Consider the following 55468-nt stretch of genomic DNA (forward strand, 5'->3'; position numbering starts at 1 on the left):
TGCCTGGTTATAGGTAGAACGAGAAATGCCACTCGCAGCAGCCGTTTCGTAGAATTTCGAGACCCATGCCTTGAAACCTGCATCAGCTTTGGCATCTATCGCAGAGGTCGCAACCACAATGGCTGCGATTGCGGAGAGGGCAATGCGTTTGGCGCTGAATTTTTTCATCGTCAGTCGTGTCCCTTGTTCTTTCCGGTCTCAAATTCGCCAGGATCGGGAACGACGCCCTGGCATGCACGACAGGGTAGACATAACGTGTCAACAAATTCTTTACCATGTGGACACTGTTCTGTCATTGTTTGTGAAAATGTAGTGATTGGTTGCTATGGCGCGAACGCGCAGCACCCTATTATTCGTTTGTGCTGTAAGGAGGCATGAGTGGGACAACAAAAGATCCGTAAAGCCGTTTTTCCCGTGGCAGGCCTTGGAACGCGCTTTCTGCCCGCCACAAAGGCTGTTCCGAAGGAAATGCTCACGGTTGTCGATAAGCCGGTCATCCAGTACGTGGTGGATGAAGCTGCGGCCGCTGGCATCGAGCACTTCGTGTTCGTGACGGGTCGTGGCAAGGGCGTCATCGAAGACTATTTCGACATCCAGTTCGAGCTTGAGCAGATGCTGCGCGAGCGTAACAAGAATGCCGAACTGACGCTGCTGGCCGATCTCTTGCCAACCGCCGGTACTGCAAGCTTCACGCGACAGCAGGTGCCGTTGGGTCTTGGCCACGCGGTATGGTGCGCACGCGATATCGTGGGCAATGAGCCATTCGCCGTGCTTCTGCCGGATATGATCATGGCTTCCGAAAAGAGCTGCCTGCGCGGGATGGTGGAGCTCTATGAAAAGACCGGCGGTAACGTGCTTGCCGTTGAAGAATGCGACCCTGCGCTTGCCCACAAATACGGTATTGTCGGCGTTGGCGATAAGGTGGGCGACGAAGGCTTCAAGATTACCGAGATGGTTGAAAAGCCTGCCAAGGGCACGGCTCCTTCCAACTTCTTCATCAACGGTCGCTATATCCTGCAACCGGAAATCTTCAAGATTCTGGAAACGCAGGAACGCGGTGCGGGCAACGAAATCCAGTTGACGGATGGCATGCTGGCGCTGGCAAAGAGCCAGGAATTTGCCGCCTACCATTTCAAGGGCGAGACCTACGACTGCGGTGCCAAGGATGGCTTCATTCTCGCCAACCTCGCATTCGCTCTGAAGCGTGACGACATTCGTCCGCTTATCGAAGGTCCTCTGCGAAGCATTACGTCCAAGCTCTGATCTAAACGCTTGCAAGCTTTTGCGCCCTCGAACTTATGGTTCGGGGGCGTTTCATTTCTGAGGATAGTTATCGTGGAAGAGGTGGAAGCTTTGCTTACCGCCTGAGGCTCAAGCCAATACCGGCGCGCCACTGTCTACTGTCCACGCCGCCCGGATTATCGTTCAATTCGTATCCGATATTGGCCGTGGCATCGAGGTAGCGGTTCATGTTCCAGACAAGGCCTGTGCCTACGGCCCAATTGAACTGATCCTGCGTATCGCGGAAATCGCGCCAGGTGGTGGATGCGGTCAATCGCGCCGTCAGGTCAGACCTCAACTGATGCGAAAGGCCGGAACTGAGCAGATATTCCACCCAGCCGCTTTGGCCGGCGCTGGTCGAATCCTGAACTGTCGTGCGGAGCCCGAGATCAAGATCCGTGCCCCGTTGGGGAGACCAAAGAAGCGTGCCGTCCACTGTGAAGGCATCGATAGCTGCAAGGCGGGCGTCTTCATATTTGACGGTCGCATAGCCGAGCCCAAGTTCACCGCGCAGTTTTTCACCCAGATCAAGCTGCACGCCCGCACGTCCACCATAGCTCCAGGAGGAGCGGGCGTAGCCCGAGGCGTCCAGTTCTTCATCATAGACTGCCCGGCCAAGCGTGGCTTCGATGAAGGGGATGAGGGCAGGCGAAAGCTCATAGCCAAGCCGAAGACGACCTTCCACGGCGTTTCGGTCGCGGTCGCCAAGGTCAACACGCGTTCCATCGGCGAAGCTGACGCTGCCATAGGTGGTGCGGGTTGCCGCCACCGCTGCCGTGCCGCGCAGAACTCCAAGCTCCCGCTCAATCGAAGCACCGCCAGAGTAGCGGTCAACGCGGGCCTGCTGGGTTGCGCCTGCAAAGGCGTTGGGGTTGGAGGTTTCTTCGCGCTCGAATGCATAACCCGCAGTCAGATGCGCGATGGTCTGTTCCGAAAGGTCGAGCCGCAAATCGCCATCGATGCGGGCGCTGGGCTCGGTTGCCCCTTGGCCGCTGATGTTCTTTTCATAGGTGCTGGCACCCGTAATCGTCAGAGCGTGGCGGCCCCAATCGGAGGTCAGGCTGCCGTTTGTGGTGTTGGCGAAGAACGTGCGATGGCGGCTACCTGCCGCATCCTTCACGCTCTCCGTATTCAGGCTTTGATTGCTGCTGGTACGCAAGATGAAAGAACCGAGCCGCAAGCCGGTGCCATCGTCCCGTGGGCCAGTGGGAGCTTCGCCTACGTCAATTCCCGGCTCCGGCGCGTTCTCTGGCGATTCTGCGAGCGTGCTGAGGTCATCGCCCGCCAGATCGTCTGCCTGGTTGAGTGGTGTGCCCTGCAGCATGCCCGCACTGCCACGCAGACCATTGAGATTGCCTGATGGCGGGTTGGTGGATGATGATGTGCTGTTGGAAGCCGCAACTGGCAGGGGCGAAGCAGGATCATTATCGTTTGGTAAGGCGGATGCGTCCGGGTCTGTGCTGGACAGTCTCGAAATGGAGCCCGATCCACCGGTTACCGGTGTGAGCAGAGAGCCAGTTTGTGCCGATTGAGCTGCAACATAAGACGGTGCCGTTACCAGGCAGACGGATGCCATCAGCGCAGCCAGGGGCGAAAATCGCCGCAGCCTGAATGGCGGATGGAAAAAGGCTTTCGTCATGGTGCCGTCGGGCTCCTAAATATACTTACCTATCGTTAAATGTTCATGGTTAACGTTTGGTTGAAGTGGAGATCGTGGCAGGGTTGCGGGAGAGCATGGACTTTTCCGCGCCTCGGCGATAATGCTCCCGCTCATGACACAGGACGCCGCATTCTCATCTTCCTCCACCGCCGTACAGTCGGCTCTGCGAACGCTTGCCACTGAGAAGCGAGGGCTTGAGGCGCTGGAAGCTGCCCTTCAAAACGGCCTGAGTGAACCAATGAACCGGGCCGTGGAGCTGATTTCCGGTATCACGGGCCGCGTTATCGTCACCGGCGTCGGCAAGAGCGGACATATTGGCGCAAAGCTTGCGGCAACCTTCGCATCCACCGGCACTCCGGCAAGTTTCGTGCATGCGGCTGAGGCCAATCACGGCGATCTGGGCATGATTGCCAATAACGATCTGGTCATTGCGCTATCCAAAGGCGGAGAAAGTGCAGAGCTGAAAAGCATTCTTGCCTATACGCGCCGTTTCTCCATCCCGGTAATTTCGCTGACCTGTTCGCCGCAGTCTTCTCTGGCACGCGCATCAGATGTCGTGTTGCTGCTGCCGAACGAGCAGGAAGCCTGCCCACATGGTTTGGCTCCCACCACCTCGACACTGATGCAATTGGCTCTGGGCGATGCACTGGCGATTGCGCTTCTGGAGGCGCGGGGCTTCACGGCGACCGATTTCCACGTCTACCATCCCGGTGGAAAGCTGGGCGCGAGCCTGACGCATGTGAAGGACATCATGCATACAGGCGAGCGCTTGCCGGTGGTTGCAAGCGGCACCCCGATGACGGAAGCCGTGCAGGTTCTTTCTCGCAAGCACTTCGGCTGCGTGATTGTTCTGGGAGAGGATGGCTGCGTGGCGGGTATCGTGACAGAGGGCGACATGGCCCGTAACCTGAGCCGTAATCTTGCAGAGCTTGCTGTTGACGACATCATGACCCGCACCCCGAAGATGATCGGGGCGGATACGCTGGCGACTGCCGCTCTCGCTATGATCAACAAGCACAGCATTGGTGCGCTGATCGTGGCAGATGCCGAGCGGCGCCCGCTCGGCATTGTTCACTTCCATGATCTCCTGCGGATCGGGGTGGCTTAACCCCCTTGGTTAACCCACCGGCTCAACAATCAGTTCGCTGCCGGTCCATTCGGCGACGCGGACCCGCATTCCGGCCGGTAGGTCCGGTCCCGTCACCGACCACCAGGTATCGTCCAGGCGAATGCGCCCGCGTCCTTCCCGAATAGGTTCACTCAGCGTCGCAGTGCGGCCAACGAGGCTGTCTCCCCGGCGGTTCAATAAGGGCTGATCGCTTCCACGGTCAGAGCTGCCAAAGTAATGGCGTCCTATGAGCGTGCTGATGACGGAGAGCACGGCAAACAGGAGGAACTGGATATGCCAGCTCCAATAGGGGCTATCCCAAAGGCCTAGCGATGCCGCGCCGATGACGAGAGCTGCAAGTCCGATCCAGATGAGGAACACGCCGGGAGCTGCCAGTTCCGCTCCCAAAAGCACGAAACCGAGTATCCACCAGCCCCACGGCCCGAGATCACTGACGACCTGAGCGATCATTTGCTATCCTCAGGCTTTGGCGTTCCTTGCGCCAGATTATAGCCAGGTGTGGAGAAGGAGGGCGTGCTGGCAGTGCGGCGCTGTTCACGCGCTGGTGCAGGTGAACGCGGCACAGAGGTGGCAGCAGGCGAAGGCTGATCGCCAAATACTTCCCGTGCAATCGCTCCAATGCCGCCTAGAGAGCCGATGAGGGAGGAGGCTTCCATGGGCATCAACACAACCTTGGAATTGGAGGCCGTTCCGATGGAGGCCATGGCTTCGGTGTATTTCTGTGCCACGAAGTAGTTGATGGCGGTCACGTCGCCCGCAGCAATGGCTTCAGATACCATGCGGGTGGCGTTGGCCTCCGCTTCCGCCAAACGTTCGCGGGCTTCGGCCTGCCGGAAGGCGGCTTCACGCTCACCTTCAGCCTGCAAAACGGCTGCCTGCTTGGCACCCTCGGCACGCAGAATGGCGGCGTTTCTGGAACCCTCGGCTTCCAAAACCTGTGCACGCTTTTCACGCTCGGCCTTCATCTGCCGCGCCATGGCCTGAACCAGATCGGTCGGCGGCTGAATGTCCTTGATCTCAACGCGGGTCACCTTGATACCCCAAGGATGCACGGCCTCATCCACCACGCGCAGCAGCCGCTCATTGATGATTTCGCGGTTGGAGAGAAGCTCATCCAGATCCATTGAGCCCATGACGGAGCGGATGTTCGTCATGGTCAAATTCTGGATCGCGTTTTCCAGATTGGCGATCTGGTAGGCAGCCTGGGCGGGGTTCAGAACCTGATAGAAAGAGACGGCATCGGCGGAAACGCTGGCATTATCCTTGGTTATGACTTCCTGCGTCGGAACATTCAGCACCTGCTCCATCACATTCATACGTGAGCCGATTTTTTCGATGAAGGGCGTCAGCAGGTTGAGGCCGGGGTCAAGCGTGCGGGTGTATCGGCCGAAGCGCTCTACCGTGTAGCGATAGCCTTGAGGCACGGTTTTGATGGCGGCAAACAGCACCAGAATGACGATGACGACAACGCCGATGACAAAAATATCCAGACCGGACAAAACCATGAGACTTCAACTCCCTCAAAATTCACGCATTGGATGTAGGCCATCGTGGCTCATTCTGCCAGAGGCCTGACACGCGATCGTGTCAGGCTTGGCAAGCGCATGAGGATTGCGCTAAGAGGCGCGCAGGTAACACTCCGGTCGCAGCCTACCCGGTAAAAACAAGGAACTCTGACTATGAAAACGCTCGTTGTCTGCTCTGGCGGACTCGATTCCGTTTCGCTTGCGCACAAGGTTGCGGCGGAACATACATTGATTGGCCTCATCTCCTTCAACTATGGCCAGCGCCATTTGAAAGAGTTGAAGTTTGCCGCGAAAGCCGCTGAACGGCTCGGCGTGCCGCATGACATCATCGATATCACCGCCATTGGACAGCATCTCACGGGCTCTGCGCTGACAGACGATCTGGAGGTGCCAGACGGTCATTATGCAGAAGAGACGATGAAGGTTACCATCGTGCCAAACCGCAACGCCATCATGCTGACAATCGCCTTTGGGCTGGCGGCGGCGCGGCAGGCAGATGCCGTGGCGGTTGCGGTGCATGGCGGGGATCATTTCATTTATCCCGATTGTCGCCCCGCATTTATCGATAGTTTTCAGGCCATGCAGAACCATGCGCTGGATGGGTATGCCTCGGTTCAGCTGTTTGCGCCCTTTGTGCATGTTTCCAAGGCGGAGATCGTGCGCCAGGGGGCAGCCTGCGATACCCCATTTGCTGACACATGGTCGTGCTACAAGGGTGGGCATAACCATTGCGGCCGTTGCGGTACCTGCGTGGAGCGGCGTGAAGCCTTTTACCTGGCTGGCATTGAAGACCCGACTGAATACGAAGATCGGGATTTCTGGAAAGCCGCAACGGCTGGCTACAAAGCGGAAGAGGTGTGAGGCCGATGTTTCGCATCACCAAGGAATTCCACTTCTCCGCATCGCATCGGCTGGATCACCTGCCGGAAGATCACCAATGCTATCGTCTGCACGGGCATAACTACATCGTGGTGGTCGAGCTTTCGGGTGAAAACCTCAATCAGCACGGTTTCGTTCGCGATTATCACGACTTGAAGGCGCTGAAGACCTATATCGATGATCACTTCGACCATCGGCACCTGAACGATATCCTGGGGCACAGCTTCACCACGGCAGAAAACCTCGCCAAGCATTTCTATGAATGGTGCAGAGAGCGCTTTCCGGAAACATCTGCGGTCAAGGTTTCAGAAACGCCGAAGACATGGGCGGAGTACCGTCCGTGAGTGCGGGCGAGATGATCCGCGTCAGCGAAATTTTCGGGCCAACCATTCAAGGCGAGGGGGTGCTGATCGGCCAGCCGACGGTGTTTGTGCGAACCGGCGGCTGCGATTATCGCTGTTCATGGTGCGATAGCCTACATGCCGTTGAATCCCGTTTTCGCGATACATGGGTTGCCATGAGCGTGGACGAAATCTGGTTGAAGATCGAGGCCCTTTCAGGCGGCAAGCCGTTGATGCTGTCTCTCTCCGGCGGCAACCCCGCCATACAACCGCTCGCACCGCTTATTGCTCGTGCACATGCGCATGGCTATGGCACGGCCTTGGAGACGCAAGGCAGCGTGGCGCGTGACTGGTTTGCCGATCTGGATGTGCTGGTGCTTTCCCCAAAACCGCCATCCAGCGGGATGAATTTTGATGCGGACGCGCTCTTGGAGTGCGTCGCAAGAGCTGGTGAGGGCCCGCAAAAGGTCTTGAAATTCGTGGTCTTCGATCAGGAGGATTATGCCTTTGCTCGCAAGATTGCAAAGCTTTTGCCACAGCTTCCCGTCTATCTGCAGCCAGGCAATCATACGCCGCCGCCGCCGGAGGAAAGCGATGCTCGCATTGACATGGATGGAATTCTCAACCGTATGCATTGGCTGATCGACCACGTGATGCAGGACGGATGGTTTCAGGCAAAAATCTTGCCGCAACTGCATGTCCTATTGTGGGGAAATTTAAGAGGCGTCTAAAACAGATTTTTCGACTAGAAATCTAAGCCTTTCAAATGGTTCCCTAATTTCAATTGTGTGGGGCGAAAAATATCGTGAATAAGGCTTGGGGAGATTCTATCGTATTTTAGCGATTCGATTAACGTCGCATTTCCCGGTGTCGCCTAGGGTCGCGCCACTGTATGAATCAGCTAAAGGAGTTCGGAATGATTCCGAAGTCAGTGATGGCCCTGCAGGCTATCCGCGATTCTCTTGTGACGAAGATTTTCGCGGTTTGCTTTCTGGCAATCCATATGCCCCTGCTTGCCATGATCGCTTATCTTGCGAGTGGCTACTCGTCCCACCCGTTCCCCGTTTTAAGCATTTTGCTGGTCGCGACGTTGATCGGCACGATTGCCTGCCTTACCACGCTATGGTGGTTCATTCGCCCATTGCGCCTGCTCGCAACGGCGCTACAGCGCTATAATGCCGATGGTACCCCGGTGCGCCTGCCGATTGATGGGCCGGATGAAATCGGCGTTGTCAGCCGCGCGGTGACGGCCACCATGGTTGAACTGGAAGGCGTGATGCGCAAGCTGCGCCAACAGGCGATGACCGACCAGTTGACCGGCCTTGGCAATCGCCGCTGGCTGTCTGAACATATTGTCACGGAACAGGCCCGCGCCGAGCGCGAGAAAGCTCCCCTTTCGGTCGTGTTGTTCGATCTCGACCACTTCAAGGATATCAATGACAGTTTCGGGCATGATGTCGGGGACCGCGTGTTGATGGGCGTGGGTGAGGTGATCCGCGACAACCTGCGTCGCTATGATCTGGCTGCCCGTATCGGTGGTGAGGAATTCTGCCTGATCCTGCCCAAGACCCGTATCGGAGAAGCAGTGGTGATTGCTGAGCGGTTCCGCACGCAGCTTGAAAAGCTGAATGTCGATCCGCTGCCTGTCGGTCGTATTACAGCGAGCTTCGGTCTTTATGAAGCAACGCCCTGCGACAGCATGCAGGCCATGCTGCTACAGGCAGACCGCGCGCTTTATCGCGCCAAGGAGAAGGGCCGCAACTGCGTGCAAAGCTTTGACTGGCACGCTGAAACTCGGTGACTTTGTTGCGGCCCGGCACTGCCGGGCCAGCAATCTGATTGAGGTGTATCGCGATCCTTCAGGGTCGCTCCGCACTCTTAAGCCTCTGTTGGTGCAAATTTCCGAACGGAAAGCAGTTTCCCGCTTTTCCTGGAAATGTTCTAGACCCAGCCCATCAGTTCGCGGCGGGTAACATGCTCCAGTACCCGCATACCGTCTTCACTGTCGTTGAGGCAGGGGATGTGGGAGAACTTTTCACCGCCATTATGCAGGAAGTCCTCACCGGCCTCTTCGGCAATTTCTTCCAGCGTTTCCAGGCAATCGGAGACGAAGCCTGGATTGAGGATGGCGATGCGCTTGGTGCCTTCCTTGGCCAGCTTTTCCACCGTCTTGTCGGTGTAGGGCTGTAGCCATTCCTCCGGCCCGAAGCGGGACTGGAAGGTGACCATCAGCTTTTCTTTCGACCAGCCCAGACGATCCCGCAGCAGGCGTGTCGTCTTGTAACACTGGCAGTGGTAGGGATCACCCTTCTTGAAATAGGACATGGGAATGCCGTGGTAGGAGGTGATGACCACTTCCGGTTCCCAATCCAGCGTCGCCAGATGCTTCTCGATGGAATTGGCCAGCGCATCGATGTAGACCGGGTCATCGTGATAGCGAGGAACGGTGCGAAGCGCCGGTTGCCAGCGCATTTTGAGAAGCGCCTTGAACGCCTCGTCATTCACCGTTGCTGTCGTGGCAGCGGCATATTGCGGGTAGAGCGGGAAGAGCAGGATCTTCTCGCAGCCAGCCTTCTGCATTTCCTGCATCTTGGCCTGGATTGCGGGCTGACCGTAACGCATCGCCCAATCCACATGCACATGCGGCATATCCTTGAAGCGCTCAGCCAGAATTTCCGCTTGGTTGCGCGTGTAGGTGCGAAGATAGCTTTCGTCGAGATCCTTGTTCCAGATCGACTCATAGGCCTTGCCGACCTTTTGCGGGCGCTTGTTGAGAACAATGCCGTAAAGGATCGGGTACCAGAACAGACGCGACCACTCGATGACGCGGCGGTCGGTCAGGAATTCTTCCAGATAGCGACGCATGGATTTGTAATCGGTGCCATCCGGGGTGCCGAGGTTAACGAGCAGAACGCCCACCTTGCCGAAGCGAACCTCTGGGTGATCGGCGGGAAGGTGGGAAACTGGGGCGTTCATCATCAAAAGCTTTCCGAAAAAATCTGGGCAGTTGCAGCGACTTACGTGCGTCAGGCAAACTTGGTTCTTTGTAGAAAGAAAAAACGGCCCGGGGAAGCCCGGACCGCTGTTCGCCAAGCGACAAAAGGTCGATGATGGTTATTGAGCGGGCAGTTCCAGCTCCTGGCCGACTTCGATCAGGTTCGGATTGCGCAGCTTGTTGGCTGCTTCAATCTTCTTCCATTCCTCGCCATTGCCATAGGTCGCTTCCGCGATCTTCCAGAGAGAATCGCCTTTCACAACCTTATAAGTTTTCGGGCCTTGTGCTTTTGCCGGTTCGCTTGGCGCTGCCGTTTGAGAAGCCGGTGCTGCTGGCGCGGGCGGTGCTGCAGGTGCAGGGGCTGCCGCCGGTGCCTGTGCGGTTGTTGCCGGAGCAGGTGCTACGGGAGCCGTTGTAGTGGAAGCGGCTGGCGCAGGAGCCTTGGCGGGTGCCACGTAATCGGCTGGCGTTACATCCTTGATGCGGCCATCGGTATAAGGCTTGTAAGGGTTATTCGCCGTCAGGTAATCGGCAACCGCCTGTTCCAGATTGGGGCCGAAATCGTAAGGATTGACGGCATTGGTCGCGAAGATCTTGAACCCATCGCCGCCGCCGCGAACATAGTTATTGGTGACGACGCCATAGGTCTTTGCCGGGTCGAGGGGCACGAAATTATCGCCTTCCTTGACCATGACATCGCTCACACGGCTACCAACGGGCTTCGAGCGGTCAAAGGAATATTTCATTCCGCCAACCTGTGCGAAACGTCCGGCGCCATCCTCGATCTGGCTTGCACCATTTTCGAGAGCGGCCTTCAGGTCCTCGCCCTTCAACTGGAACGTGGCAATCGTGTTCTGGAAGGGCAGTACGGTCAGCACTTCGCCCATGGTCACATCGCCCTGATCGATAGAGGCGCGCAGGCCCCCGCCATTGACGATGGCAATGGTGATGCCCTGATCCTTGACGCGGGCCAGCGAGGCATCGGCCACCAGATTGCCCATGGAGCATTCCTGAACGCGGCAGGTCTTGCGGTCGCCATCAATTTGGCCTTCCGATGAACCGACAACCTTCTTCTTCAACTCTTCCAAGGGAGCGCCAAGCTCCTTCACCTTCGCCGCATAGGCTTCATCCGGTGTGACAGAGGCGTCCAAAAGCTTCGGCGCACCGCTCGTGGATTTGACAACGCCGTTGTCATCGAACGTCACTTCCAGTTCGCCCAGATATTTCGAATAGGCGTAAGATGTGACGATCGGCACTTCCACGCCAGACGGGTTCTTCACCAGTGTCGGGTAGGGGCCAGAGGATTTCGGGTCGGTGGAAGAGAGGTAAGTGTGGCTGTGGCCACCTACGATCACATCGATGCCATCGACGGCAGCAGCGATCTCCTTGTCCTTGTTATAGCCAACATGGGTCAGCGCAATGATCTTGTTGACGCCCTGGCCCTCAAGTTCTTTTACTGCGGATTTGAGATAGGTGATTTCATCTTCAAAGGAGATGTCAGCGCCGGGAGATGAGGTCTCGCCCGTATCGGTCGCCAGCACGGATACCACGCCCACCTTCTGGCCGCCAATATCCTTGACCACATAGCCCTTGTACTTGCCGTCCAGCAGCGAGCCCTGCTTGGCCTTGGTGTTGCCGGAGATGATCGGGAATCTCAGTGCGCCGATGAACTTGTTCAGCTCTTCCGGGCCATCATCGAACTCATGATTGCCAATCGCCATGGCATCGAAGCCGATGCCGTTCATGAAATCGGCGATCGGGGCGCTCTTGAAGGTGGAATAGTAAAGCGAGCCCTGAAATTGGTCACCAGCATCAAGAACCAGAATATTTGCGCCGGAATGGTCCTTGCGGAACATGTCGATAGCGCTTTTCACGCGGGCAATGCCGCCGAAGCATTCTTTCGCGTCTGCTTCCTTCTGGGAGCAGGTGGCATCCGATTTGTTGATCGGTTCAATGCGTGAGTGCAGATCGTTGATGTGGAGGATGTTCAGCTGATAGTCGGCAAAGGCCACGCCGGAAGAAAATGTAAAGGCGGCCGCCGCCAGCACGCTCAAGCCAAATCGTCTCATCATTCTGATGCCTCTCCTGTTATTGGGCGCTCGTGTCCTGCGCCCGTTCCACCATTTTCTAGTTGTTGTTTGTGACACTTCGTCTGTCATGTTTTCATTTAGAGGCTTCGAACTCAAGCGAAATGTGACAGTTGTGCAGATAGCGAAATCAGGCAACAAAAAACCCCGCCGAAGCGGGGTCTGGATGCGTAAGGCTGAGCGAAAAATCAGGCTTTGCGGGTCAGCGAAAATTGTGAGCCGCTATCGGCCGTGCAGTTCAGCTGCGATGGATTGACGAGAGCGCAGTTCACGCGCGACTGCTTTTGGCGCACGATGGAGGTCATGTTGATCTCCACAAGGTTCGGCGCGCTTTGCGTGTAGGTGCCGCTTGCCAGAAGAGCGTTGTTGTCAGTCGAGCGGGTGTTGAAGGTGCCCGCCTGGAAAGTGGAAACGATGCCGTTCGGATCGACCCAGCTTCCTTCCACGCCCTGCGGCCGCTGTTGTGCAACAGGCGTTGGCCGGGTCTGAGGTGATGAAACACAGGCCGTCAGCATGGCAGCGGCGGCAACGAGCGCAAGGCTCCCTTTGACTTTCATTCTTGTCTCCCGCGATTCGGACGCGATTTCGGCATGACCCAGATGTAATACAAGGCGGGTGCTTTCACACCCGCCTTGCACGGAATTTCAGTGGAAATTTAGGCAATCGTATCGAAACGGATCAGTTGCGCACAAGAATGTTCTTGAACTGCCACGCATCCTTCTCGTCCAGATCCTCCGGGAAGAGACCCGGACGACCATCGAGAGGCGTCCAATCCGTGTAATGCCCTTCGACCGGGCCGAGATAGGGCGTCTGCACTTCGAGGCAGCGCTTGTAATCCACCTCGTCGGCTTCCACGATGCCAGCCTTCGGATTTTCCAAAGCCCACACCATGCCGGCGAGAACCGCGGAAGTGACCTGGAGGCCGGTCGCATTCTGGTAAGGGGCAATGCGGCGGGTTTCTTCCAGCGAAAGGCGCGAACCGTACCAGTAGGCGTTCTTTTCGTGGCCGTAGAGCAGAACGCCGAGTTCATCGACGCCGTCTACCAGTTCATTCTCGTCAAGAACGTGCAGAACCGGCTGTGCCGTGCCGCCATTGCCGAACATTTCGTGGAGCGAAAGCACGGCATCGTTGGCCGGATGATAGGCATAATGGCAGGTCGGGCGGTAAGTGACCTCGCCATCCTTGTCGCGGACGGTGAAGAAGTCCGCAATCGAGATGGATTCGTTATGCGTGACCAGGAAGCCGTATTGCGGGCCAGGTGTCGGGCACCAGGTGCGAACGCGGGTATTCGCGCCCGGCTGCTCCAGATAAATGGCGGCCTGGCAGCCCTTCTTGTGCTTCTTGGCGTTCTTCGGCATCCACTTTTCGTGCGTGCCCCAGCCGAGTTCGGATGGCTGCAGGCCTTCCGAAATGAAGCCTTCCACAGACCACGTGTTCCAGAACACGTTGAGGGGCTTCGGGTTCTTGGTGCGCTGGGTGTCGCGTTCGGCAATGTGAATGCCCTTCACGCCCACCTTCTTCATCAGCTTGGCCCAGCCTTCGCGATCGTCCACCGCAGGCTCTTCAAAGCTGAGGCCCGTGTCCTTGGCGATGTTGAGCAGGGCCTGCTTGACGAACCAGGAGACCATGCCTGGATTGGCGCCGCAGGTGGAAACGGCAGTCGTGCCGCCTGGATTCTTCTTCTTTTCCTGGCGCACCGTTTCACGCAGCGCATAATTGGTGCGTTCTGAATTCTTCATGTTCTTATCGAAGTAGAAGCCGAGCCATGGCTCAACTACGGTATCGATATAGAGAACATCCAGCTTGCGGCAGAGCTTCATCAGATCGAGCGAGCCGGTATCGACGGACAGGTTGACACAGAAACCCTGACCGCCACCGTTGGTCAGAAGCGGCTTCAGCAGCTCCTTGTAGTTTTCCTTGGTCACATGCGACTGAATGAACTTCACGCCATGCTTTTCGAGGATTGCCTTGTCGTCGTCGCGCGGGTCGATCACGACCATCCGGCTCTTGTCGAACTTGAAGTGGCGCTCGATGAGCGGCAGTGTGCCGCGCCCGATCGAGCCGAAGCCGATCATCACGATCGGTCCGGTGATTTCGCCATGTACCGGATAGGTCATTTCACTCATTTAGGTCTCCTTGGAGGCGAAGCTCGAAAAGTTTCGCAGGCGGTTTTTAGTCGAATTCATCCTCGACCGAACCAATAGTGCCGGTTCTAGATCACAAAACCGCGACATAATAAAGAGTTTGCCGTGCGGCTTGTTGCAGCTGTCACGCAAACTTCCGGGCGATGAGGAGGTAAATAATTCAAAGCTCCGCGAGTTGCGCAGAGATCAGGCCTCGCAAGGCGTTACCGACAAAGATCTTGCGCCCGCTCAGGTCATCCGGCTTCAATATCTCGGATTTTGCTTTGCCTTCGCGGATCAGTTCAGCCCGTAATATGCCCGGCAACAGACCTGAGGAAAGGGGTGGCGTCAGCAACTGGCCATCCGGCCCTTCCACGAACAGATTGGTGATTGTGCCTTCGCAGAGTTCGCCGCGCTCGTTCAGCAGCAGAACTTCGTCTGCCTCTTCCGGTTTGAACTCGGACCGTGCTGCCTCGTATGGGTCTCGGCGGCTTGTCTTGTGGCGAAACAAAGGATCATCCGAAACCAGTCGCTGCTCTGCGATACGCAGCGTCCAGATCGTGTCGATGGGGATGGGTTGAAAGGCGGTTGCCGTGACTTCGGCTTTGCCGCGAAAGCTGGAGGTGAGCCGGACCCGCATCGGCTGGCCTGCTTCCTTCACCGCCTCTTCCAAAAGCTTGATGGGGCTTTCGGGCTGACGAAAACCCAATGCATCGGCAGAGCGTCGCATGCGGCGCAAATGCTGTTCCAACCGCAGAAAGCCTGCGTCCGGCTCCCATCTCAGGGTTTCGATCAGCGAGAAGTCAGCTGATTGTTTACTGCGAACCGCGCTTTGAGCAGGCATTCTTCATATTCCGCTTCTGCCTTCGAATCGAAGACAATACCACCACCCACATTGAAAACGGCTTTGCCCGTGCTGAACAGCGACAGCGTTCGGATCGCCACCGAAAATCGCATTGGCCCTGCCGGATCACAGTAACCGATTGCGCCGCAATAGGCGTCTCTCGGCCCTGCCTCCAGCCGTTCCAGAATTTGCATGGCCCACATCTTGGGCGCACCTGTGATGGAACCGCAAGGGAAAAGTGCGGCCAATATCTCCGGCAGCCCGATATTGGGTAGAAGTTTTGCCCGCACATGGCTCACCATCTGGTGCAGGCTGGCATAGGTTTCGATCTGGAACAGTTTCGGCACAGAGAGCGAGCCAACCTCGGAGATCAGTGAGACGTCGTTGCGCAGCAGGTCCACGATCATGCGGTTCTCGGCCTGCGTTTTCTCGTCGGCCAGCATGGAGGCGATGATTGCCTTATCCTCGTCTTCCGTTTTGCCGCGCGGGGCGGTGCCCTTCATCGGATGGGTCTCGATCCAACCTTCCTCATCCACGCGGAAGAAAAGTTCTGGAGATCGTGACAGGATGATTGGGCCGCCAAGATCGATGAGTGCGCTATAGGAGACTGGCTGACGAGTGGCGAGCGCCTGAAAAAGGGCGTGGGGCTTTCCCGCAAACCGTGCCTCCACCGGCATGGTCAGATTGGCCTGATAGCAATCACCGCGCCGCAAATGCTCGTGCAGACGTTCGAACCGGCTACGATAGTCGTCCAAATTCCATGCAGCTTTTGCATCGTAAATGCGTGAAGCCTGAAGCTCTCCCTCTGGAAGCGGTTGCGCCAGCGGATGTTCCTTGCCTGCGGGCGCGTTGAAGATGCCCATAGCAATCAGCGGCGTCTCACGCCCATCCTCGATCAGGTGCTTGAGCTTTTCCTCAAAAATATAGCCTGCTTCATAGGAGATATAGCCTGCGAGCCAATAGCCAGCGCGCCGCGCGGCCTCAAGCTCTTCCAGCGCCAGCAGAATATCTGCAGCCTTGTGGACACGCACAACACGCAAGGGTTCGGAAAAGACGAGACTTTCGTCCTTCCGGTCATTGCGGAACAGCGCGTAAGGGCGGTCTGGTTCTGAGGTTTTCACAAGTGCGTTTGTCCCTGACGGTGGCCGAGGTTTTCGGCGCACCGTCAGAAAGAACAGGTGTCAGGCTCTGTCAAGCGCTTCCAGTTCGTCAATCAAGCCTTCGATCATCGAGAGGCCCTTGCTCCAGAAGCTGGGATCGGTGGCATTAAGGCCAAAGGGCTTCAAAAGCTCGGAATGATGCTTGGTGCCGCCCGCCTTCAGAAGCTCGAAATACTTCTGCTGGAAGCCGTCTTCGGCGTTCTGGTAGACGGCATAGAGCGAGTTTACCAGGCAATCGCCAAAGGCATAGGCGTAGACATAGAAGGGCGAGTGGATGAAGTGGGGGACATAAGTCCACCAGTTCTCATAGCCCTCGGAAATGCGAATCGATGGCCCAAGGCTATCCGTTTGCACCGATAGCCAGAGTTCTCCGATCTGTTCTGCGGTAAGCTCGCCTTCCTTGCGGGCGGTATGAACCTTGCGCTCGAATTCGTAGAAGGCGATTTGGCGCACGACCGTATTGATCATGTCCTCAACCTTCTGGGCCAGCATGGCCTTGCGTTCACGCTTGTCGCTGGTCTTGTCCAGCAGCGCCCGGAAGGTCAGCATTTCACCAAAAACGGACGCTGTTTCCGCGAGCGTCAGAGGCGTCTGGCACATCAGCGCGCCCTGGCTTCCTGCCAATACCTGATGTACGCCGTGACCAAGTTCATGTGCCAGCGTCATTACATCCCGCGGCTTGCCGAGATAGTTGACCAGTACATAAGGATGGGCGGAGGGAACGGTAGGGTGCGCAAAAGCGCCCGGTGCCTTGCCGGGGCGGGCTGGCGCATCGATCCACTGTTCATCAAAGAAACGGCGGGCGATATCTGCCATCTCAGGCGCAAATCGGCCATAGGCTGAGAGTACGGTCTCGCGGGCCTGCTCCCAGGGAATGAGCGCATTTGGCGTTTCCGGCAGAGGTGCGTTCCGATCCCAGAAGTTCATTTGCTCCATGCCGAGCCATTTCGCCTTCATGGCGTAGTAGCGGTGGGAGAGGCGGGGATAGGCCTCGCGCACGGCGGCGGCCAGCGCATCCACGACTTCACGTTCAACGCGATTGGCCAGGTGGCGGCTATCGGCAATATCTTCGAACCCGCGCCAGCGATCGGAAATATCCTTGTCCTTGGCGAGCGTATTGGTAATGAGCGTAAAGACACGGATATTGTCTTGAAACGTCTTCGAAAGCGCTTCTGCAGCTTTCTTCCTGACTGTCGCATCCGGCTCTTGCAGCATGTTGAGCGTGCGCTCGAGGGGCAGTTTCTGGCCGTCAATATCGAAGCGAAGCTCAGCCATGGTCTCATCGAACAGGCGATTAAAGGCTGCTGCGCTGGTCATCGATTTTTCGAGGAACAACTGTTCCAGTCTATCATCGAGCTGAAACGGCTTATCCTTGCGAAGATCCAGCAGCCACGGTGCGTAATGAGCGGCTTTCTCATCCTTTGCGATGGCTTGATCCATCGCGCTGTCTTCGATGCGGTTTAATTCCAGCGCAAAGAAGAGAAGATGCGCGGACATGTCCGTCAGCTTGGCCTGTACATCGCCATAGAATTTGCCGTTTGCAGGATCGCTGGTATCGGAGAAATAGGTGAGACCTGCAAACGAGCCGATCTTGCCGAGAAGATCTTCCAGCTTTTCGAATTCTTCCAGCGCCGCACCAATTCCATCAGCACCCGTTTTGGAGACTGCAGCCGCCAACTTGCCTTTCCAGCGCTTTTCGAACGCTTGCGCCTGTTCCAGCGCCTTGCTCACATCTTCCTTAAATTGCATAGTCTCGCGGGAAGGGTAGAGATCGGCCAGACGCCAAGTGGGCAAATTGCCCAGTTCCGCTTCTGCGGAAACTGCAGTATCAGCCGGGGCATGACTTGCCCAAATCGACACAGGATGGGATGGAATGCGACTATTCAAAGAGGATCTCCTGATATCTTCTGGCGCAAATCGAAGCGCTTATTCTGTTTTGCAACGCACCTGTTAAAATGCAAGTGTTTCTACCAAGGGGATGTTTAACCCTTTCTGGCACAACAAAGCCAATGGTCCTCCGGGACTTCCACTTAAGACTTCGGAGCTAGCATGACGGCCCAAATCCTTGTTGTCGATGACGACCCCGTCCAGCGTCGCCTTCTGAAAAATGCGGTTGAGCGGCATGGGCATGTTGCCCATTTGGCAGAGAATGGTCGCTTGGCGCTTGAGCTTCTCAAGCGCAACCGCAGCCAGTTCAATGTCATCGTGCTCGATCTCATGATGCCTGAAATGGATGGTCTCGGTTTCCTCCAGGCTGCGAGTGAAATGGCGCTCGAAACGCCTGTCATCGTACAGACCGGGCAGGGCGGCATTGAAACGGTCGTCCAGGCCATGCGGGCAGGCGCATTTGATTTCGTCGTCAAGCCGGTCTCGCCAGAACGGATTGCCGCCTCCATCGCCAACGCCCTGAAGGTGGATCACCGGGAAGCCAAGATCAAGGCAACGCGTAAGACGAAAAGCGCGGCCGTCACCTTCGGTGATATCGTGTCTGCCAGCCCCGACATGTTGCGCGTGATCGATCTCGCTCATCGTGCATCCCAATCCAACATCCCGGTCGTGCTGGAAGGCGAATCCGGCGTCGGCAAGGAAATGATCGCTCGCGCCATTCAGGCTGGCGGCGAACGCGCAAGCAAACCTTTCATCACGGTCAATTGTGGCGCAATTCCCGCCAATCTGGTGGAAAGCATCCTGTTCGGCCATGAGAAGGGCGCGTTTACCGGTGCGACTGAGCGGCATACGGGCAAGTTCCTAGAGGCAGATGGCGGCACACTTTTCCTGGATGAAATCGGCGAGTTGCCTTTGGAAGTGCAGGTCAAACTTCTGCGTGCGGTTCAGCAAGGTGAGATTGAAACCGTCGGTGCTGGCAAGGTCCAGAAGGTTGATGTGCGGTTGATCTCCGCCACCAACAAGGATCTCATCGAAGAGGTTCGTGCGGGGCGCTTCCGCGAGGATCTCTATTATCGGCTCAATGTATTCCCCATCACCATTCCGGCCTTGCGCCGTCGCAAGGAAGACATTCCGCATCTGGCACGCACCTTCACCGAGCGCTTCTCGGCGGAGCAGAAACTGCCAATGCCTTTGACGGTCGGTGCCGGTGCCATGGCACTGCTGACGGCCTATGATTGGCCGGGTAATATTCGCCAGCTGGAAAATGCCATCTTCCGCGCAGTCGTGCTGGCGGAAGGTACCGAACTGACGGAAAAAGATTTCCCGCAAATCGCGGCACAGCTTCCCGCCTATCAAAGCCCAGAACTTCTGGCTACCGCCGTGCCGGGTCACGATGACCTGCATGATGGTGACGAGGCGGCAGCCATGTCGGAACTGTTTCGCTCGGCGCGGGCCGATCTGGCGCGTAGCGCGTCTCACCAGACATCGGGCGATGGGGTTATCGTCAGCACCGATGAAACGGGTGAGGTGCGCAAGCTGGCAGATGTCGAAGAGGAGCTTATCCGCTTTGCCTTGAAGTTCTATCGCGGACAGATGAGCCAAGTGGCACGCAAGCTGGGGATCGGGCGTTCCACGCTCTATCGCAAGCTCAAAGATTACGGGATTGACCCTGACGACCCTTTGAAGGAGGCGGCGTGAACCCCGCGCCGCCTCAGCTTCCTTAAAAAAAAGTGTTTACTTTCGGGTAAGGATAGGTTGTTACCATTCGTCAACCTTTCATTAGTCACTTGTTGACTATGAAATAATTGCTTGTGCTTGTGTGGCAGATTTGCCATCGTGTCACCGCAATTCACGGTCATGTGAGGCAACACCGAATGTTGTCTATCGGACGGGGAACGATTTGCCTTATACGAATGCAGATTCCACGCCTTCGGGTGACAACGGACGGCGCGCTGGCGGCTCATGTGTGAGCCGTTTCATTAAGCGTGCGACGGGGGCCATTGTGGCGCTTGCGATCGGAATGACGGTCGGGGCGATCCCAACGCGTGAAGCATCTGCTGCAGGCGATACGCGCAGCCTCAAGCTTTATTTCGTTCATACCGGTGAAAAGGCCGTCATCACCTTCAAGCGCAATGGCCGTTTCGACCCTAAAGGTTTGCAGGAATTGAACCGCTTCTTGCGGGACTGGCGTCGCAACGAGCCCACCCGCATGGACCCGCGCCTCTTCGATCTCGTCTGGGAAGTTTACCGCCGCGTTGGTGCAAGCGATTATATTCACGTTGTTTCCGCCTACCGTTCTCCCAACACCAACGGCATGTTGCGTTCGCGCACCAAGGGTGTTGCCAAGAACAGCCAGCACATGCTGGGCAAGGCTATGGACTTCTTCATTCCGGGTGTGAAGCTGGCAACGCTGCGCGAAACAGCCATGAAACTCCAGGTGGGCGGCGTTGGTTTCTACCCAACTTCCGGCTCGCCTTTCGTGCATCTGGATGTTGGCGGCGTTCGGGCCTGGCCGCGCATGGCGCGTCAGGATCTGGTTCGGCTTTTCCCAAGCGGCAACACCATGCATATCCCGGCCGACGGAAAGCCGCTGCCGGGCTATGAGCAGGCTGTAGCCGATTACAAGCGCCGCGTGGCGGCCGATTCTATTCAGATTGCTGGCACGGCTGGCGGATATTCCTCTTCCTCTCGCGGCAAGCCGAAGAACCTGATGGCCATGCTGTTTGGCGGTGGTGACGAAGAGGAGGATGCGGAAGAAATTGCAGCCCCAACCATGGTGGCGCAACGTCCAGCTCCTGCTGCAACCGCGGCAGCATCGGATGACGGCGAAGAGGGCGGTGCACCCGCGCCTGTCGCTGTCGCAAGTGCTGCGCCGACTCCTGCCGCCCAGGCTGCCATTGCTGCACCTGTTCCCCAGGCGCGTCCGGCCTTCCGTCAGGATCAGCAGGGCGCAAGCTTCGCAACGGCTCTATATTCTCCGCAGCGTGACACCGCGCAGCAGGCCATCGAAGCGGCCATGCCCGCAACGCCGGTTCTGCCAACCGCTCGTCCGACGCAGGATAACAATGGTTACGCAGACCTCGCCGCCATGTCCGTTCCGGTTCCGACCCTGCTTGGCCCGCGCGGCATGAAGGGCGATGCGCAAGCTGGTGTTGCGACGGCATCTCTCTCGCAGCCGGGTTCGGATGAATACATGCTGGCTTCCGTGCCAGTACCTGCAGCGCGACCTGCGATTGCCCAGGCACGCGCAGAAACTGTTGCTGCTGCAACGGGGCAAGCCGAAGGTGGTGCTAACCAGCAGACGTTGACGCCCGATCTGGTGGCGGAACTGGCAAGAACCGCCGAGCAGGCGGAACCCGTTCATGCTCCCGTTCCAATGGCTGCCAAGCGCCCGGCTGAGCAGCAGGTGGCCATGGCTTCACCCAAGCCCGCTGATACCGGCATGACCTTCAATGATGGCTTCGATATGCCGAAGGCCGTTTCTCCATCGTCCCCGCCTGAAGCGGCACGTTCCGCCAAGCAGCCTATGCAGACTGTGAAAGCTGTCAAAGGTGGTGCGGTGACCAAGCTCGGCGGACGTCCGGCCACGCCGGACTCCAAGGTATTGACCGGCGATGTGCTGGCCAAATGGGCGACGAATACGAACCGTACTGACGCGAGCGCTTCCGTGAAGGCTCCACGCCTGATGACGCGAGCCTTCAGTGCCGAAGTGTCAGCAGCCTATAGCGGTGGTTTCCGACCTGTGTCGCAAGCGGTCGCAGTTGATCCAAACCGCTTTAGCGATGCAAATGGTGTAAAGCCCTGACGTTTAGCCTATCGCGATCTGTCAGATTTGCTTGAAAGCTTGAACGCCGAAACGATCCGACCATGAAAAAGGCCTCCCAACGTGTGATGGGAGGCCTTTTCAGTTCACGGATTATCTTCTTGATCAGGCTGCTTCGTCAGCAGGGGCAATGACCATCCCCAGAGCCTGCAGGTAGGTATCGAGGATCAGATCCTCTTCCATGCGCTCCTGCTCGTCCTTCTTGCGCAGCGCAATGACCTTTTTCAGGATCTTGGTATCGAAGCCCATCGATTTTGCTTCGCCATAGACATCCTTGATGTCGTCGGCGATGGTCTTCTTTTCTTCTTCCAGTCTCTCGATGCGCTCGACAAAGGCGCGGAGTTGGTCGCGGGCGACGCCATGAGCATCAGACATCGGGGCCTCCTGTCAAATTGAGGATGTAAATCTTCCGCGCAGGCCATATCAGCCTTTGCTGTTCTCTTTGCCTAAGGCGCTTCACACCCCGGCGATTGCGCGTTCAAGTGCCGTGAACTCATGGCAAGGTCAAGGCCATTCGCGAATGGGCTTACGATTTATGCGGATTGGAGGTTTCAAAGGCGGTCTTTTGCGCCTCGGTTGCTTCCGCCTGATATTGCTGTTTCCATTGCTCGTAGGGCATTCCGTAAACGATTTCACGGGATTGGTCCTTCGAAACCGACAGCCCAGCTTCCTCTGCTGCGTCGCGATACCAGTTGGAAAGGCAGTTGCGACAAAAGCCAGCCAGATTCATCATGTCTATGTTTTGAACATCCGTGCGTTCCCGCAAGTGCTGCACCAATCTGCGAAAGGCGGCGGCTTCCAGTTCTGTTCTCTGCTGCTCAGTGAGTTCGCTCATGATTTAACCTCAGCTTTATCGGAATAGGGGCCGGTGCGGGATTGGAAGAGTTGATAATCGTGAAGCTCCGGCATGGCATTCATTGTTTCGAAGATGGGAGCTAGGCGGTCGGCCCATTGCGCAATCCCGTCATCGTCACCGATCAAATCCTGCCGAACCTCAAGCAGCGCGTGGGGAATGCCGCGCCGCATGCAGTGGCGGTACATCGTGTCGTTTTTCAGAGCGCCATCATAAGGTTCGTTGTCCCCGACCCGTAGATCGCCCTCCGCTTCCAGCAGCGAAATCAGCGGTCGCACAGCGCGGTGGTCCGTGTCCCAAAGCACCGCGGCATGCCATGGGCGCGGCACACCCTTCCAGGCTGGCGTGTAGGAGTGGAGGGAGAGAACCAGAGGCGCCTTGCCGGTTTGCTCTGCCACTTGTGCCAGCATCGCATCCACAGCTTTGTGATAGGGGCGGTGAAACGTATCCAGCCGATAATCCCACTCCGCTTGCGTGATGGGATAGTTACCCGGCACGATAGCGCCATCAGAGATCTTCATGATGAGCGTGGGGTCATCCTCGCCGCGATTGGGATCGATCAGAAGGCGCGAAAAGCACGACATGACCGCAGGGACGCCAAGACGTGCTGCCAATTGGCGCGTGAGCCCCTCAATGCCGATGTCAAAGGCGATGTGGCGGCGAAATGCGGCTTCATCCAAGCCTAGTGATCCATAGCGGGCGGGTAGCCTGTTCGTGGCGTGATCTGCCAGAAGAACCATGCCTTTGTCATGATCTCCTGCTATCACCTCATGCGATTCGAATTCTTGCATAGCCGTTACTGCCTGCCTGCTTCATCAACGTTCAGGTGTTGATGGCATGGCTTTTATGAGTGGTGCAAGCGCCGGGTTCAGAAAGTCAACCGCTACCATTGGCCATTTAATCGATTAGATTTGATTGACTTTCCGAAGGTTGCGGGCGAAGACAGTGCAGATCATCTCTCATGGAGTCCCAGCGGAAGCCGTGTCGAAACAGTTTTTCTCATCCATTCTCAAGTTCATGCCGGCATTTGCCTTTGTTGTTGTCAGTGCACCGATGCTTTTGGCGGCCGCCCCGGCCCATGCCGATTTCCGTGTATGCAACGGCACGCAAAATTTGGTGGGCGTTGCCATTGGTTATCGCGCCACGGAAGGCTGGATTTCTGAAGGCTGGTGGCAGGTGCCTGCTTCCAGTTGCGCCACTCTGATCGAGGGTGAACTACAATCCCGCTACTATTACCTCTACGCGGAAGATGCCGCGCGGGGCGGTCGTTGGACCGGCGACGTCAACATGTGTGTTGCCGAGAACGAGTTCAAGATCACCGGCGTGGGCGATTGCTTCGCCCGCGGCTTCCAGCGCATGGGGTTCAAGGAATATGACACGGGCCGTCAGGGAAGCTGGATGGTCCAGTTGTCTGACACGCCCGGTACGCAAGAAGGCCAGAAGTGATGAAGCGTAATCGCAAAGTAAAGATCCTCGCAACGCTGGGTCCAGCATCCTCTGACGAGGCGATGATCGAAAAACTGCATCTGGCAGGTGCCGATCTCTTCCGCATCAATATGAGCCATGCCAGCCACGATGTCATGCGTACGCTGATTGAGCGTATCCGTGCCGTCGAAGCTCGCAATGGTCGCCCCATTGGCATTCTCGCCGACTTGCAGGGTCCCAAGCTGCGCGTCGGCAAGTTCGCCAATACGAAGGTGACGCTCGCTCCTGGCCAGACTTTTACTTTAGACAATAATGAAGCGCCGGGGGACGAAAAGCGCGTTTTCCTGCCGCATCCGGAAATTCTGGAATCCGTAAAGCCGGGTGACCGGCTGCTGATCGACGATGGGAAGCTGATGCTGCGCGCCGAAAAATGCGACGGCAAGAGCATTGTTTGCACCGTCGTGGCAGGAACCTCCATCTCCGATCGCAAGGGCGTGAGCCTTCCAGATACGCTGCTCGCCGTTGGTGTACTGACCGACAAGGATCGCGCCGATCTCGATGCCGTTCTTGCCACGGATCAGGTGGATTGGGTGGCGCTTTCCTTCGTGCAGCGCCCGGAAGATCTGGCAGAAGTGCGCAAGATTTCCAAGGGTCGCGTGGGTCTCATGTCCAAGATCGAGAAGCCGCAGGCTATTGAGCGCATTGAAGAGATCATCGATCTTTCCGACGCATTGATGGTTGCGCGTGGTGACCTTGGCGTGGAAATGCCGCTGGAAGCTGTCCCTGGCATTCAGAAACAGTTGACGCGTGCCTGCCGTCGCTCTGGCAAGCCGGTTGTGGTTGCCACCCAAATGCTGGAAAGCATGATTTCCGCGCCGGTTCCGACCCGCGCTGAAGTTTCAGACGTTGCAACAGCCGTCTTTGAAGGTGCGGATGCCATCATGCTTTCGGCGGAATCAGCATCGGGTCAGTATCCGGTCGAAGCTGTATCCACCATGGCATCCATTGCCCACACGGTGGAGCAGGACCCGTATTACTCCAACATCATCTATGCGCAGCGCCCATCGCCGGAAGCGACTGGTGCCGATGCGATCTCACTGGCTGCCCGACAGATTGCGGAAACGCTTAATCTATCGACCATCGTTACTTACACCTCGTCTGGAACGACGGGCCTTCGTGCGTCACGCGAGCGCCCGCAGGTGCCAATTATTGCTCTGTCTCCCGTGGTGCAGACGGCCCGCCGTCTCTCCGTGTGCTGGGGTCTTCATTGCGTGGTCGCGGAAGAGCCAAGCGATCTCGATGATATGGTCAACAAGGCATGTCGCATCGTGGCTTCGGAAGGTTTCGGCAAGCCGGGTGACCGCATCATCATTTCAGCGGGTGTTCCGCTTGGCACTCCAGGTGCCACGAACATGCTTCGTATCGCCTATATTGGGCCTGATGGTCAGTCTGGCGTATAACAAAGCTTCTTGAGAGTTTAAAAAGCGCCCGGATGAGAGTTCGGGCGTTTTGCGTTAAAATAATGAGGCCTAAAGCATGGCGCGCATTCGTAAGCAGCGGTATTGCGATGACGACATGCATAAAAACAAGAAGCTAAAGCACGTTGCATGAGGCTGATCAGCCGCAACCTGCTTTAGGTCATATCAGGCTTTGATGAGCCCGCCGCAGTAATCGAGCGCGTATGCCTTTTCACCTTTCACTGCAATGGTTTCTACACCCGTGAAATACGCGGCATTGCCGGTGTTGTTGTCAGTATAGGTGCCATGAGGCCCATCCCATTCAAACCCGCCGAGAAATCGTCGCTGCTCATAGAGCGTGGTCAATGCTGATTTGATCGTCTGTCCCGCGCGTTCAGCATCAATGAGGTCTGGGCGAAGGACATAGCCATAGTAGTTCATGCCCCAGATTGGCTTTCCTTGGTGCCAAATCACTTCTTGACCGATGAAATTGGTGCCGCCGAAATAGCTGTCGAGATAACGCCAATCACCTTGATGCCAAGCAAGCTCATAGGAGCCCGGTCTGGATGGCATGGTTCGGCGCCCCCCACCGACATAGGTTGTGCGCTTCGCCTCAACAATAATGTCATTCAAATGTTTGAGATCCATGGTTGTTCCCCTCGCGGGAACAAATAAAGAACATTCACGTGATGCGGTCAAGAGCCTGTTATGGCTTGCGGGCTTCGCCTGCTATGCGTGTATCCACCTTCAGAGCCATGGCCTCCAGATCCCGCGATTTGCCGGAGAGCTTTTCTATTGCCGCAATGCAAAGGTCGGTCGCCACATAATCTGGCTTGTGGCCTACACCTTTGAGCCAGATCAGTTCGGAATTGCGAATGTCGCGCTTGAGGCCGATCGAGTGAATATTGGCAAGAACAATAGGATCGCTATCGCCGGTAATGATGATCGCCGGTGTCTGGATCTCCGTATAGCCCGGAGAAGCGCGCTTCACATAGTCAAGCAGATTGGCGACATCTTCAGCATTGCTCTGAAAGGCCGATGGCCGAAGAACCAAGGCAGGTGCGCCTTCCTCAACATAAGTTTCACGTCTTTGATTGGGCGCGAAGACAGCCTTGGTTGCGCCATCCATGAGCGACAGTCCGGCAGGCATGACAAGCGTGTGGCTGAACAGCCAGCCAATAATGGGCGTTGAGGTAAGACGGTAATGCCAATCTATGCCGCCTGGCCATGGATGTGTGGCAGGTGAAAGAAACAGGGTGCCGATTACCTTGTCAGAATGGTTCAGCGCAAAGCTGGCGGCAATGGCACCGCCGAAGGAATGAGCGACAATGATGGCTTTTCTGATTCCCAGTTTTTCCATGAGTTGGGAAATGGCGGTCGCTTGTCCATCGGGATAGGCATTTTCTGGTCCGCCGCGCTCGGAATAGCCATGTCCGGGGCGATCGACGAAGAGAAGGTCCGCGCGCCCCTTCAGTGGCTCAAGGAAGGCGGCTTCCTGATCCCGCAAGTTGCCGCTGGCACCATGAATGAAGACGATGGGCGGCAGGTCGGCATCCGGTCCCGCAGGTATATGCAGCGAATTGAGTTTATAGCCACCAACATCGGTGAGCGTGCCGATATTAGGGAATCTACGCTCGATTGAGGCTGCTTTCCATTCCGTAAAACCAAATAGCCCCGCAAAAAGGGCGACGACGATAATGATCGCGATAACAATGTATGACAGGGGAGGCCTCGGCGTTAGGTGCGGCTACCGGCAATTTTCTCGGAGAGCTTGGTAACGTTCTCCTGAGCATCGCGTTCCGCTGGATAGATTTCCAGAAATCGCTCCCAAGCCCGCAGCGCCAGCTCGTCTTCGCCATTTTCCATCAGAATTGTCGCCATGCCAGCAATGGCCGGGAAGTGTCGCGCATCACGCTGAAGAACCTGATTGATATCGGCCATGGATTTGCGCGTATCGCCCATGGCGTAATGCAGGGTGGCGCGGCGATTCCAGCCTTCCGTATAGGAAGGATCAAGCACAGTGACTTCGTCCAGAAAATCGAGCGCCGCAGAATTCTTTTTGTCCGCCACGGCCTTGGCTGCCCATTGCATGAGAAGGTTCACAGTGGCGCTGCCGGAATCATTCCAGTTGGTGATGATCTGGCCTGCGATTTCCTTGGCCTTATCCGGATCGCGCTCACGGCGAAGCGAATCGAACAGCTTGTTCTGCCGCGCCTTCGGGTCGAGATTTTGCGCCGAATCTTGTTGTGGCTTTTCCGACGGCTGAGCAGCCGCACGCGGTGCGCTGGAGCCGGTTGTTCCCGGATCAGCTTGCCCGGGGTCACCTGGCTGTAGATCATTTGACCCAGGAGCCTGCGGCTCAATCACGGGCTTTTCCTCCGCAAAAGCGGAGAGGGGGCTCAAAGAGAGCGGAATGAGCAAGGCTGCAAAAACAAATCGGCGCATACGGTAGACTTAAACCGCATGCGCCGACTTTCAAACCAAAAATCACACGCTATCGACAACGTGATGCTGGGCTGATGAACAGCCCGCCGATATCAGCCCTGACGAGCCTTGAAGCGTGGGTTCTGCTTGTTGATGATGTAAACGCGGCCCTTGCGGCGAACCAGACGGTTATCGCGATGACGGGCCTTAAGCGCTTTAAGCGAGTTCTTGATCTTCATTGTTCTGGTCCGCGTATTGCAGGGCGCTAAAAAGCCCCATGTCTCTGACAATCAAAAGCGCGCCATGTAGCGCGCTCTTTAGGATGGGAGGGGAGATACAGGTTCACCATGCCCCTGTCAACCGCACATCCCCTTGCTCCCAAGGCTTTTCACGGCAAAAGCTGGGTAACGTGACCCATTTTTCGCGCAGCTCGCGCCTCTGCCTTACCATAAAGGTGCACCAGAACGTTGCTCTTTGAGAGCCACTGCGGCACGTCATGGATGTCATCGCCGATCAGGTTCGTCATGACGCAATCCGAATGACGTGCAGGATCGCCAAGCGGCAAACCTCCCACGGCGCGAATGTGCTGTTCGAATTGCGAGACCACGCAAGCCGCCTCCGTCCAATGGCCGGAATTGTGAACACGGGGCGCGATTTCATTTGCAATAAGCCCGCCATCGGACATGACAAAGAATTCCATGCCGATCACGCCGACATAATCTAAGCCGGAGAGCAGGCGTTCGGCTGCGGTTCTCGCAGCGTGCGCCGTTTCAGCACTGATGCGGGCCGGAAGCGTGGATGTGTGGAGAATGCCATTGAGATGAACGTTTTCAGCCAGATCAAAAGCCTTGATCGTGCCATCCACGGCGCGCGCGGCAATGACCGAGACTTCCCGCTCAAACGCAACGAAGCTTTCGAGAATCAGTGGCACATTGCCCATGGCTTCGAAAACGCCATCGGCACGCTCGTCGCTTCCCTTGAAAACCTTCTGCCCTTTGCCGTCATAGCCGAGACGCCGTGTTTTCAGCACGCCCTTGCCGCCAAAATCGGAAAGCGCTGCTTCCAGATCTGCCTGGCTGTCGACCGCATGAAAACGGGCGGTCTCTATGCCGCAGCTATTGAGAAACTGCTTTTCGACCAGGCGGTCCTGCGCCACTTCAAGCGCTTTGGCTGGTGGATAGACAGGCTTGCTGGCGGCCAGTGTCTGGGCAGCTTCCACAGGCACGTTCTCGAACTCATAGGTGATGACATCGCAGGCCGCAGCCAATTCCGCCAAACCCGCGGGGTCGTCGTAGGCGGCAACGATCTGCCGGTTTGCAACTTGCGCTGCCGGACAGTCTGCCTGCGGTTCAAGAATGATGGTGCGAAAATTCAGCCGCGCTGCGGCCATGGCCAGCATGCGGCCCAACTGCCCGCCGCCGATAATGCCGATGGTAGAAAGCGTCATGGCGCCTCGTCGATAGGATAATCTGCCACGGACGCGGTTTGGCGTGCGCGGTACTCATCGAGCCTGTCTGCCAGGTCGGGATCGGAAAGCGCCAGAACGGCGGCTGCAATCAAGGCTGCATTCACTGCACCGGCGCGGCCAATGGCCAGCGTGCCGACGGGAATGCCGGCGGGCATCTGCACGATGGAGTGAAGGCTGTCTGTGCCAGACATGGTGCGAGATTGAACCGGGACGCCGAATACCGGCAGTGGCGTCAGGGCTGCAACCATTCCGGGCAGGTGGGCTGCGCCTCCGGCGCCCGCTATAATCACCTGAAAGCCTTCTTCCCGCGCGCCTTTGGCAAAGGCGAACATGCGGTCCGGCGTGCGATGAGCGGAGACAATTCTGGCTTCGTAGCCCACATCCAGCGCATCCAGCGTGTCTGCGGCATTCTTCATGGTTTCCCAATCCGATTGGCTACCCATGATAATGGCGACCGGGGGTCTCTCCTGCGGCACGCTGCTATCCTCCGTCACGCGATGATATCTGGAATGATCTGGTCTTCCAGGCTGGTCATCTTATCCTTGATGGCGAGCTTTTTCTTCTTCATGCGCTGGATACGAAGGGCTTCGCAGCCTGTCGCGATCATAGCGTTGATGGCGGCATCGTAATCTTCATGCTCCTGGCGCAAACGAGCGAGCGCCAGCCTGATATCCGCCTGTTCCTGATCGGCCATCTTGTCTTTTGTCCCCATCTTCAATCCGGTCTTTGTATCGCCGGGGAATGCAGGCAAGCTCCTACCACCAAACACAGGGAACGACTAGTAGAGCCCAGAGTAAAACTTATGGAAATGCACCAACAGTGCGGGGCACCGTTAACGAGTTGCGGCAGATGCGGGTAATCCCGACCTGGGGTTCCGATGTTGCGAATCGGTTCTGCGATGCCTCTACACTTTCCAAGCTGCACACGAGGTTGGTATTTGCCACTTTTGCTTCGTCTGTTCTGTGGCGGGCCACACTCACGCCGGTTTCCGCAAAAGTTTATCTCTGTTTAAACAAGACCATCGATTTGCCCTCGAGTTGTCACGATTTCGCCTTCGACAAAGCGGGCGGATCATGTCACAATTCCTTCGCAAACCAAAAGCCATGGGCTCAAGGGGAGCTCGTGGCCGGAGAAAAAAGGAAGGACGTGCCACATGACCATTCAGGCTCATATCGCATCGCTCGAGAAGAAACACGGCGCTCTTGAGGAGGAGCTCCAGTCGGTTCTTGCGTCTCCATCCTCTGATGACACTCACATTGCAGATTTGAAACGGCGTAAGCTGCGCCTGAAAGACGAATTGGAACGCCTGAAAAAGACAAGGCACTGACGCAATCGCGATCGTATATGAGTTTTCGATTGTCGCACGCCGCTCTCAAGGTCCGATACCGGGGGCGGCGTTTTTGCAAGCAAAGCCTGCTTTACGCCCAGAACTGGTCAAGCCACAGGTTGAGCTTGTGAAAGCCCTTGTTGTTGACGGAATAGATCCGCTTTGTTCCCTCGGATGTCACCGTCACGAGGTTGCAATCCAGAAGCGCCTTTAAATGCTGGGAAACGGCTGGCCGACTGATGGGCAGTCCCTCTGCCAGCTCGTTGACTGTACGGGGAGCACGCCTCAACTCTTCCAGCAGATGACGCCGGTTCGGGTCTGCAATGGCTGCGAAAGGATCGGTCGTCATGGGGATGATGCTACGTCAAGTTGCGAAACCCCACAAGTGATTTTGTGCAGTGCGGAATTTCAGCAAGTCCTACAGCGGAAGTGAATCATATAGCAGCTTCAAAGCGGCCAGCAGCCCCAGCCCGTAGGCCAGCGGATAGAACACTTCCGGCTTCAATCGGCGAACAATCCACGCACCTGCAATGGTCGATAAAAAGGCGACGGGCAAGAGTGTGACAGATGTTGCGAGATTGCGGCTGTCGAGTGCGCCCAGTGCCACGTAGGGAATGACTTTGACTGCGTTGACAAGGGCAAACAGCCGCACACTCGCGCCGGTGTATTCCTTCGGGTCCAGCTTCAGCGGTAGCGCGTAGATCTGGAAGGGCGGGCCGCCTGCATGGGCAACAAAGCTGCCATAGCCGGAAAGTGTACCCCAGAAGAGAGCCGGGCCGCCTCTGTGTTTCTGCGGGCCGGAAGGCTCTGATTTTTGCGGGCCATAAGTATCCCAAAAGTACCGCAGTGCGAACAGAATCATCGACATCGCAATGACGAAGCGTAGAGCATCGTCGGGCACATAGGCCGATGTTGCCCAGCCGAGCGCAATGCCGATGAGGCAGCCAGGCAGCATCATGAACATCAGCTTGCGGTCGTTGAAATGACGCCAGGCATAGAGGGCCACCATATCCATTACGATCAGGATAGGCAGGAAAATGGCTGCGGCATCCACCGGCGTCACAACCAGTGCCAGAAGAGGAACGCCCATCAGCGCGAAGGCACCGCCGAGGCCCCCCTTCGACAAGCCAACAAGCGCCACCGCTGGTATTGCGGCGGCAAAAAAGAGAGGATCGGGCATTGTCAATGAGAGCATGGCAGGATGGCGGTTGATTGCGGGGCCTGTCCGGTCTATCGGACTCTTGGAAATAAGGCGAGGCCTGGTCGCATCAACTTGCATTTCAGCAAATATAGATGTTGAACCAGAGACATGCCAAGAAATCAGTCAGACGGATCGGAATTAGACCATGGCACTTCCTGAAGATCGATGCAGACTTGTCCTCATTGTGCCGGAAGGTGAGGATGAGGCAGCCTTGGCCGAAGAGCTTGGTCATGCTCTGCGAGGCGGGGATGTCGCTTCCGTCATCATTCCGCAATACGATTCCAATGACAGCGCTTTTCAGGCCCGTGCGGAAAGGCTCGTCCCGATTGTTCAGGCAGCGGGCGCGGCAGCGCTGATCTGTGGGGATTCTCGCGTGGCCGGTCGTGCCAAGGCTGATGGCCTCCATCTGACGGGATCGATAGAGGAACTCGGCGAAGCCATCGAAAAGTTCTCGCCAAAGCTCATTGTTGGTTCCGCCTCTGCCAAGGATAGGCATGCCGCCCTTGAAGTGGGTGAATTGCGGCCCGACTATATTTTCTTCGGTCGGATCGATGGGGATATTAAGCCAGAGGCGCATCCGAAGAACCTTGCTTTGGCGGAATGGTGGGCATCCATGGTGGAAATTCCTTGCATCACGATGGGCGGCACGGATGTGGCCAGCGTTGAGGAAGTCGCAGCCACAGGTGCTGAATTCGTTGCCCTGCGTTTGGCTATTTTTTCCAGTCCAGCGGGCGCTGCTGCAGCGGTTGCGCAAGCGAATGCCATTTTGGACGAAAAAGCGCCACGGTTTGACGCTTGAAGGTCCGCATGCGTCGTTCTCTCACCCGTTGGATATCATTTCGTCATGCCTGTGCGCTTTCAGCGCTCTGGCTGATTTTGCCATCTTCGATGTTGGCGCAAGGTTCTGAGCGGGCTGTTACCCGGCCGGTCGAGCAGGGTGCCGATCCGCTGAAAAAGCAGGATGAGGTGCCGCCCAACGCTCAAAAGGGCGAGCGGCCAACAGATGAGGCTTACCCTTCTAGCGGGATCACGCTGTTGCAGCGCATGGGAACAACACTTCCACCACTGCCGCCTGAGAAGGAATACAAGGGGCCGATTGACGAGGCCTACGGTGCCTACCAACGCGGTCTTTACCGCACCGCCTTGGACAAGGCCTTACCCCGCGCCGAAAAAGGTGATTCCGCCGCCCAGACGCTGGTAGCAACCATGATGATGCAGGGGCGTGGCCTTGCTCATGATGCCAAGGGGGCCGCTTTCTGGTTCAAGCAGGCGGCGGAGGGTGGCGATCCGGCAGGCATGTTCCAGTATGCGTTAATGCTCATGCAGGGGCGCGACGTGCCGCATGATAAGGCCAAGGCCGATGAATTCATGCGCCGTGCTGCCGAAGCGGGCAATGGATCGGCACAGTTCAATTGGGGACAGATCCTGATTGCCGACAATCCGGGTGACAAGGGCCTGAAGCTCGCGCTGCCATTTTATGAAAAATCTGCCGAGCAGGGCATTGCGGATGCACAATATGCTGTCGCCCAGCTTTACTTGGCCATTCCCGACATACCGGCGGATAAGAAGTCGAAGGCGCGCGATTGGCTGCTGCGGGCAGCGAAGGCGGGCTATGATACGGCGCAACTGGATATGGGCATCTGGTTCGTCAATGGTGTTGGTGGTCCTCGCGATTACGACCAGGGTTTCGATTGGCTGCGCGTGGCGGCCATTCGTGGCAATGTGGTTGCGCAAAACAAGCTTGCTCACCTGTACATCAACGCGCTTGGCACACGGCCTGATCCGGTTGAAGCGGCAAAATGGTATGTTCTGTCGCGCCGTGCCGGTCTGCCCGATCCGGTTCTCGAAGATTTTTACCTCGGCATTAATGAGGATCAGCAGAAAAAGGCGATCGATGCCGCGAACCGTTTTCGCCGTGGCTGACGACACGCTGGCTGTTGCGACTTGAATTTCCCGCGATTTTGTGGTTCTGAAGCCGCCTAATCACGAAAAAACGTATGCACAGGTCCCTGATGGCTTGGGGACGCCCGCCTTTATCCCAAGGATTCCCAGATGGCCCGTTCTGCTCTTCTCAATGTCATGGTTCAGGCTGCCCTCAAGGCAGGCAAATCGCTTTCTCGCGATTTCGGCGAAGTTCAGAACCTGCAGGTATCCGTAAAGGGACCAAGCGATTTCGTCTCTCAGGCTGATCTGAAGGCAGAAAAAATCGTCTATGACGAGCTCATGAAGGCGCGCCCGACCTATGGTTTCCTGGGTGAAGAAAGCCAGGAAGAAAAAGGGACAGACGGTGCGCATCGTTGGATCGTTGATCCGCTGGATGGCACGACGAACTTCCTGCACGGTATTCCGCAATTTGCAGTCTCCATCGCGCTGGAGCGCAACGGCGAGATTGTCGCCGGTGTGATCTTCAACCCGGCCACGGATGAGCTTTTCACGGCTGAAAAGGGCGGTGGCGCTTTTCTCAACGATCGCCGTATCCGTGTTGCAGCGCGCCGCGTTCTGTCTGACTGTGTCGTTGGCTGCGGTGTACCGCATTTGGGCCGGGGCAATCACGGCAAGTTCCTGGTGGAACTTCGTCATGTCATGGGTGAGGTGGCAGGTGTTCGCCGTTTCGGTGCCGCCGCGCTTGATCTCGCTTATGTTGCTGCCGGTCGCCTGGATGGGTTCTGGGAAGTTGATCTTTCGCCATGGGATATTGCCGCTGGCCTGATCCTGATCCGGGAGGCGGGTGGCTTTACGTCCAACATGAATGGCGGCACGGATATTTTCGAGCACCGGAGTGTGGTGGCTGGCAACGAGCTGATCCACAAACAGCTGGTAGAAGTGGTCAATCGCCCAATTCCCAGCCGCTAATCAAGGCTTCTTCTGCAAAGGCTGCTCTTCGGGGCAGCCTTTTTTGCTTGAGCAAGATGAGTGCGCAAGATTGGTCTTTCTGCGAACGCGCTGAATTTCCGCAGATTTCCGAATTGCCATCACTTCAATTCGTCCCATTTTTGCACTAGCTTCCCCGCCACAGGTCGTAAGAGAGGTTGCGTGCACATGGCGAATGATACCCTTGAGGATGTCAACGGGGCGGAAATGGCGCCGCGCCATCATGGCTACAAGCTGTCCAACCCCGGCTCCGTCATCTGGACCATGGTGATCTTCCTGATCATTGTCGGGTTTATCGCCGCCATCCTCTACCGGCAGGCGCACACCGCCTTCATGACGAATCCGGGCCTGAACGGCCTTATTCTCGCCGTTCTAGCCATTGGTGTTATCCTCATCTTCACCCAAGTCATCAGCCTCATCCCGGAGGTGCGCTGGTTTAATTCCTTCCGCGCGGCAGGCAGTGCTGACCGGGTTGGAAAAGACCCCAAGCTGCTCGCGCCCATGCGTGCACTGCTCGGTCGCCGTCAACGGGTTGCCTTGTCCGCCAATGTCTTGCGGTCGATCCTCGATTCGATTGGTACGCGCCTGGATGAATCACGCGATACTTCCCGCTATCTCATCGGCCTTCTGGTATTTCTTGGTCTGCTCGGCACCTTCTGGGGCCTTATCGGCACGATCGGGTCGATCAGCACTGTCATTCAGAGCCTTGATCCGAATTCCGGTAGCAATACGGATATCTTGAGCGCCCTGAAGAGCGGTCTCACCGCGCCTCTGTCTGGCATGGGAACGGCGTTTTCATCTTCGCTGCTTGGTTTGTCAGGCTCCCTTATCCTGGGGTTCCTCGACTTGCAGGCGGGGCGTGCGCAGAACCGGTTCTACACCGAGCTTGAAAACTGGTTGTCGTCCGTCACGGAAGTAGAGGCGGAATTGCCCGCTGGTGAAGGCATCTCCGGCAATACGGCGGATGAGTTGCGCCGCGTTGTAGAGCAGTTGCGCAAGCTGACTGCCCAGCAGACCAAGACGGATGGCACCGCGCAGGCAGAGCGCTCCACCGCTGCCATGAGCCAGTTGGCGGAAAGCATTCAGGGCCTTGTGAAGAACATGCGTAATGAGCAGCAGATGTTGCGCGACTGGATCGAGGCCCAGCAGGAAGAAGCCAAGGCCATGCGTCGCGCTCTGGACAGACTCTCCGACCGGATCGGGGAGAAGTAAGCGATGGCGCTTGGCCGCAACAGACGTCGCGAACGCGGTGTCGATTATTGGCCGGGTTTCGTCGATGCGCTATCGACGCTGCTTCTGGCCATCATGTTTCTGCTCACCGTGTTTGTTCTTGCCCAGTTCATCCTAGGGCGGGAAATCACCGGGCGCGATGAGGTGTTGAACCGGCTGAACAGCCAGATCGCTGAACTGACCGAACTGCTGGCGCTGGAAAAAGGCGGCAAGCAGGATGTGGAGGATGCGCTGGCGAACCTCCAGGCCTCGCTTTCCGCCTCAGAGACAGAACGATCACGCCTGCAAGCTCTGCTTGATAAGGGGGCGGGAGCCAGCGATACCGCCAATGCCCGCATTGGTGCCTTGACCGAGAAGTTGAACGAGGAGCAGCAGGTCAGTGCCCGCGCCATGAGCCAGGTTGAACTGCTGAACCAGCAGATTGCCGCACTGAGGGCTCAGATCGCAGCCGTCGAGGCAGCACTTCAGGCATCAGAGGCCAAGGACCAGAACTCACAGGCGAAGATTGCCGATCTCGGCCGGCGATTGAACGTGGCGCTCGCTCAGCGGGTTCAAGAGTTGAACCGCTACCGTTCCGACTTCTTTGGACGGTTGCGGGAAATTCTCTCCGATCGCGAAAACATCCGCATCGTTGGTGACCGTTTCGTTTTTCAGTCGGAGGTTCTTTTCCCCGTTGGCGGCTCTGATCTGGATGATGCAGGCCGCGCGGAAATGGATAAGCTCGCCACCGCGCTTCTCCAACTGGCGCAGGAAATTCCGCCGGAAATCAACTGGGTTCTGCGCGTTGATGGTCATACTGACAACGCACCTTTAAGCGGCTCGGGTCGGTATCGAGACAACTGGGAACTTTCGTCCGCACGTGCCACTTCGGTTGTTAAATATCTCATTTCCAAGGGTGTTCCCGCCAACCGTCTGGTCGCTGCAGGCTTTGGCGAATATCAACCGATTGCGGAAGGTGACACACCGGAGGTGCGTTCCCAAAACCGCCGCATTGAGCTGAAATTGACGGAGCGCTGATCTGTCGCCTGCTTGCCTCTGACTTACGTTCGCGTAAAAGTAAGTTGGGGATGGAGAAGGCGCATGGAACAATACGATATTCTGGTGATTGGCGGTGGGCTTGCTGGGCTGGTCGCTGCCACAGAGGCTTGCGCACGAGGCAAGCGCGTTTGTCTTATTGATCAGGAAGGATCGCAAAACCTCGGCGGGCAGGCCTTCTGGTCATTGGGCGGACTATTTTTCGTCGATAGCCCAGAGCAGCGCCGAATGCGCGTTCGCGACACGCTCGATCTTGCAAGGCAGGACTGGTTTGGCTCTGCGGCTTTTGATCGTCCTGAGGATCACTGGCCACGCCAATGGGCAGAAGCCTATCTTCAGTTCGCGGCCGGCGAAAAGCGGGATTGGCTGCATCGCTTAGGCATGCGCTGGTTTCCCGTGGTCGGTTGGGCCGAACGCGGAGGCGCACATGCCCATGGACACGGCAATTCCGTGCCTCGCTTCCACGTGACCTGGGGAACCGGTCCTGGCGTGTTGCAGCCGTTCCTGAAGCTTGCACAGGATGAGGTGGAAAAGGGACGGTTGGTCCTGAAGTTCCGGCATCAGGTTGACCGGTTGATCAAGGCTGGATCGTCTGTTTGCGGTGTCGCGGGCCGTGTTCTCGCGCTTGACCCCGTCTTGAGGGGCGAAACGAGCTCCCGAGTGGTCACAGGCGATTTTGAACTCGGCTCTGATGCTGTCATTATTGCCTCTGGCGGCATCGGCGGAAACCATGAACTGGTCCGCCGCAACTGGCCGCGCGACCGCCTTGGCGAGCCTCCTGCCAGCATGGTAAGCGGTGTACCCAGTCATGTGGATGGACGAATGATCGGTATCGCTGAGGAAAGCGGTGCCTCGATCATCAACCGTGACCGCATGTGGCATTATACCGAGGGCTTGCGAAATTGGGCTCCTATCTGGCCTAACCACGGTATTCGTATTCTTCCCGGTCCATCCTCTTTCTGGTGCGATGCGGATGGAAACCGTCTTCCCACGCCTGCCATGCCCGGTTTCGATACCTTGGGGACGCTCAAGATATTGCGCGAGCGAAAATCAGATTACAGCTGGTTCGTTCTCACCAAATCCATCATCAAGAAGGAATTCGCACTCTCAGGTTCGGAGCAGAACCCGGACCTGACGGAGCGAAATATTCCATTGCTGCTCAAGCGCTTGGGCAAGAACCCTGCTGCGCCGATTCAAGCCTTCATGGATAAGGGTGAGGATTTTGTCGTTCGCGACCGCCTGGATGATCTGGTCGTTGGCATGAACGCCATTAGCGGTGAACAGCGGCTTGACCTGGACCATCTGCGCAATCAGATCGAAGCGCGGGATCGGGAGATCGACCACGCATTTAGCAAGGATGCGCAGGTTACGGCCATCCGTGGCGCTCGTCGCTATCTGGGTGACAAGTTGATGCGAACTGCCAAGCCGCACCGTCTGCTCGATCCTTCCGCCGGGCCTTTAATCGCTGTGCGCCTGCACATTCTGACCCGCAAGACGCTGGGCGGCATTCATACCGATTTACAGGGTCGCGTGCTGGATGGAGAAGGCGAGCCAGTGCCGGGGCTTTACGCTGCTGGTGAGGCTGCGGGCTTCGGCGGCGGCGGAGTGCATGGCTACAACGCTTTGGAAGGCACATTCCTCGGCGGATGCCTGTTCTCTGGCCGAATTGCTGGTCGCCACGCAGGAACGTGACGACCAGAACGTCGTGTTAGTCGAGCGAAACATTGGCGCTTTTGACCACCGGTTGCCACTTGGCAAGCTCCGCCTTCACATGCTCGCCCAGAGCTTCCGGCGTAGAGGCAACGATGCTGGCGCTGAATTCCTTCATGCGTTCCGCAACAGCCGGGGAGGCTAACGCTGCCTTGGCAGCGGCGTTTAATCGATCAATGACTGGCTTTGGCGTGCCAGCCGGGGCAAACAGCGCATTCCAAGTATATGTCTCGTAACCTGGAATTCCGGCTTCCGCCATGGTCGGCACATCGGGGAAGGAGGGTGCGCGTTCCGCGGTGGTTACGGCTAGCGCTCTTAATGTGCCAGCCTTGATGTGGCCGGAGGAGGAGGGCAGGTTGTCGAACATGATCGGTACCTGGTTCCCGATAACATCGTTCAAGGCAGGCCCGGAACCCTTATAGGGAACGTGCTGCATCTTAACGCCCGCCATGGAGTTGAACAATTCGCCAGAGAGGTGCAGCGGCGTGCCATTGCCCGATGAGGCATAGCTGTATTTGTCAGGTTCTGCTTTCAGCAGCGCCAGCAACTCCTTCACGCTCTTGGCGGGAAGCTCCGGATTCACCACCAGCACATTCGGCACAACAACGAGCAGCGAAACCGGGGCGAAATCCTTTTCCGCATCGTATGGCTTGGCCTTCAGCATCAGGGGATTGAGCGCGTGTGTGGCAACCGTTCCCATGAGAATGGTGTAGCCATCCGGCTCCGCGCGCGCCACGTTTGCCGCGCCGAGGCTGCCGCCTGCGCCCGCGACATTTTGGATGATCACCTGCTGGCCAAGATCGGCAGACATGCGCTCTGCAATCACCCGTGCCACGACATCCGTTGAACCGCCTGCCGCAAACGGCACGACCAGTGTGATGGTGTTTTCGGGATATTCTGCAAGAGCCGGCGAAGCGGCTAACAGGCCAGCAATGACACCCGCTGCCCAAATTTTCCTGATCAGTTTCATGTGCATCTCCTCCGCAGACATGATCGTCCCAAAGCGGCTACCTCCTCCGCTTTAAGCTGAGGCGATTGTTGGCGGGATGCTGTTCATGACAACTCATTTGCATTGCGAAAGGGATAGAGGCGAGCCACTGTGATGAACGATGGGTGGAACTCCACCCATTCCACTCGCCAGCGTGGGTGGAACTCCACCCGCGCTCAATGGGTCATTGCGCTGCGATGGCGGGGTTGCCAGCCTCAAACTGAAGTTTGGCAAGGCTCGCATAAAGACCGCCCTGTGCCACAAGCTGTTGATGTGTGCCTTCTTCGACGATCATGCCATTATCCATGACCAGAATGCGATCTGCCTTAAGGATGGTGGCGAGGCGATGGGCAATGACGATGGTGGTGCGATCCCGCATCAGGCCATCCAATGCCTTTTGAACGAGCGTTTCGCTTTCGGCATCAAGCGCAGAAGTGGCTTCATCCAGAAGCAGGACAGGCGCATTTTTCAGGATCGCGCGGGCGATTGCAATGCGCTGGCGCTGGCCGCCGGAGAGGGTAACACCTCGCTCTCCCGCCATGGTGTCGTAGCCTTGGTCGAGGCGGGAGATGAACTCGTCGGCCTGTGCCGCAATGGCTGCCTCACGCACGGCTTCTCGGCTGGCGCCAGGCTGGCCGAAGGCGATGTTATCATGAATGGAAGCGGCAAAGATCGTGACATCCTGCGGCACGATGGCGAGACGGCTGCGGAATTCCGCAAGCCGTGCTTGGCGCAAATCCACGCCATCCAGCCGGATTGCCCCGCTTTGCGGATCGTAAAAACGCATCAACAGTGAAAGCACTGTACTTTTGCCAGCACCAGATGGACCGACAATAGCAACCGTTTCCCCAGCTTTTACATGGAAAGAGAGGCCATGCAAGGCAGGCGCACCGGGGCGTGTGGGATAATGGAATTCCACAGCCTCAAAACGCACTTCACCGCGCGGGGATGATGGCAGGGGCAGCGGGGATTGCGGATCACGAATGGCGGGAACTTCGCGCAGTAGCTCTGTCAGGCGCTCGGCGGCACCACCTGCCTGCGACAGATCACCCCAGACTTCCGAGAGCTGCCCGAGCGAGCTTGCGGCGATGACGGAATAGAGAACGAACTGACCGAGCGTTCCGGCAGTCAGCGTTCCTGCCAGTACGCTTTGCGCGCCGTACCAAAGCACGCCGACAATGCTGCCAAACACCATGAGAATAGCAAAGCCGGTGAGGAAGGCGCGCGAACGAATGGCCACGCGTGCGGCATCATAGGCATCTTCAACCGTGGATGTGTAGCGTGCGGTCGCCGCCTGTTCCGCGCCAAAGGATTGGACGGTGCGGTTAGCGGAAATGGTCTCTGAAGCAAAAGCCGAGGTTGCCGCGAGCGTATCCTGCGCCGCACGGGCTCGGCGGCGCACCGAACGGCCAAAACCAACGAGCGGAAAGACTATGAGAGGAATGGCACCCAGCACCAGCATGGAGAGCTTGGGGCTGGTGAGGATCATCATGACCATCGCGCCAAGACAGAGGATCGTGTTGCGCAGCGCCTGCGATGCCGCCGAGCCGAAAGCAGATTTGATTTGGGTTGTATCCGCGGTTAATCGGGAGACGATTTCGCCGGATTGATTGACATCGAAAAAGGATGGTGAGAGCGAGGTGACACGAGCGAAAACCTCGCCGCGCAGATCCGCCACCACACGTTCACCGATGGTGATGACGTAATAGTAGCGCATGGCGCTCGATACCGCGAGGAGACAGGCAAGACCCAGCAACATGCCGAAATAGCTATTGATGAAGGTACTGTCTGACGCAGCAAAGCCGTGATCGATCATGCGCCGGACGGCCAGCGGCAGGATGAGCGTTGTCACCGCTGCTATTGTCAGGAAAACACCTGCCAAAGCCACCATCTTCTTGTAGCGCAGCACATAGGGCATGAGCCGCAGCAAAGGCTGTGGGGAGCGGCGGGTCTTCTCAGCTGTCATCGGCAATTCCGTCTTGGCTGCAGCAAAACAGTACTTGTGGGCTGCTTTGCAGGTACTTGTGCTTTGAGAGACCTTCCTGTATAGGCTCCGCATCGAATTGGAAAGCCGTGGCCTTCGGGTGCACGGCTTCATTACGGAATAGGGTCGCTCGCTGCAATTGCGACAAAAAGACCCCGCACAGCAGGAAGAGTGTCATGAAGGCCAATATTCATCCAGACTACCACAAGATCAAGGTCGTCATGACCGACGGCACCGAGTACGAAACCTTCTCCACCTGGGGTTCGGAAGGCGCGGTCATGAACCTGGAAATCGACTCCAAGTCGCATCCAGCTTGGACTGGCGGCAACCAGCAGCTTATGGACCGCGGCGGCCGCGTTTCCAAGTTCAACAAGCGCTTCGGCGGCCTCGGCCTCTAATTGCTTGGCCGGGCTTCATCCGGCAATCTGACGATTTCGCACCGCCCGAACCCAAGGTCCGGGCGGTTTTTCTTTGACTGATGGCGCTCTGTTAAAAGGGTGCCGAAAGATCGAGTTTCCCTTATGCTATCTATGCTTCGTCGCTCCTTGATGCCGCTTGCTGCGGCAGCAACTCTTCTTCTCTCCACCGCTGCTGCAATGGCCGACCAGGCCAGCATCGTCCTGAACGTGAAAACTGGCGCAGTGTTGGAAGCGGATCGCGCAACGGAGCTGCACTATCCGGCCTCCCTGACGAAAATGATGACGCTTTACATGACCTTTGAAGCGCTGCATTCCGGCAAGCTCAAGTGGACGGATCGCATTACCATTTCGGAAAATGCGAACAACAAGGAGCCGTTCAAGTTTGCGATTGGCGCCGGAAACACCATCAGCGTGCGCGAGGCTGTAGAGGGAATGATCGTCATTTCCGCCAACGACGCGGCGGTTGCGATGGGCGAGCATTTCGGCGGCAGCGAAGAGGGCTTTGGTCAGATGATGACGGCGAAGGCTCATGCGCTTGGTATGACGGACACTGTTTTCCGCAACCCAGCCGGTCTGCCCGATCCGCAGCAGGTGACAACAGCAGCGGATATGGCAAAGCTTGGCATGGCGCTGATGCGGGACTTCCCCGAGGAGTTCAAGATGTTTTCCGCCCGCACGATCACCTTTCGACACATGAAGATTCGCGGTCACAATGGTGTGCTGAATACCTATCCCGGCGCGAGCGGAATCAAGACCGGCTATACGGATGCGTCCGGTTATAACCTCGTAACCTCTGTTGAGCGGGGAGGGGTGAGCCTCGTGGGTGTCGTGCTGGGCGGCAAGACCGCTCAGGAGCGCGATGAGATTATGAAGGGCCTGCTTGATCGCTACCTTCCTGCCGCACCCGCGGTTGCGCAAAAGAAGCCAGCTGCCAAGATTGCAGAACCGGTTGCCAGAACAGCGACGGTAACGACCACCGTCGCGCAGCCGTAAAGGCTTCACCGAATTAAAAAAAAGCCGATGAAACTGGGTTTCAGCGGCTTTTTTATTGTTCTTTATTCTACTTAGTTCGTGAATGCTGTCCGCAGCAGATCGAGTTGCGCACGAACGCTGTTCTCGTTGTCTGGAACAATTGCTTCCTGTGGCCGATAGATTTCGCGGTCCAGCAGAGAAACGCGGTTCTGGAGGCGCAAGGAGCGCTCGACCAATTCCCGGAATGCTTCCGGCAGGTCACCCCAGCCCGGTGCCATGCGGTCTACGTTGAAACCGTCAAGGCGGACCTTGTTTTTCTCGCTCAATACCTGGTCATGGCTCATCTCGCCATTGTTAACCGCACGCTGGAGCAGCAGCCAGGACGCCATCTGCATCAGGCGAGTGGTCAGGCGCATCGATTCTGCGGCGTAAAGGACCGTGGCATTACGTGGCAGCACCTTGGATGCTGCACGGCCCGGACCATCGAGATAGGCGGCGGTTTCTTCCACGAGGGACATGCCCTCTGTGTAGAGCGCCTTGAACTGCGAAGAGCTAGCGGCGCGGCCCGCGAAACTGACGGTATTCAATACCTGTTCTGACATCGAGATAATCCTGCTAACGCATCCACTTGATCAGGCAATGACGAAACTCATTAAAAGTTCCGCTGTCGACTTCATGACCAGAAGATGATGCCAGTAGCTGAATTCCGCAAGCCGTTTCTTAAAGAAAGGTTAATTCCCACAGTTTACACAGCATAATCAAAAAAAAGAGCCGCGAAAGCGGCTCTCAAGGTAAAACAGGGAGAATCAGACCAATCCGCCGATAGGAGAAACCGTCTGAGTCCAGGAAGCCCGGACAAGAGCATCATTACCGAAAATGCTTAACAGACGGTAAATGCACTCTCAAAAACTATAAATTCTTTGTGTTGCTTTAACCTATTCTGGTGCAGGCGGAGCAATATCATCCAAAACTTGCCGGTGATTCGTACGGTAACGAACATGTTATTTGCAGAAAGCTTGGGCGAATTACCGCTTGAAAAAGCTCTCTGCAGCGGCCCGCCCGGCGTCTTTGCGGGCTCGTTCTTCTTGCAGCCGGTCGATCTCGGCCTCCAGAAGGGTAACGCGCCTCTCCAGCTCATCCGCTGAAAGCTGCGAAATGTCGCAGCCAATCTCGTGTGTATTGACCTTCTTGGGGCGGTCATCATCGAAGAGGCTCATGGGAAACTCCAATCAGCGCCAGAATTCGGGGATCGTTTCTGCAAGTCGGGGACCAATACGCAGCGGTGCAATCTTTTCCGCCAAACCAGTGGTGTCTGAAATTTCCACACCGACACCACAAATGGTAGCCGGGCCGCTCGCAGCCTCAAAACGCCCCTTTGGCATCTTCGAAATGAACCGGTTGAGCGGCTCTTCCTTCTCCATACCGAGAGAGGAATCGTAGTCACCACACATGCCCGCATCGGACATATAGGCGGTGCCGCCATTGAGGATCTGGTGATCAGCCGTTGGAACATGGGTATGGGTGCCGACAACGAAACTCGCACGGCCATCGACAAAGTGGCCGAAGCACTGCTTTTCGCTGGTGGCTTCCGCATGAAAATCAAAGATAACGGCGTCTGCCTGTTCCTTCAGCGGGCAGGCATCGAGAATGGCTTCAGCGCTTTTAAAGGGGTCGTCCAGTTCCGGGTGCATGAACACACGGCCCATGATGTTGGACACCAGTACGCGCGCACCATTGCGAGCATAAAAGAGACCGGAGCCGCGCCCCGGCGTTCCTGCCGGATAGTTGGCCGGGCGCAAGAACTGGTCATGCCGGCCAGCAAAAGCAACGGCATCCTTCTGGTCCCAAACATGATTGCCTGTGGTAACGACATCCGCGCCAGCATTGATGGTTTCAAGGAAGATATCTTCCGTAATACCGAAGCCGCCTGCTGCATTTTCGCCGTTCACCACAACGAAATCGAGTTTGAGGTCAGAGATCAGGCCCGGCAGGCGATCCCAGACGGCGGTGCGTCCTGTCTTGCCAACCATATCGCCCAGAAAAAGAAGTCGCATGCCTATCCGTTCAGCTGTTGAAGCGTCTCAGTCCGCTTTCAGTCAGAACAGCGTGCAGACGCATATCGTGGGATTCTGCAGGTACTGATGCCACTTCCTGACAATCGAAGGCAATGCCGATCAACTGCGGAGAGAGGCCTTTCCTGTGTAAACGCTCGATTGCACGGTCGTAATAGCCGCCCCCATAGCCGATACGCTGGCCTGTATGGTCAAAAGCAGCAAGCGGCACAAGCATAATGGCCGGGTCCAGCTCTTCACAATCAGGCCCGGGGCCGAAAGTGCCGAAGCCCATTGGCACCAATTCCCGGTCCGCCCGCAGCTCTCGAAACACAATCGTGGTCTTATCGAGAATAACCGGCAGGCAGAGTTGCCCACCTTTTGCCTTGAGGCCGGACATCAGTGGACGAAGATCGGCTTCGGAGCGAATGGGCGAGAAGCCGGACACAATCGTGCCCGGTGAAAGCTCGATAGCGGACAGTCCGTGTTCGGCCAGGGCAAGGCTCATTTCAATCCGCTGGTCGGGGGCCAGAAGGTCTCGCACGGCAAGACGTTCAGCACGCAGCCGCGCCTTTGCCTGTGCGTTCTCCATCATGCTGCTTCCTGCACCTTTTGAACAAGCAGCTTGTCAATGCGGCGACCATCCAGATCGATGACTTCGAAGTTCCAGCCGTTCCACTGAAACTTTTCGCCAAGTTCCGGCAGGTGCTTCAACTCATCCAGGACGAAACCGGCAACGGTTTCATAGTCCGGATCTTCCTTCATGGAAAAGCCCATCTGGTGGGCGAATTCATCCACCGGCATCCAGCCAGCCACGAGATAGGAGCCATCCTCGCGCTGGACGATGGCGGGCTCTTCCACTTCGTCTTCCTGAAAGACGCCGGTAATGGCTTCCAAAATATCACCAGAGGTGATGATGCCTTCGAAGTGGCCGTATTCGTCGTAGACCAGAACCATATGCGCATTGGCCTTGCGCAGCGCCTGAATGACATCCAGTGCGCCAGTGAGGTCGGAAACCACAGGGGCTTCGCGCATCCGGCCACGAATATCCGGCTCCATGCCTTCCATCATCGATTCATAGACATCTTTGACGAAAAGAACGCCGAGAATTTCATCGGAGGAACCATTGCGAACCGGCAGACGAGAACGCTGTGTCGTGCGCAATTGCGTGCGGATTTCTTCCAGATCGTCTTCAATGTCTATGACTTCAACATCGCGCCGAGGCGTCATCAATCCACGCGCCGTGCGGTCTGCCAGGCGCATGACGCCGGAAATCATCGCGGATTCTTCGGTTTCGATAACGCCCGCAATCTGCGCTTCTGCGAGAACCGTGCGGATTTCCTCATCCGTCATCTTCTCCTCAGATTCGCCTTTTTGGCCGAGCAGGGCCAGCATTGCGCGGCCCGAGGCATCCAGCAGCCAAACCAGAGGAAGAGCAAGCTTTGACAGCAGCACCATCATGGGGGCAACCCGCGCCGCAACCGTTTCCGGCGCGCGCAAGGCAATCTGCTTTGGCACCAACTCACCGATGATGAGCGAGAGGTAAGTGATGGCCACGACGACGGAGCCGACGCCTAAGCCATCGGCCCAGACCTGCGGAAGGCCCTGATCCAACAGCCAGCCTGATAAGCGCGCACCCAGCGTTGCACCTGAAAAGGCGCCGGACAGAATGCCGACCAGCGTGATGCCGATTTGAACCGTGGATAGGAAGCGGCCCGGATCGTCCGCCAGCTTCATTGCAAGGCCGGCACCGCGATTGCCCTGTTCAGACATAACTTTCAGGCGAACAGGTCGAGATGAGACCACGGCCAATTCTGACATGGCGAGAACGCCGTTAAGAATGGTTAGAAGAATGACGATTGATATTTCGGTTAACAAGAGACGCTCATAAGTTTCGTCAGGGACCCTGACCGCCTAATAAAGCACGGTTATCCCGGATCAGCTCGAAAAGCCGGCCAATCCTGCCGCACAAACACAAAACGAACATATAAGTTCCGATTTCGCGAAGCCAGCTGACGGTATGCGCGCAATCTTACAGACCGGCCCCAGTCAATGCAATGCGGTCACGCATTTTTCGCCAGTTCAAGTGAAAGTTCCGCCCGCGTGCCGCGCGAAGCGGGGACATATTCCACGGATGAACCGAGCGTAGAGGCCATGGAGCGGATAATCCGGCTCCCAAGTCCGGTGCCTTTCGGGCTCGAGCCCTCTACCAAGCCAACTCCATCGTCTTCCACCGCAAGCAACGCAAAGCCATCATCCCCGCGGCGCAGGTGAACCCGCACTTCGCCGCTTGAGCCAGCGGGATAAGCGTATTTCAAAGCATTGGTCAGCAATTCCGTTACGATCATTCCCACGGAAACCGCTCTATCCGAGGTGAGTGACACCGGGTCGGCATCCAGAGAGATGGAGGGACCAGAATTTTCGAGATTCACAGAGCGCTGTACTTCCTGCACAAGCGTTTGCAGGTATTTATCCATTTCAACATGGCGCACATCGTCGGATGTGTAGAGGCTGCGATGCATGCCCGCTATGGCGGTGATCCGAGCCTGCGTTTCAGTCAGCGCCTCGCGAACCGCTTCATCCTTGCTGTTGTTGACCTGAAGGCGGATGAGCGCGGCCACCAGGGCCAGTGAATTGGCAACACGGTGGTTGACTTCCGCCAGCAGCACCTCCGCCCGTTCCTTGCCCAGTCGGATTTCCTGATCTGCCAATTCCTTGGCGCGGTGCAGTTCCGCCGTGGCAATCGCCTGACGCAGGGCATTTTCCATCAGCGACCAAAATTCGTCGCCAATGGTTTTGATAACATAGTCGGAGGCACCGCTTTTCAGCGCATCGACGGCAATCGTTGCTTCACTGGAGCCGGTCACATAGATGGTTGGAATGGAAAAACCACGTTCCCGCAGGTTGCGTAGGATGTCGAGCCCGGTTTCCGCGCTGAGATAGTGGTCAAGCACAATGGCATCGAATTTTGCGTCATCCAGCGCCGCCAGGCAGGCTTGACCGTCCGTGACATGCACGACCGAATAGCCAAGGCGACCCAGCGCGCGTTGTGCGAGCCGGCCAAGAGCGACATCGTCGTCAACATATAGAACGGTCTGCTGCATGGCCTCTACGCGGTTCAGGGAATCTGCATGACAGAGAAGAACAATCCCAACTGCCGAATGGCATTGGCAAAGCTGTCATAGTCCACTGGTTTGGTAATGTATACATTCGCCCCGAGATCATAGCAGCGCTGAATTTCGCGCTCGTCATCGGTGGTGGTGAGAATGACGACCGGCAGGCGCTTGGCGTGCGCGTTTGATTTCACCCGTTCCAGAATGTCTATGCCGGACATGTCTGGCAGGTTGAGATCGAGCAGGATCAGCATATAGCGGTTCTGAATATTCTCGCCCGAGCGGTCTTCGCCCAGAATGTAATCCAACGCGGCATTGCCGTTGGTAAACGGAATGATTTCGTTGCTCACGCCAGCGCGGCGTACGTTCTTCTCGATGAGGCGGGCGTGACCTTCGTCATCTTCCACCATAACGATGGTGACTTCGCGACCGGCAGCTTTCATATCCCAGGACTCCTGACATGTTGGGAAAGGTCCATCGGCAAGCGAATAAGAAAAGTCGATCCGCCGTCGAGGGTGGAAGTGACCGTAATTTCACCTCCTAAATTTCTAACTAACGATCGAACATGAGCCAGTCCAATCCCTTCGCCGGGACTATCCTGACGCCCGGAGCGTCGGAACAGTTCAAACACGCGCTCATGATCTTCCGGCGCAATGCCTCGACCATTGTCCTTCACTTCAATGCGCACCATGCTGCGACCGAGCGCCTGTGCTGTCACGTCGAGAGTGAGGGGCCTGTCTGAACTTTTATATTTGACCGCATTGTCAAAGAGATTGCCGAAAATCTGCTCCAATGAAAAGCGGTCTGTCACCAGATTGCGGGCTGCGGCAACAGATATCGACACTTTTCCGCCCGCATCGGTCACCTGATGATTGATGCTATCAGCTGTGGCTTCCAGAAGATCCTGGAGATTGATCCGTTCCGGCTTAAGCTCACGCCTGCCATCGCGGGAAATTTTGAGGATGGCGTTGATCAAGCCATCCATTTTCTTGGTGGATGAGCGAATGAAGGAAATCGCTTCCGGCAGATCTTCTTCCACGGCAAGGCGCGCTTCGCGGGCCTGATCTTCCGTGGGCTGGGCGTCACCCGCCATCACATAGGCGCGGATGGTCTTCAGTGTTTGATCCAGTTCGCTGGTAAAGCCCATGATATTCACAAGCGGGGCTCTCAGATCATGCGAAACGATGTAGGCATAGCGCTGAATTTCGCGGTTGGCCTGCATCAGGTCGTCGGTGCGCTCGTTCACCCGCTCTTCCAGCCCCGTATTCAGGGCCTCCACCTCGCGATGCGCGTAGGAAAGTTCACGCACATGCTGCATCACCACGAGGATTGCCCCGCCCACCACGATGAGGATGACCACGCCACCGCCGATTGTGACCCATTGCAGGGTTGATGCATGGCTGTTCAGCTCATCGACGCCGGAGCTTAGTTTGACATCCAGATCGCGAATAAGAGTGACCAGGAGCGCGCTGATGTCGTCCATCAACTCGCGCCCCGTTGCGGCGCGAACCAGCCCCACAGCTTCATCGAATTGACCGGCTTGGGCCAGATCAACCGTTTCTTTCATTTCTGCGAGCTTGGCATCCAGCAGGGTGTTGAACTGCTCGAACGGAAAAACCACCGCGTTCTGGCGCTGATAGGTTTCCATCAGGCGATCCCGCTGTTTGGCCATGCGGTCCGTCGCAGCGATATAGGGCTCCAGAAACTCGTGATCACGGCTCAGTAGATAGCCTCGTTGACCAGCTTCCGCGGCGCGCAGGAACAGCATCATATCGGCAGAGGCGCTACGCAAATCACGAAGGCGCACCACATCGCCGAAATAGCTTTGTGTCGAGCGCGCCAGATAGAATGATGACGTGACGATAGCAGCGAGAACCGCAGCGCCGATCATGAGCATGATCAAAGACGAGCGCGCGAATTTTGTATTTGCGAATGGCATTATATCTAAAAACCCTTACCCCGACCGGGGTAAATGGGTCAGGCTTTCAGGAAGTCAAGCGCATGACGGGAAAAACGAAGGTGTGACAACCCGCCTTTCGGTTGATCCTTCGGAGGTAAAAGGTGCGATCCACGGCGACCGATGGATAATTACGATCCTGGGTGCCTACAAAAGTAGGTGGGCGCCATATGTCCAAGCCCACGGGCCTGGTCAGGGACAGCTCCCTTTGGATCGAGTATGGCCCCAGGGATTGTGGTTCCTGTCGGGAAGCGCAGACCGCAACAGGAATATAAGACAGGTTAATGGCGACCGCCAGAGCTTAACAGTCCTCATCATCGATTTTGTTTGGTGCACATCACAAACCCTGCGGCACCAGGATTTGCGGTTTGCGGGGAAGATTACGAAGCGACACCACAATCTCTGGCTCGTGTGCGTAAACAATATCGTATTTGCCGTCGAACATGGCGAGAAACTGCTCCAAAGGCGGTCCGCTGCGGTGCATGGGCAATATGAGAGATGAGCGCAAACGTTGAACGACGCGGCTCATGCTTTCCGGTCCCATGGTCAATCCACCATCTGTTGGCACCATCAGCACATCGAGCCGCCCAATCTCCGCATAATGGCTATCACTCAGTTCATGATGCAGATGGCCCAGATGGCCGATGCAAAGCCCCGCCACTTCGAAAATGAAAATCGAGTTCCCGTTTTCCTCAAAACCGCCATAGCCACGTATGTCGGTGGACACATTGCGGATATAGGCATCCCCCATCACCACGTGATGCTCGGCTTTTTGGCCTGGCTTATCACTCCAGCCCTTTAAAACCTGCTTGATCTGCGGCTCGGGTGTCAGCGTGTAATGGGTGGAATGCGCCTTGTTCATCGTCACCACATCGGGCGTTCGATCTGGCTTGTGATAGCCGCTATAGTCGGTCGCGATGAGAATTCCGTCCGGCGTTTCGATGGAGTAGGTGGAATGGCCGATCCAGCGAATGCGCACCTCTTCCAGATTTTTCCTTGCCTCTATCAATTTTGGCGGCTGGAAGCTGGCGAACTGCACCTTGGGAAGGGATTGCGCGATGGCTTGGCACTGGCTGGCCGGTCGCGCCTGATCTTGGGCCCACGCGCCGGAAGAACTCAAACCGACCACGAACCATGCGAATGCGAAAGTCCGCAGCATCATGCTACCCCCTCGTCAACCATGGAGGGCAGGATGCGTGAGGTCGTGAGGCGCGTCCAGATAGATGGCTGTAAGCGCGCCTCACATTTGCGTCATCAGTGTTATCGATTGTCCGGTTCAGACGAGGCGCGAGGATCGAGCATCAGGCTTTCCGGTGTTGAAAGCTGGGCGGCAGCGCCTGGAACCGTGGTGTAATTATCCTTTTCTGCCGTAGGCAGAGCGGCACGTCTTCTGCTGCGGAAAATAGAATAGACGACCACGATCATATGCGCTGTGGCCGTTACCGCAAACAGCGCATGAGCACCGAAATGGGTCATGACAGGGCCGCCAAGGGTCGGGCCAATGATCGTTCCAATGCCGAAGAGCAGCAGCAGACCGCCGGAGACTTTGACAAAATCCTCAGGTGAGGCGAAGTCGTTCGCATGCGCCACGGCAATAGGGTAGAGCGCATTGGCGGCTGCGCCATAGGTGGCAACCAGAATGATGATGACATAGACGTTCATCGGCTCCAGGACCACGAGAAGCAGCCCCGCCACGGCTGCCAATCCTGAGAGTGCGGCGAGAACGTACCGCCGATCCATCCGGTCCGACAGACGACCGGCAGGAAACTGCATGATGGCACCGGCAAAAATGGTGATGCTGACCATGACCGCGATGGTGCCCTGATGCAGCCCTGTCTTGGCGCCGAAGACGGCAACCAACGTTCCATAAGCACCGTTGGCAATTCCGACCATGAGGATACCAACGAAGGATACTGGCGAATTCCGGTAGAGCGCTGGAAGATCGAGACTGACACGTTTCAGCGGTTGCGGTGAGGCGGCAGTCGACATGGTCGTCGGCAGGATGGAAATGCAATATAGAATGCCGCAAACCATGAACAGCAGCGGCGTGGTGACATCTGCCAGGCCGACCAGCAATTGGCCGCCCACGACGCCCAGCAAAGTGATGGCAATATAAAGCGAGAAAATCGCGCCACGGCTTTCATTCGTGGCACGCTCGTTGAGCCAGCTTTCGATAATCATCGACGTGCCAGCGGTGCAAAAGCCGGTGACAGCGCGAAGAAGCAGCCATGCGCCATCATGAACAAAGATGCCGGTGACCAAGACGTTGAGGCAGATGATGGCGCCAAACCCAGAAAAGGCGCGGACATGACCAATGCGGCGCACGAGCAGTGGAGCAACGAAACACCCTGCCACGAAGCCTGCTGCCCAGGTGGTGCCGAGAAGGCCGAGCACTTCGTTGGAATAGCCTTCATGCGTGCCGCGAACGGGCAACAAAAGGCCCTGAAGGCCGTTGCCGAGAAACAGGAAGAGCGTGCCGAGAAGCAGACTAAAGACAGGTAGGATATTACGAGGCATCAGCGAAACCGCATGCATTCGAATGTTTGAAAACTGTTATGGCAAAGAACCACAACAATGGTTAAACGAGTACACCAGATTTCGACGCTGACGTGAATATTCACGACTTTGGATTGCCAATCCAAATCCCAACCTCCCGGCACCTCAAAAACAGGTTCCGAATCTGCTGCCCTCCTGCCTATCTGTGGTGCAGGGGAAAAATGTCCAGCCTGTGGCTGATCCAGAGAAGCTGTAGAAATTCATGACAAAACTCATCGGTCTTCTGCTGCTCGCCGCCATGGCGGTTCACATCATCAAACCGCTTGGTTTGCCGGGCCTGCGTTACCGTTCCGACTTCTGGAAAATCGCTGTGATTGCCTTCGCAAGCTGGGCTTTGACCATGCTGATCCGCGATCTCACCTAACGAATTGAAATATTCTTGCTTGAAATCTCTACCAAATTACTAGTCTATTCCGGATGGTATTTTGACTGAGAGGAGCCAGGATGAAATACGATGTCGCCGTAGTGGGAGCAGGCTTTTCCGCCATCGCCGTTGTCATCAATCTCCTTCGCAAACTGCCTTCCACTGCCGCAATTGCCGTGGTTGGAGACGATCCCGGGTTTGGGCGCGGCACCGCCTATCGCAGTGAATTTCACGTTCACCGCCTCAATGTTCCGGCGGCTCGCATGTCCATTTTTCCCGATGAGCCGAATGATTTTCTCAATTGGCTGAAGGAGAATGGCCGCAGCACCGGCCCTGGGCAATTCGCGCTGCGCAGCGATTTCGGCCTCTATCTTCGGGATCGGCTGGCGGCGCTTTTGCGAGATCGCGCCAATCGCGCCAAAGTGGAATTCATCAAGGCTCGCGCCCTTGGATGCATCGATATCGCACCGGACACGACCATGATCCGGCTTGACCATGGCGATACGATTGTCGCTTGCAGCACGGTTTTGTGCCTTGGCGTGGGCAGCGCTTCGCCGCCGCAGACGCTTCAGGAATTACCGGATACCGCGCGCCAGCATGTGATCGATAATCCCTGGCGGCTGGGCTGGCTGTCCCGCGTCAAACCCAATGACCGGGTTTGTATCCTGGGGTCGGGGCTCACCATGATCGATCAGGTTCTTGCACTTCAACTGTTGGGGCATAAGGGACAGATCGATGTTCTGTCTCGACGCGGGCTTGTTCCCCATGCCCATGATCCGCAGCCGGTAACGCCGGTTGCACCGCAGTTGCCGGAAGAGAAACGTCAGATCAGCTTGCTCCTGAAGGCGCTGCGAAAACGGGTCCGAGACGGCGCACCATGGCGCGGCGTGGTGGATGGCCTACGTCCGCACACTCAAGCCCTCTGGCAATCTCTGTCCGAAGATCAGAAGAAGCGCTTTCTTCGCCACGCTTTGCCGTGGTGGACGGTGCATCGCCACCGCCTTGCGCCGGATGTGGGCGAAGCGTTGCAAGCACTTCTCGCAAGCGGACGGTTGTGCGTTCATGCGGGCTATCTTCAACAGGCCTCACCCTCTCCGCAAGGGATCAGCCTGACTTTCCGTAAGCGTGGAGGAAACGCGACCGAACGCCTGACAGCCGACTGGATTGTGAATTGCACGGGCATGGAAAGGACAGGCATCGATCACTCGCCTTTCCTCAAAGCTATGCAGGCCCGCGGACAATTGGGGGCGGACCCTCTTGGGCTCGGACTTTGTGTCGATAGCGATTCCCATCTCATCGCTGCGGATGGCAATCCGCATCCGCACATCTACGTGGTTGGCGCGCTCACCGCTGGCCGGTTTTGGGAAATCACTGCTGTGCCGGATATTCGCGTGCAGGCGGATAAGGTAGCAGGAAAGATAGCGCCTATCCGCTGTATGTGATCGATTACCTTGGAAAATGTGAAAGGCCGCTCCGTTGCCAGAGCGACCTTCCTCCTCTCCCTAGACCTTTCGGGCCTTCAACGGCCTCTTTGTCTTCAAGCGACTTTATTGACGCTGGCGTCGTGGATCTGATTGATCTTGTCCGCAACACTTGCGTTGAATTCCGCGTCGGTCATCGAGACCTGCAGGCCTTCCGTCAGGCCGCGCGAGAAGCTGGCAATCATGCCATTGTTACGCTTCAGCTTGTCGCAGGCGTCAGCCGTGCTGTAGCCGCCGGACAGAGCAACCATACGAACAACTGACTTGTGCGCGACGAGCGGCGCATAGAAATCCGGCACGGTCGGGATTGTCAGCTTCAGCATGACGGTTTCACCAGCGGGCAGCTTGTCCAGCTGGGCGGCAATCTCGTCGCGAAGGATGGCTTCCGCTTCCTGTTTGGTTGGGCTCTTGATCGAAACTTCCGGCTCAATGATCGGCATCAGGCCCTGGCCAATGATCTGGCGGCCCACTTCGAACTGCTGCTTGACGACTTCGGCAATGCCAGCCTTATCAGCATTGGCGACGACCGAGCGCATCTTCGTGCCGAAAATACCCTTTTCGCGACCACGGATCAGAAGCGCGTCGAGGTCCGGCATGGGCTTCATTGTCTGCACGCCGTTTTCTTCAGCGTTCAAGCCCTTATCCACCTTGAGGAAGGGTACGACGCCGCGTTTGTCCCAAAGGTAGGAGGGAACAGCCTCGCCATCCACATCACCATCCATCGTACGTTCAAACAGGATCGCGCCGATAACCTTGTCGCCCGTGAAGGCCGGTGCCGTCATGATGCGAACGCGCATGGCGTGCATCAGGCGAAACATTTCCTCTTCGCCCTGATAATCGGTTTCC

At 56.9% G+C, this 55468-nt stretch carries 56 protein-coding genes, 1 other RNA gene and 2 pseudogenes (2 of these 59 running past the window's edge); 22 read left to right on the top strand and 37 right to left on the bottom strand.

Going from position 1 to position 55468, the window contains the following annotated elements:
* A protein-coding gene (locus tag AC0JZ1_RS04750) for a lytic murein transglycosylase (protein WP_471881284.1) crosses the window boundary here: on the bottom strand, nt 1–168 show its start. The gene continues 1047 nt to the left of window position 1, outside the view; only the first 168 of its 1215 coding nucleotides appear in the window; the start codon lies at nt 166–168; its stop codon lies beyond the left edge, outside the window.
* Between the two features lie 210 nt (nt 169–378).
* Here AC0JZ1_RS04750 and galU point away from each other — a divergent pair, with 210 nt between their 5' ends.
* A complete protein-coding gene (gene galU, locus AC0JZ1_RS04755; RefSeq protein ID WP_471881285.1) occupies nt 379–1263 on the top strand; it encodes a UTP--glucose-1-phosphate uridylyltransferase GalU in 885 nt (294 codons plus the stop codon).
* Between the two features lie 94 nt (nt 1264–1357).
* Here the strand turns inward: galU and AC0JZ1_RS04760 are convergent, their stop codons facing one another.
* On the bottom strand, nt 1358–2920 hold the full coding sequence (locus AC0JZ1_RS04760) for an outer membrane beta-barrel protein (RefSeq protein ID WP_471881286.1): 1563 nt from the start codon (nt 2918–2920) through the stop codon (nt 1358–1360).
* Nucleotides 2921–3053: 133 nt separating this feature from the next.
* Between AC0JZ1_RS04760 and AC0JZ1_RS04765 the strand changes: the two genes are divergently transcribed.
* Nucleotides 3054–4049 carry a KpsF/GutQ family sugar-phosphate isomerase gene (locus AC0JZ1_RS04765; protein ID WP_471881287.1) on the top strand — a complete coding sequence of 332 codons (996 nt, stop codon included), beginning with the start codon at nt 3054–3056 and terminating at the stop codon, nt 4047–4049.
* A 9-nt stretch (nt 4050–4058) separates the two neighbouring features.
* On the opposite strand, the gene AC0JZ1_RS04770 is transcribed toward AC0JZ1_RS04765, so the two are convergent.
* Nucleotides 4059–4520, bottom strand: coding sequence for an NfeD family protein (locus tag AC0JZ1_RS04770; protein WP_471881288.1), 462 nt, complete (start codon nt 4518–4520; stop codon nt 4059–4061).
* Nucleotides 4517–5575, bottom strand: coding sequence for an SPFH domain-containing protein (locus tag AC0JZ1_RS04775; RefSeq protein ID WP_471881289.1), 1059 nt, complete (start codon nt 5573–5575; stop codon nt 4517–4519). Before AC0JZ1_RS04775 ends, AC0JZ1_RS04770 begins: the two co-directional genes overlap by 4 nt.
* Before the next feature lie 174 nt (nt 5576–5749).
* Between AC0JZ1_RS04775 and queC the strand changes: the two genes are divergently transcribed.
* The 4 genes from queC to AC0JZ1_RS04795 all read left to right on the top strand — a co-directional run bounded on the left by queC (nt 5750) and on the right by AC0JZ1_RS04795 (nt 8617).
* A complete protein-coding gene (gene queC / locus AC0JZ1_RS04780) occupies nt 5750–6457 on the top strand; it encodes a 7-cyano-7-deazaguanine synthase QueC (RefSeq protein WP_471881290.1) in 708 nt (235 codons plus the stop codon).
* A gap of 5 nt (nt 6458–6462) precedes the next feature.
* On the top strand, nt 6463–6819 hold the full coding sequence (gene queD / locus AC0JZ1_RS04785; protein WP_471881291.1) for a 6-carboxytetrahydropterin synthase QueD: 357 nt from the start codon (nt 6463–6465) through the stop codon (nt 6817–6819).
* Nucleotides 6798–7547, top strand: a complete 750-nt coding sequence (gene queE / locus AC0JZ1_RS04790) for a 7-carboxy-7-deazaguanine synthase QueE (RefSeq protein WP_471881292.1) — start codon at nt 6798–6800, stop codon at nt 7545–7547. Before queD ends, queE begins: the two co-directional genes overlap by 22 nt.
* 185 nt (nt 7548–7732) lie before the next feature.
* Nucleotides 7733–8617: a GGDEF domain-containing protein gene (locus AC0JZ1_RS04795; RefSeq protein WP_471881293.1), complete on the top strand. Its 885-nt coding sequence runs from the start codon at nt 7733–7735 to the stop codon at nt 8615–8617.
* A gap of 140 nt (nt 8618–8757) precedes the next feature.
* On the opposite strand, the gene hemH is transcribed toward AC0JZ1_RS04795, so the two are convergent.
* The 7 genes from hemH to AC0JZ1_RS04830 all read right to left on the bottom strand — a co-directional run bounded on the left by hemH (nt 8758) and on the right by AC0JZ1_RS04830 (nt 17886).
* On the bottom strand, nt 8758–9792 hold the full coding sequence (hemH, locus tag AC0JZ1_RS04800) for a ferrochelatase (RefSeq protein ID WP_471883355.1): 1035 nt from the start codon (nt 9790–9792) through the stop codon (nt 8758–8760).
* Between the two features lie 138 nt (nt 9793–9930).
* Nucleotides 9931–11883 carry a 5'-nucleotidase C-terminal domain-containing protein gene (locus tag AC0JZ1_RS04805; protein WP_471881294.1) on the bottom strand — a complete coding sequence of 651 codons (1953 nt, stop codon included), beginning with the start codon at nt 11881–11883 and terminating at the stop codon, nt 9931–9933.
* A 203-nt stretch (nt 11884–12086) separates the two neighbouring features.
* Complete coding sequence (gene omp10 / locus AC0JZ1_RS04810; protein WP_471881295.1) at nt 12087–12455, bottom strand: outer membrane lipoprotein Omp10; 369 nt, start codon at nt 12453–12455, stop codon at nt 12087–12089.
* Nucleotides 12456–12576: 121 nt separating this feature from the next.
* Nucleotides 12577–14025: a homospermidine synthase gene (locus tag AC0JZ1_RS04815; RefSeq protein WP_471881296.1), complete on the bottom strand. Its 1449-nt coding sequence runs from the start codon at nt 14023–14025 to the stop codon at nt 12577–12579.
* Between the two features lie 178 nt (nt 14026–14203).
* Nucleotides 14204–14866: an aminotransferase class IV family protein gene (locus AC0JZ1_RS04820; RefSeq protein WP_471881297.1), complete on the bottom strand. Its 663-nt coding sequence runs from the start codon at nt 14864–14866 to the stop codon at nt 14204–14206.
* Entirely contained in the window at nt 14815–15987 is a 1173-nt protein-coding gene (locus tag AC0JZ1_RS04825; protein ID WP_471881298.1) for an aminodeoxychorismate synthase component I, read from the bottom strand. The genes AC0JZ1_RS04820 and AC0JZ1_RS04825 overlap by 52 nt, the downstream gene beginning before the upstream one ends.
* 60 nt (nt 15988–16047) lie before the next feature.
* On the bottom strand, nt 16048–17886 hold the full coding sequence (locus AC0JZ1_RS04830; protein ID WP_471883356.1) for a M3 family oligoendopeptidase: 1839 nt from the start codon (nt 17884–17886) through the stop codon (nt 16048–16050).
* Between the two features lie 189 nt (nt 17887–18075).
* Here AC0JZ1_RS04830 and AC0JZ1_RS04835 point away from each other — a divergent pair.
* The 3 genes and pseudogenes from AC0JZ1_RS04835 to AC0JZ1_RS04845 all read left to right on the top strand — a co-directional run.
* Nucleotides 18076–19267: pseudogene (locus tag AC0JZ1_RS04835) on the top strand (sigma-54-dependent transcriptional regulator); the annotation flags it as partial.
* A gap of 167 nt (nt 19268–19434) precedes the next feature.
* A pseudogene (locus AC0JZ1_RS04840) lies at nt 19435–19611 on the top strand (helix-turn-helix domain-containing protein); the annotation flags it as partial.
* Nucleotides 19612–19813: 202 nt separating this feature from the next.
* Entirely contained in the window at nt 19814–21718 is a 1905-nt protein-coding gene (locus AC0JZ1_RS04845) for a peptidoglycan L,D-endopeptidase MepK (protein ID WP_471881299.1), read from the top strand.
* A gap of 123 nt (nt 21719–21841) precedes the next feature.
* Here the strand turns inward: AC0JZ1_RS04845 and AC0JZ1_RS04850 are convergent, their stop codons facing one another.
* The 3 genes from AC0JZ1_RS04850 to AC0JZ1_RS04860 all read right to left on the bottom strand — a co-directional run bounded on the left by AC0JZ1_RS04850 (nt 21842) and on the right by AC0JZ1_RS04860 (nt 23380).
* Nucleotides 21842–22111 (bottom strand): DUF2312 domain-containing protein, encoded by a 270-nt coding sequence (locus tag AC0JZ1_RS04850; protein WP_062555709.1) that lies wholly within the window; start codon nt 22109–22111, stop codon nt 21842–21844.
* Nucleotides 22112–22262: 151 nt separating this feature from the next.
* A complete protein-coding gene (locus AC0JZ1_RS04855; RefSeq protein ID WP_471881300.1) occupies nt 22263–22571 on the bottom strand; it encodes a DUF1244 domain-containing protein in 309 nt (102 codons plus the stop codon).
* Nucleotides 22568–23380 carry an N-formylglutamate amidohydrolase gene (locus AC0JZ1_RS04860; protein WP_471881301.1) on the bottom strand — a complete coding sequence of 271 codons (813 nt, stop codon included), beginning with the start codon at nt 23378–23380 and terminating at the stop codon, nt 22568–22570. Before AC0JZ1_RS04860 ends, AC0JZ1_RS04855 begins: the two co-directional genes overlap by 4 nt.
* 226 nt (nt 23381–23606) lie before the next feature.
* Here AC0JZ1_RS04860 and AC0JZ1_RS04865 point away from each other — a divergent pair, with 226 nt between their 5' ends.
* Together AC0JZ1_RS04865 and pyk are read left to right on the top strand one after the other, a co-directional pair.
* On the top strand, nt 23607–24035 hold the full coding sequence (locus AC0JZ1_RS04865; RefSeq protein ID WP_471883357.1) for a DUF1036 domain-containing protein: 429 nt from the start codon (nt 23607–23609) through the stop codon (nt 24033–24035).
* A complete protein-coding gene (gene pyk, locus AC0JZ1_RS04870) occupies nt 24035–25474 on the top strand; it encodes a pyruvate kinase (RefSeq protein ID WP_471883358.1) in 1440 nt (479 codons plus the stop codon). Before AC0JZ1_RS04865 ends, pyk begins: the two co-directional genes overlap by 1 nt.
* A 183-nt stretch (nt 25475–25657) precedes the next feature.
* On the opposite strand, the gene AC0JZ1_RS04875 is transcribed toward pyk, so the two are convergent.
* The 7 genes from AC0JZ1_RS04875 to AC0JZ1_RS04905 all read right to left on the bottom strand — a co-directional run bounded on the left by AC0JZ1_RS04875 (nt 25658) and on the right by AC0JZ1_RS04905 (nt 30057).
* Nucleotides 25658–26119 (bottom strand): DUF5680 domain-containing protein, encoded by a 462-nt coding sequence (locus AC0JZ1_RS04875; protein WP_471881302.1) that lies wholly within the window; start codon nt 26117–26119, stop codon nt 25658–25660.
* 58 nt (nt 26120–26177) lie between these two features.
* Nucleotides 26178–27194 carry an alpha/beta fold hydrolase gene (locus tag AC0JZ1_RS04880; protein WP_471883359.1) on the bottom strand — a complete coding sequence of 339 codons (1017 nt, stop codon included), beginning with the start codon at nt 27192–27194 and terminating at the stop codon, nt 26178–26180.
* A 14-nt stretch (nt 27195–27208) separates the two neighbouring features.
* Complete coding sequence (locus AC0JZ1_RS04885) at nt 27209–27916, bottom strand: tetratricopeptide repeat protein (protein WP_471881303.1); 708 nt, start codon at nt 27914–27916, stop codon at nt 27209–27211.
* A gap of 92 nt (nt 27917–28008) precedes the next feature.
* Nucleotides 28009–28134: a type B 50S ribosomal protein L36 gene (gene ykgO / locus AC0JZ1_RS04890; RefSeq protein ID WP_003497670.1), complete on the bottom strand. Its 126-nt coding sequence runs from the start codon at nt 28132–28134 to the stop codon at nt 28009–28011.
* Between the two features lie 149 nt (nt 28135–28283).
* Nucleotides 28284–29342, bottom strand: coding sequence for a 5-(carboxyamino)imidazole ribonucleotide synthase (locus AC0JZ1_RS04895; protein ID WP_471881304.1), 1059 nt, complete (start codon nt 29340–29342; stop codon nt 28284–28286).
* Entirely contained in the window at nt 29339–29839 is a 501-nt protein-coding gene (gene purE / locus AC0JZ1_RS04900; RefSeq protein ID WP_471881305.1) for a 5-(carboxyamino)imidazole ribonucleotide mutase, read from the bottom strand. Before purE ends, AC0JZ1_RS04895 begins: the two co-directional genes overlap by 4 nt.
* A 14-nt stretch (nt 29840–29853) precedes the next feature.
* A complete protein-coding gene (locus AC0JZ1_RS04905) occupies nt 29854–30057 on the bottom strand; it encodes a YdcH family protein (RefSeq protein ID WP_377398426.1) in 204 nt (67 codons plus the stop codon).
* Nucleotides 30058–30516: 459 nt separating this feature from the next.
* Between AC0JZ1_RS04905 and AC0JZ1_RS04910 the strand changes: the two genes are divergently transcribed.
* Nucleotides 30517–30690, top strand: coding sequence for a YdcH family protein (locus AC0JZ1_RS04910; protein ID WP_377398429.1), 174 nt, complete (start codon nt 30517–30519; stop codon nt 30688–30690).
* A gap of 91 nt (nt 30691–30781) precedes the next feature.
* Here the strand turns inward: AC0JZ1_RS04910 and AC0JZ1_RS04915 are convergent, their stop codons facing one another.
* Nucleotides 30782–31039, bottom strand: a complete 258-nt coding sequence (locus AC0JZ1_RS04915; protein WP_471881306.1) for an ArsR/SmtB family transcription factor — start codon at nt 31037–31039, stop codon at nt 30782–30784.
* A gap of 69 nt (nt 31040–31108) precedes the next feature.
* Nucleotides 31109–31870, bottom strand: a complete 762-nt coding sequence (locus AC0JZ1_RS04920; RefSeq protein ID WP_471881307.1) for a sulfite exporter TauE/SafE family protein — start codon at nt 31868–31870, stop codon at nt 31109–31111.
* A 166-nt stretch (nt 31871–32036) separates the two neighbouring features.
* Between AC0JZ1_RS04920 and AC0JZ1_RS04925 the strand changes: the two genes are divergently transcribed.
* The 6 genes from AC0JZ1_RS04925 (at nt 32037) to AC0JZ1_RS04950 (ending at nt 38719) form a co-directional block, all read left to right on the top strand.
* On the top strand, nt 32037–32690 hold the full coding sequence (locus AC0JZ1_RS04925; protein ID WP_471881308.1) for a thiamine phosphate synthase: 654 nt from the start codon (nt 32037–32039) through the stop codon (nt 32688–32690).
* An 89-nt stretch (nt 32691–32779) separates the two neighbouring features.
* Nucleotides 32780–33814: a tetratricopeptide repeat protein gene (locus AC0JZ1_RS04930; RefSeq protein ID WP_471883360.1), complete on the top strand. Its 1035-nt coding sequence runs from the start codon at nt 32780–32782 to the stop codon at nt 33812–33814.
* 129 nt (nt 33815–33943) lie between these two features.
* Nucleotides 33944–34744, top strand: coding sequence for an inositol monophosphatase family protein (locus AC0JZ1_RS04935; protein WP_471881309.1), 801 nt, complete (start codon nt 33944–33946; stop codon nt 34742–34744).
* A 186-nt stretch (nt 34745–34930) separates the two neighbouring features.
* Nucleotides 34931–35974, top strand: coding sequence for a flagellar motor protein MotA (locus AC0JZ1_RS04940; RefSeq protein WP_471881310.1), 1044 nt, complete (start codon nt 34931–34933; stop codon nt 35972–35974).
* A gap of 3 nt (nt 35975–35977) precedes the next feature.
* Nucleotides 35978–37009 carry a peptidoglycan -binding protein gene (locus tag AC0JZ1_RS04945; protein WP_471881311.1) on the top strand — a complete coding sequence of 344 codons (1032 nt, stop codon included), beginning with the start codon at nt 35978–35980 and terminating at the stop codon, nt 37007–37009.
* A gap of 63 nt (nt 37010–37072) precedes the next feature.
* Nucleotides 37073–38719 (top strand): FAD-binding dehydrogenase, encoded by a 1647-nt coding sequence (locus AC0JZ1_RS04950; RefSeq protein WP_471881312.1) that lies wholly within the window; start codon nt 37073–37075, stop codon nt 38717–38719.
* A gap of 16 nt (nt 38720–38735) precedes the next feature.
* On the opposite strand, the gene AC0JZ1_RS04955 is transcribed toward AC0JZ1_RS04950, so the two are convergent.
* Nucleotides 38736–39707 carry a Bug family tripartite tricarboxylate transporter substrate binding protein gene (locus AC0JZ1_RS04955; RefSeq protein ID WP_471881313.1) on the bottom strand — a complete coding sequence of 324 codons (972 nt, stop codon included), beginning with the start codon at nt 39705–39707 and terminating at the stop codon, nt 38736–38738.
* A gap of 202 nt (nt 39708–39909) precedes the next feature.
* On the bottom strand, nt 39910–41691 hold the full coding sequence (locus AC0JZ1_RS04960) for an ABC transporter transmembrane domain-containing protein (protein ID WP_471881314.1): 1782 nt from the start codon (nt 41689–41691) through the stop codon (nt 39910–39912).
* Nucleotides 41692–41885: 194 nt separating this feature from the next.
* On the opposite strand from AC0JZ1_RS04960, the gene rpmE reads away from it, so the two are divergent.
* Together rpmE and AC0JZ1_RS04970 are read left to right on the top strand one after the other, a co-directional pair.
* A complete protein-coding gene (gene rpmE, locus AC0JZ1_RS04965; RefSeq protein ID WP_165217843.1) occupies nt 41886–42107 on the top strand; it encodes a 50S ribosomal protein L31 in 222 nt (73 codons plus the stop codon).
* A gap of 123 nt (nt 42108–42230) precedes the next feature.
* Entirely contained in the window at nt 42231–43121 is an 891-nt protein-coding gene (locus tag AC0JZ1_RS04970; protein WP_471881315.1) for a D-alanyl-D-alanine carboxypeptidase family protein, read from the top strand.
* Nucleotides 43122–43192: 71 nt separating this feature from the next.
* Here AC0JZ1_RS04970 and rcdA read toward each other — a convergent pair whose 3' ends face one another.
* The 11 genes from rcdA to AC0JZ1_RS05025 form a co-directional block, all read right to left on the bottom strand.
* Nucleotides 43193–43702 (bottom strand): protease adaptor protein RcdA, encoded by a 510-nt coding sequence (rcdA, locus tag AC0JZ1_RS04975; protein WP_471881316.1) that lies wholly within the window; start codon nt 43700–43702, stop codon nt 43193–43195.
* A 423-nt stretch (nt 43703–44125) separates the two neighbouring features.
* Complete coding sequence (locus AC0JZ1_RS04980; RefSeq protein WP_471881317.1) at nt 44126–44317, bottom strand: DUF1192 domain-containing protein; 192 nt, start codon at nt 44315–44317, stop codon at nt 44126–44128.
* Nucleotides 44318–44329: 12 nt separating this feature from the next.
* Nucleotides 44330–45154, bottom strand: coding sequence for a TIGR00282 family metallophosphoesterase (locus tag AC0JZ1_RS04985; RefSeq protein ID WP_471881318.1), 825 nt, complete (start codon nt 45152–45154; stop codon nt 44330–44332).
* 10 nt (nt 45155–45164) lie between these two features.
* A complete protein-coding gene (locus tag AC0JZ1_RS04990; RefSeq protein WP_471883361.1) occupies nt 45165–45743 on the bottom strand; it encodes a 5-formyltetrahydrofolate cyclo-ligase in 579 nt (192 codons plus the stop codon).
* The gene (locus AC0JZ1_RS04995; RefSeq protein ID WP_471881319.1) at nt 45743–47029 is read right to left on the bottom strand and encodes a hemolysin family protein; all 1287 of its coding nucleotides are present in this window, start codon (nt 47027–47029) and stop codon (nt 45743–45745) included. The genes AC0JZ1_RS04990 and AC0JZ1_RS04995 overlap by 1 nt, the downstream gene beginning before the upstream one ends.
* Nucleotides 47030–47214: 185 nt before the next feature.
* Entirely contained in the window at nt 47215–48255 is a 1041-nt protein-coding gene (locus tag AC0JZ1_RS05000; protein ID WP_471881320.1) for a sensor histidine kinase, read from the bottom strand.
* A gap of 14 nt (nt 48256–48269) precedes the next feature.
* On the bottom strand, nt 48270–48707 hold the full coding sequence (locus AC0JZ1_RS05005) for a response regulator (RefSeq protein ID WP_471881321.1): 438 nt from the start codon (nt 48705–48707) through the stop codon (nt 48270–48272).
* Nucleotides 48704–50155: a sensor histidine kinase gene (locus AC0JZ1_RS05010; RefSeq protein WP_471881322.1), complete on the bottom strand. Its 1452-nt coding sequence runs from the start codon at nt 50153–50155 to the stop codon at nt 48704–48706. The genes AC0JZ1_RS05005 and AC0JZ1_RS05010 overlap by 4 nt, the downstream gene beginning before the upstream one ends.
* 170 nt (nt 50156–50325) lie before the next feature.
* A non-coding RNA gene (gene ssrS, locus AC0JZ1_RS05015) (6S RNA) lies at nt 50326–50484 on the bottom strand.
* A 74-nt stretch (nt 50485–50558) separates the two neighbouring features.
* Nucleotides 50559–51383 (bottom strand): MBL fold metallo-hydrolase, encoded by an 825-nt coding sequence (locus AC0JZ1_RS05020; protein WP_471881323.1) that lies wholly within the window; start codon nt 51381–51383, stop codon nt 50559–50561.
* Between the two features lie 98 nt (nt 51384–51481).
* On the bottom strand, nt 51482–52738 hold the full coding sequence (locus tag AC0JZ1_RS05025) for an MFS transporter (RefSeq protein WP_471881324.1): 1257 nt from the start codon (nt 52736–52738) through the stop codon (nt 51482–51484).
* A gap of 241 nt (nt 52739–52979) precedes the next feature.
* On the opposite strand from AC0JZ1_RS05025, the gene AC0JZ1_RS05030 reads away from it, so the two are divergent.
* Both AC0JZ1_RS05030 and AC0JZ1_RS05035 read left to right on the top strand, forming a co-directional pair.
* Nucleotides 52980–53141 (top strand): hypothetical protein, encoded by a 162-nt coding sequence (locus AC0JZ1_RS05030; RefSeq protein WP_471881325.1) that lies wholly within the window; start codon nt 52980–52982, stop codon nt 53139–53141.
* A gap of 80 nt (nt 53142–53221) precedes the next feature.
* Nucleotides 53222–54583, top strand: coding sequence for an FAD/NAD(P)-binding protein (locus tag AC0JZ1_RS05035; RefSeq protein ID WP_471881326.1), 1362 nt, complete (start codon nt 53222–53224; stop codon nt 54581–54583).
* 95 nt (nt 54584–54678) lie between these two features.
* Here the strand turns inward: AC0JZ1_RS05035 and AC0JZ1_RS05040 are convergent, their stop codons facing one another.
* On the bottom strand, nt 54679–55468 hold the 3' portion of the coding sequence (locus AC0JZ1_RS05040; RefSeq protein ID WP_471881327.1) for a fructose bisphosphate aldolase. 110 nt of this gene lie beyond the right edge of the window; only the last 790 of its 900 coding nucleotides appear in the window; its start codon lies off the right edge, out of view — the gene reads right to left on this strand; it ends in the stop codon at nt 54679–54681.

Source organism: Affinirhizobium capsici (genome assembly GCF_977018625.1).

Coding starts and splice junctions, on each gene's coding strand:
- AC0JZ1_RS04860 (WP_471881301.1), bottom strand. CDS start 23,380: ATGCAAGAATTCGAATCGCATGAGGTGATAGCAGGAGATCATGACAAA.
- AC0JZ1_RS04945 (WP_471881311.1), top strand. CDS start 35,978: ATGGCGCTTGGCCGCAACAGACGTCGCGAACGCGGTGTCGATTATTGG.
- AC0JZ1_RS05025 (WP_471881324.1), bottom strand. CDS start 52,738: ATGCCTCGTAATATCCTACCTGTCTTTAGTCTGCTTCTCGGCACGCTC.
- queE (WP_471881292.1), top strand. CDS start 6,798: ATGGGCGGAGTACCGTCCGTGAGTGCGGGCGAGATGATCCGCGTCAGC.
- AC0JZ1_RS04970 (WP_471881315.1), top strand. CDS start 42,231: ATGCTATCTATGCTTCGTCGCTCCTTGATGCCGCTTGCTGCGGCAGCA.
- AC0JZ1_RS04815 (WP_471881296.1), bottom strand. CDS start 14,025: ATGAGTGAAATGACCTATCCGGTACATGGCGAAATCACCGGACCGATC.
- AC0JZ1_RS04930 (WP_471883360.1), top strand. CDS start 32,780: ATGTTGGCGCAAGGTTCTGAGCGGGCTGTTACCCGGCCGGTCGAGCAG.
- AC0JZ1_RS04955 (WP_471881313.1), bottom strand. CDS start 39,707: ATGAAACTGATCAGGAAAATTTGGGCAGCGGGTGTCATTGCTGGCCTG.
- AC0JZ1_RS04820 (WP_471881297.1), bottom strand. CDS start 14,866: ATGCCTGCTCAAAGCGCGGTTCGCAGTAAACAATCAGCTGACTTCTCG.
- AC0JZ1_RS05010 (WP_471881322.1), bottom strand. CDS start 50,155: ATGATCGGCGCTGCGGTTCTCGCTGCTATCGTCACGTCATCATTCTAT.
- AC0JZ1_RS04980 (WP_471881317.1), bottom strand. CDS start 44,317: ATGAGCCTCTTCGATGATGACCGCCCCAAGAAGGTCAATACACACGAG.
- AC0JZ1_RS04990 (WP_471883361.1), bottom strand. CDS start 45,743: ATGGAGAACGCACAGGCAAAGGCGCGGCTGCGTGCTGAACGTCTTGCC.
- AC0JZ1_RS04855 (WP_471881300.1), bottom strand. CDS start 22,571: ATGAGCGAACTCACTGAGCAGCAGAGAACAGAACTGGAAGCCGCCGCC.
- AC0JZ1_RS05030 (WP_471881325.1), top strand. CDS start 52,980: ATGACAAAACTCATCGGTCTTCTGCTGCTCGCCGCCATGGCGGTTCAC.
- AC0JZ1_RS04875 (WP_471881302.1), bottom strand. CDS start 26,119: ATGGATCTCAAACATTTGAATGACATTATTGTTGAGGCGAAGCGCACA.
- AC0JZ1_RS04865 (WP_471883357.1), top strand. CDS start 23,607: ATGCCGGCATTTGCCTTTGTTGTTGTCAGTGCACCGATGCTTTTGGCG.
- AC0JZ1_RS04910 (WP_377398429.1), top strand. CDS start 30,517: ATGACCATTCAGGCTCATATCGCATCGCTCGAGAAGAAACACGGCGCT.
- AC0JZ1_RS04960 (WP_471881314.1), bottom strand. CDS start 41,691: ATGACAGCTGAGAAGACCCGCCGCTCCCCACAGCCTTTGCTGCGGCTC.
- pyk (WP_471883358.1), top strand. CDS start 24,035: ATGAAGCGTAATCGCAAAGTAAAGATCCTCGCAACGCTGGGTCCAGCA.
- AC0JZ1_RS04925 (WP_471881308.1), top strand. CDS start 32,037: ATGGCACTTCCTGAAGATCGATGCAGACTTGTCCTCATTGTGCCGGAA.
- AC0JZ1_RS04770 (WP_471881288.1), bottom strand. CDS start 4,520: ATGATCGCTCAGGTCGTCAGTGATCTCGGGCCGTGGGGCTGGTGGATA.
- AC0JZ1_RS05035 (WP_471881326.1), top strand. CDS start 53,222: ATGAAATACGATGTCGCCGTAGTGGGAGCAGGCTTTTCCGCCATCGCC.
- queD (WP_471881291.1), top strand. CDS start 6,463: ATGTTTCGCATCACCAAGGAATTCCACTTCTCCGCATCGCATCGGCTG.
- AC0JZ1_RS05005 (WP_471881321.1), bottom strand. CDS start 48,707: ATGAAAGCTGCCGGTCGCGAAGTCACCATCGTTATGGTGGAAGATGAC.
- hemH (WP_471883355.1), bottom strand. CDS start 9,792: ATGAACGCCCCAGTTTCCCACCTTCCCGCCGATCACCCAGAGGTTCGC.
- AC0JZ1_RS04795 (WP_471881293.1), top strand. CDS start 7,733: ATGATTCCGAAGTCAGTGATGGCCCTGCAGGCTATCCGCGATTCTCTT.
- omp10 (WP_471881295.1), bottom strand. CDS start 12,455: ATGAAAGTCAAAGGGAGCCTTGCGCTCGTTGCCGCCGCTGCCATGCTG.
- AC0JZ1_RS04895 (WP_471881304.1), bottom strand. CDS start 29,342: ATGACGCTTTCTACCATCGGCATTATCGGCGGCGGGCAGTTGGGCCGC.
- AC0JZ1_RS04940 (WP_471881310.1), top strand. CDS start 34,931: ATGGCGAATGATACCCTTGAGGATGTCAACGGGGCGGAAATGGCGCCG.
- AC0JZ1_RS04760 (WP_471881286.1), bottom strand. CDS start 2,920: ATGACGAAAGCCTTTTTCCATCCGCCATTCAGGCTGCGGCGATTTTCG.
- AC0JZ1_RS04905 (WP_377398426.1), bottom strand. CDS start 30,057: ATGGCCGATCAGGAACAGGCGGATATCAGGCTGGCGCTCGCTCGTTTG.
- ykgO (WP_003497670.1), bottom strand. CDS start 28,134: ATGAAGATCAAGAACTCGCTTAAAGCGCTTAAGGCCCGTCATCGCGAT.
- AC0JZ1_RS04915 (WP_471881306.1), bottom strand. CDS start 31,039: ATGACGACCGATCCTTTCGCAGCCATTGCAGACCCGAACCGGCGTCAT.
- AC0JZ1_RS04985 (WP_471881318.1), bottom strand. CDS start 45,154: ATGCGACTTCTTTTTCTGGGCGATATGGTTGGCAAGACAGGACGCACC.
- AC0JZ1_RS05000 (WP_471881320.1), bottom strand. CDS start 48,255: ATGCAGCAGACCGTTCTATATGTTGACGACGATGTCGCTCTTGGCCGG.
- AC0JZ1_RS04805 (WP_471881294.1), bottom strand. CDS start 11,883: ATGATGAGACGATTTGGCTTGAGCGTGCTGGCGGCGGCCGCCTTTACA.
- AC0JZ1_RS04920 (WP_471881307.1), bottom strand. CDS start 31,870: ATGCCCGATCCTCTCTTTTTTGCCGCCGCAATACCAGCGGTGGCGCTT.
- AC0JZ1_RS04765 (WP_471881287.1), top strand. CDS start 3,054: ATGACACAGGACGCCGCATTCTCATCTTCCTCCACCGCCGTACAGTCG.
- AC0JZ1_RS05020 (WP_471881323.1), bottom strand. CDS start 51,383: ATGATGCTGCGGACTTTCGCATTCGCATGGTTCGTGGTCGGTTTGAGT.
- queC (WP_471881290.1), top strand. CDS start 5,750: ATGAAAACGCTCGTTGTCTGCTCTGGCGGACTCGATTCCGTTTCGCTT.
- AC0JZ1_RS04935 (WP_471881309.1), top strand. CDS start 33,944: ATGGCCCGTTCTGCTCTTCTCAATGTCATGGTTCAGGCTGCCCTCAAG.
- AC0JZ1_RS04850 (WP_062555709.1), bottom strand. CDS start 22,111: ATGTCTGATGCTCATGGCGTCGCCCGCGACCAACTCCGCGCCTTTGTC.
- AC0JZ1_RS04775 (WP_471881289.1), bottom strand. CDS start 5,575: ATGGTTTTGTCCGGTCTGGATATTTTTGTCATCGGCGTTGTCGTCATC.
- AC0JZ1_RS04950 (WP_471881312.1), top strand. CDS start 37,073: ATGGAACAATACGATATTCTGGTGATTGGCGGTGGGCTTGCTGGGCTG.
- AC0JZ1_RS04885 (WP_471881303.1), bottom strand. CDS start 27,916: ATGCGCCGATTTGTTTTTGCAGCCTTGCTCATTCCGCTCTCTTTGAGC.
- rpmE (WP_165217843.1), top strand. CDS start 41,886: ATGAAGGCCAATATTCATCCAGACTACCACAAGATCAAGGTCGTCATG.
- rcdA (WP_471881316.1), bottom strand. CDS start 43,702: ATGTCAGAACAGGTATTGAATACCGTCAGTTTCGCGGGCCGCGCCGCT.